The sequence below is a fragment of the Pseudoalteromonas sp. PPB1 genome (assembly GCF_015356275.1).
Lineage (GTDB): Bacteria > Pseudomonadota > Gammaproteobacteria > Enterobacterales > Alteromonadaceae > Pseudoalteromonas > Pseudoalteromonas rubra_D.
This window is the reverse complement of the sequence record NZ_JACEQV010000031.1, coordinates 1-57,671: the sequence shown is the minus strand read 5'-3', so window position 1 is coordinate 57,671 and position 57,671 is coordinate 1. Positions and strand designations below refer to the sequence as shown.

The window sequence follows — 57,671 nt, the reverse complement described above, 5'->3', positions numbered from 1 at the left end:
AAGCGCTTACTGGATCGGATAAATGGTTTGGGCTTTGGGTGCCAATAGAAAACTTTTCTTTTACTAAAGGTACACCTTCCTCGTATACGCGTTCTGGAGGTTCAGGAAAAGAGGTACATTACCACTTCTGTAGTACTTGTAGCACAGCTTTGTGCGCAGAGGTAACAGCGGGTAATTTTTACTCAGTATCGGCAACTTCATTAAAACATAATAACTTCACTCCAAAAATGTCGATTTATGCATCTTCAGCACCATCGTGGGCAACCTTTCCTGACAATGTTCCGAAATTTGACATTCTACCTCCAGGAATGGCAGGCTAAACGTATAACAAAAAAGCTGAAATAGGCTATGTGAACGGTAATATAACAAGGCGCTGAAACCGACTGCTAAAAATGGCTGAGCTCAGCGTTATGTGTTTAGGCTAATCAATGGCAATTGACGATATAAAATTTAATTTACATGATTCTATTATTGTAGATATCTCTTTTGACGAAAGGGGCAGGCTTGAGGCCGTGGTACAGCTCTATGAGATTTTCTATGTTGAAAAGCCTACTGTAAAACTAATACTAAGTGGAATCTTTAATTCTTCAAACGTTAGAGACCTTGTGAGTGACATCAATGCTGCTCGAGAGGATGGTTGGCTCGGTTATCGAATCAACAGGTTTCAATATGACTCCAAAGAAGCATGTTCCACCGGAAATTTGCATTTTTACTTAGATATTGACCATTTTTGGCCTGTAACAATTCACTGTAAGAAAATAAATTTTCTAGAAGTGGCTAGAAATACATAGCAAGCCGCTTAGTTCGAAGCCAAACACTCCAGTTGTTTTGTGATTTGCTTCGTTCATTTTATCACAAGGTAACTTCCAAATTTGCCTTCGGTTAGCAGGGCGTTAAGTGCAGGTTGAGTTTTGCAATTTTTAAACGAATAACAATGGAGAAAGAATGGACTTTTCTAAGGCGTTTCAATATAAAAAGTGGGCAAATAATGAATTGCTTGATATTGGAGAGCAGCAGTTATCAATGCTTTAAGAAAGTGATGCTACCTTTTTCGTTCGAATCTTAAATCATACAACAGTCGTTGATAGCCTGTTCATCAGCAGAATTTTAGGCGAGCCTGACAAATATAATGGTGACAATACCGTTGAGACTCCAACAATATCGGAGCTGCGAGATATAATGAATCAAAACGACTCATGGTTAGTTCAGTATACGGGAGATGCATCGAAGGAAGAATTAGAAAAAGTTGTTTCATTTAAGTTTGTTGATGGTGATACAGGGCAGATGTCAATCGAAGAGATTTTACTCCATTTGTTAACGCATGGTAGTAACCATCGTGGTATGGCATCTAGGGTACTGGCAGAAAATAAATTAGAGCGTCCCAAAGACACATTCACACGCTACCTTCATCAATTAGAGCCTTCAAGAAGAGTCGGGGGCTAGCACTTAATAAGAGATTATGGCGTCAATCACTAAATTTCAGCAATTGGCGCTTCCCACATTGTTTCGTCTCTAAAGATCGAGTTCAAGGTAACAACCATCTTTCTAACACAGGCGGTTAGGGCAACTTTTTTCAGCTTTCCTTAGGTGAACAGATATTCCGGGCATGACTCGAGCAGTTTGATGATTCTTTTTTCAATTTTTTGGATCTGATCTTTGAAGGCGGTTAGGATCGGTTTTGCTTGCTGACCGATAGCACCGGCGAAGCGTTTCAAATGAATGGGGTTGGCAATAACGAACAGTAAACTTGCTTTGGAGCATGCAAGAGTGAATGGCATCTCGAGCCTGCCTGTGGCCTCAATAACGATTCGTTCAGGCTTATACGGCATATTTTTTGAGTCGTCTCACGGACCCGTTGCTCGTCATTATTGACAGTGAAGTGAATATCTAAAGGTCGTATATAAATGTTGAGCTGAAACTTGCCGGTATCGACACCAATGTTGATGCTTTGATTTGTTTTGGTATTCATATAAGCTAACTCATGCTTGCATAATGCGGGCTCGAGGCCCAGTAGACTATTCTAGTGGGGTGCTTGGAGTCTTTTACAGCGTTCATTCTTGTTACTGGTCTCTCAATAGAGGAGCCAACATTCAATCGAACTACTGTGAAAGAAGGCTTTGGTTGCAACTACTGTGAAAGAAGGCTTTGGTTGCAACTAAAGCCTGGGATTCACTTTCCCCTAAATCGGTAAAATAAGTAAATTTGATAGGTCGATTATCTATACAATCGTATTAAAGCCGACCCATTACACGCTTGTTGGGTCGGGACAAGGCCTTAAAAGACTAGCAAGCGAGTAATGGGTGCCTTATGCAGACGTTAGTTTTTAAACGGGTAAATCACATATGAAATGCAATTTTATCTTATCAGCCATTTTATTTATCTTCTTAATCGGTTGTACTGTAAAACCGTTAACTTTAAATAAAAGTACAGGTTTTTTCCCTGCCAACAAAACTGTTAGTCAGGAAGATGTTAGAGTTAAGTTACCAATAAAAGGTAAAAGTGGGTATCAATTTGTATATTTATCTCAATACATAAAACCCGAGCTGCATGATTCTATTCAAGAATCCTACCGAACACTTCATACTCAATCACTATCTCAATTGAATATGGGTAAGGTTCTTAACTCAAAACAATTCAAGGAGTTAATGTCTCAGAATGGTATCGATAAAAAAAATGTATCATTTAGTAATAGCGGGCTAACTAAGTTAGCGAAAAAAGTTGGTCCATTCTTGAAAATACATATACGATTAGAAGCCGAGAATAGTGAATGGGACCGCTATACAATCGAAGTTTTTGATCCAGTACAAGGTAAAGAAGTGTTCAATGTTTCTACTGTGCCTTTAATATTGTTTACGACTGAAAAAGATATGATATACCCATCAATTAACGAATTAATAAAGTGGTGGGAAGGCCAAGAAAACTAACAAGCATATCAACGGGCTAGGCTAATCAAGCTTTGCTTGGTCGAGCCTTACTAATTTAAGTCATGCATTATTGGCCCGTTATTCAAGATGTTGTAATCTTATGGAACATAGATGATAAATTCGGATTTAGCGAGATATAACTTAAAGCTTGTTGAAAAGTCAGTTTGGATTGCCTTGTTTGGATTATGTGCATTAATTGCTCTTCTTGCTAATTATGATAGAGCCGATTTCGCAGTCTTAACTGGTATTCTTATAGGGCTAATTATTGGCGTTGTTAGTCCTTATTTATGGCGAAAAGATTACAAATTTTTGAATGTAATTATCCCAAATTTTTTGTTGGTTTTTCCTGGAATTCATTTCATAAATTCAACAGACAGCGTTAATGTCGCATTCCAGTTCTATTCGAGTGTTATTTGCATTTCTGGTTGTTATTGGTTGGTTTTCAAAGAAAAGTTAGTTAGGTATTTGAAGTAGGTTTATAACAAGCGATGCAATTCGGATACAAAATCCTGGCGCTTTTTTCAAAAACATGCGACATAATTTTTTACCGCTTAGGCGTTGTCAGGCATACATCACGGAAGCATATGTCAAATTTAAAAATAGCTAAAAAGCTTTGTAACTTTTTAATCGAAGATGCAAAAGAAGATCTATCTCTGGTCGAAACCTTGCAGACCTGTCAGGCTTCGATTTCCACGAGCAGGTAGTTGAATCAGTCCTGAGTCAGTTCAAGGAAGCATATGGTGGCCTTTGGGTCGGGGGGGCAGTCACCCTTACTCAAGATCATATTAATTTTACCCCAAACACCGTGAACGAGATATTCCATAAGGGCGACAATGCGTTTAGCATTCCTCTAAAGCATATCTTCAATATTGACCTAGAATTTGGCTTCTTGACGAAAATCATCGCTGTCACAACACCGTACGGGATCTTTAAATTTAGATGCTTTGGTGCACAAAGCTTCATGAAGAAGATTGAAAGCCAAATACAGCACAGAAATGCCTAACAAACGCATTAAAAGTAATCTATTGCACGCTTTCTGGTTTGGCACCAGGCCCCAAAATATCAGCAAGCGTGCAGTGGGGGCCTTATGCGGACGTTCTGTTTACAAATGACCCACCTTTACATAAATCAATGCGCCATCCTCTTTCGTAAAAGGCGTATGCTGGCTCATGTGTGGGCTACGAAGCCAGGTGCCTTTGGGATATTGGCCGTGCTCATCGTAAAACGTGCCTTCTAATACAAAGATTTCTTCCCCTCCCCAATGGGTGTGCGATTGAAATTGAGTGTGAGGTGCCCATTTCACTAAGGCTACCTTCTCACCTTTAAACTCATGCAACGGTATTACCGTTAGCCCATCTACAAGCCCTGGCTGCCAAGGGGGGTTTTGAGTGTCTATCATTTTTTGCTCTGTGTCGTCCTGAGCAAATTGATGTAGCTTTACCAGTATAGTTGCACCTTCTTTACCTATTTTTGGTGTGTGAGATGTACCAATTGGGTTGCGAACATAGCTCCCCTTTGCGTAGTTTTGATGCTCGTCCGAAAACACACCATCAAGTACTAAGAATTCTTCTCCACCACTATGAGTATGCGACGAAAACGTTGTGTATGGGGCATAACGAACGATAGAGGTTGCTCGTGCGACTTCATCTCCAATGCGGTCGAGCATCATGCGCTCAACACCAGGCATCGGAGAATCAACCCACTTATAGTCGGCGGGTCGAATTACGACACGCTGCTTGAAATCAGCATTAATTAAAGTAGTCATATTGGCCTCCAATAAAGATGGTTGTCTAATTTCGGCCAGCCATAACACCGCCGTCAACGTCCCAAATCGCGCCTGTTATCCAGCTTGCACTTTCGTTCAATAGAAACATGATAGCGTTGGCAACGTCATCTGGTGTGCCAATACGACCAATGGGATGGAAACTGTCAAAATCTGCAAGGGCATCATCCACTTCTGCCGGATCGATAAAAGTTTCGTAAATTGGCGTTTTCACTACAGCAGGTGACACAGCATTTACCCTAATATTATGGTCGGCCAGTTCCATTGCCATATGTTGCGTTAACGCATGTAATCCTGCTTTTGCCATAGAATAAGCAGAAGAGGGGGTTGCTTTGATCGCCTGCTTAGCCCACATTGAACCAATATGAACAATGGAACCGCCTCCATTGTTACGCATATTTTGGGATACGGCTTGGCTTATAAAGAAGGTAGCCCGATTCAGTAGAGCATATGCATCATAATCCTCTGAACTGTGTTCTAAATATGGCTTAGGGTTAAAGTAACCTGCCGAATTAATAAGGTATTGGATATGCCTTTCGTCCGAGTTTATCGCTTGAATGACTCTGTCAACATCTTGTTGCTCATAGAGATTGGCTTGTAATGTCTCAATATTAACGTCATTGCTCGCGATTGCGGTTAACTGAGACCTGGCCGACTCCAGCTTATCAGCATTGTTGCCTAAGATAATCACACTGCTCCCTTGAGCGACGAGTTGTTTTGCTGTTGCAAAGCCCATTCCGCTAGAACCTCCGACGATTAATGCAATGTTTGAAGTTGTCATAGATATTCTCCGATGTATGTTAAGGTACGGAGATAATTTATCGAATCACCTTAGCGTTAAAAAGTAAGTACAAATTGGTAAGGTAGGTACTTTTTGGTACATCTTTATGAAAGACAGAGAAAAAAAATATTTGAGAAAAACCGCACCGACTGAAAGTGCAAAGATAGTGGAAACTATTTATGGCTGTAAATGGTCTCTTACGGTTTATCAGCTCTTGGCCGATGGAATCAATCGGCCAGGTGAAATGGTGCGCAGCATTGAAGGTTTAACCACTAAAGTTCTGAACCAGTGCCTACGTAAAAATACGGAGTTTGGGATCCTGGAGCGGATTTCTTACAATGAAGTGCCACCTAGGGTGGAGTACAAAGTCACTGATTTCGGCACCAAATTTATGAAAATCCTTGATGAGCTTGAAAAACTACAAGATGAAATCGAAAATAAATTATAACAAGCGCGTCAATTAGGGCGCAGGTGAGATCGCGGCTATTAATCGGGCGTTAGTTGCCCTTGGAGTTTGTGAGAATTTGAAATATCAAATTTTGCTGATAGTCCTGTTAATTACGGGGTGTACCGATCGTTCTGATTCGGTCTCAACCTGTAAACAAGGAAAAGAATACTTCATTATCGAGGAACGAAAGAAAGGTGCTCTAATTTTGAAAGCGGCTTTTGATACATCTGGCGGTGTTAGTTTTTCCGGACCTTCTCAAATGAAATCGGCTACAGACATAAGAACAATTGAGAGTTTTCAGTTTTTGCGCGATTCTCAAATCTTAAGCATCAAATTTAAAAAACGTACTAGAGAGTTTTATGGAGTTAAAAGGCACTGTGTAAACAAGCTCAACGAATTTTTCAAAACAAACAATATATCTGTAAACGTTGTTGAGTAGGGGAAGTAACAAGGCCATTAAGCCGAGGGACATAAAGCGATTGGTTTGTCGCTTGTGCCTCGATAAAGTGTAGATAACTGATTTTAATGCTCTTTGTGGCAGTATTAGGTGCTTATGAGAATAGCGTTATTCACCTTGCTATTTGTTCTACTAAGTGGATGCTCTGGCTATGAGGTCAGAGATGACAAAGTATACTGGACTTATTGGAACGAGGGGATGGGTAGTGGGGAAACCGAGCTGGATGTAGACTATGAAACCTTTGAAATTCTGGATGATGACAGATACGCCAAGGACAGAAGTAAGGTTTTCTATCAGGGGCGAGTAATTAAAAGTGCAGATGCTGAAACATTTAAATCAATTTCGGAATTTTATGGCGTAGATAAGTACCACGCTTTTCATGCAGATACTTTAATTCCAAACTCAAATGGCGCTTCCTTCGAAGTTCTAAATGGAAATTTTAGCAGAGATGGTAGAGACTATTTTTTCAATGAACGACCATTGGAGGTTTGTGATTATAAGAGCTTTAAAATACATGACTTTAATGGTGCTCAGGGAAACTGGCTATCATATGATGACAAATGCGCTTATTACATGAAAAGTAAGATACCAATCGAAGACCGCGACTCCTTTACAGTCCTCTTAGGAGGTTACACAAAGGACAAAGAAAATGTGTACTTTGGAAACAGGGTAGTCGAAGGAGCAGATCCAGCATCTTTTGAAATGATTGGCAGTACATTTGCTGGGAAAGACAAATACAGTTGCTTCAATGGCTTTGACCGAGTGGAATGTCTTTGAAGCACATATCTAACAAACGCATATATCGGACACAGGCGTGATGTGTAATTTAAGAATATGCTGAAAAACTAGTTTTTCTTCAAATATTTTCTTTGTTAGGTGCTTTTATTGCACCTCAAAGTCCTATCTATCCTTTTATTCCTACTCAGGCAGACATGACTTACATACATCGCGCCGAGCTAATCATTGTATGTGTTTTATCTGCTTGTTCAGTCGCTTTTGGTATTGCTGGTAAATTCATATTTAAGTTAACTTATATGCATGTGGCGGTTTGTTCTTTAATTTGTGGGGTATTAGCTGTTTCGCTATACAATTTGCGCTTGTGTAGCTTTTCTTTACCTCCATTGAACTTGATAGGTTCATATGTTGGTGCAATGATATTGTTACTTGTCGTTGTTGCCATTGCTCATTATTTACTTGCAAGACAGGTGCGGCATCAAACATAACAAGCGCATCAACAGCTGGACTAATAAAGCTTGACTTGGTTCGTGCCTCACCAATTATAGCTAAGCATTATCAGCTCCTTTTGCGGGCGTTATGTTGCGCTACTGGAAGATATAAAATGGAAAAAATAGATATCATACTTTCTCTGCTTGTTGCTTTGGTGGCGTTACATACTTTTGGCGCACTATTTCGAACTTACAATGATTGGTATCGTGATGGTGGTAAACTCTATAGTTTTATTCAGCGAGAGCTTAGTAAGGGAAATTTCGAATCTGCGTTGTCTTCTTGTGAACGCCATCTGGCACGTCGTCCTCACGATGGGCAGCTTTTGTATTTCAAAGCTAAGGCGTTATACAAACTAGGTAAAACTACGGAAGCTCTTGCCGCGTTTGAAGAGCTTAAAAAATTAGAACCTGTATGGTCTGAAGACGCTGACAGTTACATACATAGTATCAAGTCCTCAACATAACAAGTTACGCGGTCTGACCTTTTGAATTTTGCTCCGTTTTTGCAGGGCCAGTGGCCTACTTTACATAAAACTCTATAGTAAGGCGTTATGTACCATGGCAAGTATGAAGAAAATCTTCAACGGCATTGATGTAACTTTAATAAATGAGCCTCATTATTCGATCAACTCGACTGATAATCTTCGTTCATATGAAGTGGAACTTTGTAGAAATATAAAAAGCGAATATTCTTCAGCACACGGCCTGTTCTTAGGTGAAATTGACAACCCTGAATCATCTGTAATTTTTTTGGGTATTGGTGGGGTAACAGGAGTTCACCAGTACTCTTTTACTATTAAGAATGATATTTGTTATGTGGCTTCAGGTGATTCTGTCTTCTCACTAAAGCTTCCTACTCTTGAGCTTATATGGGTAGAAAAAGTTGATTTTGCCACTTGCTTTGGTGTCTTTTGGGTGGATGAATATGATTGTTTAATTTCTTGGGGAGAGTTAGACATATGTAGGTTAAATTCCTCAGGTGACAAAGTATGGAGCATATCAGGCCCTGAAATCTTTACCGAGGGTTTTGAATTCGATGGTGACTATGTATTAGTTACGGACTTCGACGGTATAGTGCATAAAATCTCTATTGAAACTGGAGAGTCGGTGCCACTTGATAAATAACAAGCCGTTATAGTGACGCGGTTGCTCTCAATTTGTTCGGTTCCGTTTCGCTTCACAATTTTAGCAAGCTATTATGAACCTCTGAATGGAGATTAGTCGTCAGGTATGAAACAAATAGTCCTAAGTCCTCAAAATGGTTGGCAATTAGATCAGCTAAACATGAACGTCATAACGGAAATTTATAACACCTTCACACCGCTTTACGAAAAGAAGTTGGTTAAATATTTAACTTTTACGGTAGAAGCCAGCTCTTTCGAAGACAAAGATGGAAATACCCTTTGGTTTGAGTTTTTCATGCAAGAAAAAGATATACGCGAAGAAGGGCACTTAATTAAACTGGAAGTATATTGCAAAGACTGGTTAAAGGACTCAAAAAGCCTTATCGTACAGCATGCATATAGAATTAAAGAAAAATTTGGCTTAACGGACGTTATACAAAATGATGACTAACAAAACGCTCACTGGGACGCAAACACGTGGCGGTTTCGCCAATTTTGCCACGCGTCTGAACCCCTTAGCTTAGCATTAAATGCCGAACGGAACTATGAGTAACCTCGAAAGACTACAAGCTTGGTATCAAGCCCAATGTAATGAAGATTGGGAGCATCAATTCGGTGTAAAAATAAGCACCCTCGATAATCCAGGGTGGAAACTAGAGATCGATTTAGAGGGAACTGACTTAGAAAAGGCCCAATTTGATGAACTAAAGGTAAATTATGATTCAGAATCTGATTGGATAATTTGCCAAGTAAAGGATCGTAAGTTTGTTGGGGCTTCTGGTCCCTTATTACTAGATAAAATGGTTGCTGCATTTCTTGAATGGAGTGACAGCATTCAAAAAATCCAGGCTAGGGACGCAGTAAACTGCGCCTCTGCTAAAAGCGTTAAGAGGCAAGAATAGTAGGTGCAACAATCACACATTATGGAAAATAAGGTTATTTCTGCAGTGAGAACTTTTGCTAACTCGATAAACTCAGGTAGTAAAGTCGTCGCTGATATGACTGAACTAATCGAAGTTACATCTCAGTTGCCGCTTTCGAGTTTTGGCTATTGGGAACGGATTATTCGTGCAGAATTTTCTTCCGCTATAAAGGGGTCTAATCCTCCTAAGTGGCAGGTATGGTCAAGGCCCTGGGAGTTAGTAACATGGCTTGATCTTATTAGCTGGGATGGTTACAAACGTGAAAAAGCACTTCGAGTCCTATCTGGGGCTGCACCAAATACTTTCTTTTTTTCTCTTGCAGTGCGCAGGCTCAATGATTGGGTACCACAAGTGCGTAAAGCCGCAAGGGAGATACTCCCTGAGGTAGCAAGGTCGACAGACCCTGCATATGTAGCTGACGCACTCTGTATCGCGCTTTCGAATTGGAATTCCTGGGGCAGGATAGAAGAGGCGGATAAACAGGTTCTTCTAAAAATCATCTCTGAAGAAGAGATAGCAAAGTCCCTTCGATCTAAGTTGATTCTGTCTGCTTCTGGGCCTATGCCATCACTCTTTTCTCAGCTTGGCCGCACTCCGATACTCGATGGGCAAATTGAAGAAATAGCTAAATCTGCTATCCAGCCCTCAGTTCGAGCTAAGGCATATCGCAGCTTATTTGAAGGGCATGTTGTATGGGTCGAAGGTCGAAAATGGGTGTGGACTGATATAAGGTACTGTGAGGGCCGGTTAAAACCTGTGGTTGGCGAGCGGAAGTTAGAAATTGAAACTCCACTAATAGACCTACTAAAGAGAGCATCTGAAGATCGTTCATCCATCGTTAGGCGCGTTTCGGCCGAGATTCTAATACGAGAGTTAGGTAATCTAGGTATAAATGCCAAAGTGTTTGCGGAACGCTTTGCTTCAGATAGCTCACACGCTGTATCTGAAAGGGGTGAATTTGCCTTAAAGAAATTAGACGAGGCAGAGCGTACCAATGTTTTTTAGTAAGCGTATGCATGGGATCGCTACAAACCTGCTGCAAATGCAGGCGTTAGGTGGTCGAATGCCTGATCCTGTTCGTAGATATTACATATCATCTTTTTTCCTGCCATCGGTTGAAAAACTTATAAGATTGGTAGAGTGAGAGAGGCATTTAGTACTGATATTTCCCTCCTGGATGCCCCATTCAAAAAGGGAGAAATTGATAGTCAGATTGAGGCGTGAACTACCTGAGAATTACAGTGTTTTTGATCCTGGAAGCCGAAAGTACTGGAGTTACGTAACAATAAAGCAAGTCATCTCCAAACCGGAAATTTATCGAATAATTCCAGAGATTAAGCATGCAGCTAGCGAGTTTAGAAAGCAATCAGAGTGGTTAGCAAGAACAATCACCGAATTGAATGACATTCCGCTAACTGAATTGTGGGATAAGTCTGACGAAATAGAGATCTTTCCTGATGGCTGGCGGTGTTATCATCATGGCGCGCATTTTTTTTGTGAAAATATCGATTCGGGTCAGGTTATTGAGGTACCAATCTGGTATGGTGAGGAGTTTGGTGTACTTGACCCATATTTCTTTGCTGAGTTTATTGATACAACACAGTCATTAAGTATGCCCGTGGGTATAATTGACTGGTACTATGATATGTCTCGGGTTATGGATGTTATGGTGGAAATGGGTTTGTTTAAGAAAATAACGGGCACTAAATTTGGTATAATCGGTATTGTCATCACCTAAGCATACCATCAAATGCGACACGCCTTATGGCAACGTTATACGTAATCGAAGGCCCTGTAACTGTGACAACTAAAAAGTTAATTATGCGTTTGCTTGGCGTTGTTGTCGGTATAGCATTTATTTTGATTGGGCTTTGGGTTTTAATTAACCCGATATACGGCGACTTAACTGAAGTACTTAACCAAATATTTCAAATACTATTAGGTTCGATGTTTTTGTTCTATGAAGTTACAGTTAGCGCCACAAGTCAGGAGCGGATTAAAGCGTTAAATAGCAAGCCGATTGTTATGCATGGCGGTATTGCTAAGCAAGCGAACCACACATTTTATATTGTGTTTGGCAGTGGCAGGCCCTTTAATATTCCGGCTAAGCTCAATAAGTGAAAGTTGATTGCTATTGAGCAAGTTTCGGTTGCCGGCATTAGTGAATCAAGACGCCGACCATGAATCTGAGAGCAGTTTTTTCTGAGCATATCGTGTAGAATAGTGATGATACGCGTGGTGATATTATCTGGTTAGCTTTGGGCGAAATAAATTTGTTCAAAGGGTGGCGTGAGTATCCATTACATTGATTTAATTATTAATATCTGGGGGCTCTCAGAGCGCAGCGTTATGTTTTCAGGAGAGTACGCACTTGTCTATTAATTGGAATGAAGCTGACTATTCAGGTTATGAGTGGGTTTTAGATAAGCCAGAAGAACAGTTTGATATTGAAGAATGCTTTAATAATGACAGGCTTATATTGTGCGGTCCTTCTAATAAGTTAGGCTTAAGTGCATACCAAGAAAAGAAAGTGCGAGATGGTTGGGTTAAAATATTGCCAACCTTAGAGCGTGTTGAAATGTTATGGGTCGCGCCAAAAGTTAATCAATACCTTTTTGATGCCATTTGTGACATGCCTAATTTACGAGGCCTTTCGATAAAGCACTCTAGTATAAAGAACATCAATTTTAAAAAGTTATCTAACTTAGTGTACTTCAATTTAGGGAGTTCTACTCAGTTAGGGAATTTGAATGGAATTGAACAACTAACTAATATAAAGTGGCTGGCATTTGAAAATATAAAAAATATTTCAGATATCCGGGAGCTCGCTCAATTAATAAATCTAAAAGTTCTTAGCCTTAACGGAAGTACGTGGACAACTCAAAAGTTAGATACGCTATCTCCTATAAGGAGCTTAAAGAATTTAGAGCGCCTACGCCTTGTAAATACGAGAGTACTTGATAAAAGCCTTGAGCCATTGCATAACTTACCCAATCTGAAAAGTGTTGACTTAGCCCTGTGGTGGCCTGATGAACAAGTGAGTGCGTTGCAGCAAGCTAATTCCAGACTGCTTAAGAACTGGAAGGAGTGGCGAGATTGGTAGCTAAGCAAACATAACAAACACATCAAAAATGACTTCAAACGCTTAGCTGGCGTCCACTTTTTGCTAATTTTAGCCAAGCATTCTCCGTATTTTATGTTGGCGTTCGGTTCTTTCGGATATTTATGGATAATTCTCACATAAGTAGAGCTTGCTTATGAATATTATTTACCAACTTACATCTGAGTTCATTTACTACAAGGCATTTTCTATACCCTTTGGTTTTGCGGTATTCGTCTTAATGTCTGCTGTTGTTTTTAAATTCCATTTTAAATTAAGTGAACCGTTAACAAAGTCTGATATTGTTCGCTATAGAGAAAGTGTAAAATCTCTACAGCATGAGTTTTTTCCAACTATTTTAGTTATAGCTATAGTTATTTTTGTTCTTTTATCTTTTTTTTCTTATCTTAAAGTAGTATCTGAGTTGAGCCAGCTAGATGAGCTTTATAGTAATTCTGACTCTATCAAAGGAACGTTAAAAAGCTTGTATTTTTATCAGGAAGGCTGGGATTTTGTAAAATTTGAAGTTGGAGGTGTTGTTTTTGATTATAGGTTGGATGATAGGGGATTTTTTGATGTCGACCTCACCCAAATGGAGATAGATAAATTTGAAGGTAAAGTTGTAGAAATAAGGTTCACTGATGATTTAAGGATATTAGAGATCATTCAATTGAATAATGAGTAATGAATGTGTTTGTAGATTTGGTATGAACCAGTGAGGCATCTAACAAGCGCCTAAATCAAGGGGCCATAACACTTGGTTTAAGCTCCTTTTACGCTAACTATAACCAAGTATTTTAGTCTGTAAGGTGAGCCAAGGGTTGCCCCTCGTAATTGAGGCTCCCCAAGTTGATCTATACGTTTAATATTGTGCTTAGTGACGACAAAGATCTTCATACTTCGCCCAGCTCAGTGAGTGAAAGTGGATTGCTATCGCGCAAAGTGTCGATGTCAGGGTTAATGAATCTAGACGCTGAACATGAATCTGGGGGCAGTTTTTTCTGAGCACATCGTATAGGATGGTGGTATTACCTATGGTATTGCTACTTGATCGTTTTTTAGAGATATAAATAATTAAAAACAAAGGCTTGCGTTAAGTGAAATAGGAGAGTTATGGAAAACTGGCCAATCTATCTAGTATTGCTACTGGTTCATTTATTAGTGTTTGCGTCTTCCGCTTATGCGGTTTTGAGTTGTCCAATTAGAACTGCATTTGAAAAAATGAATTTAGTGTTATTGGCACTATTGGTTCCTATATTTGGCTCGATTATAGTGCATAATATTTTGCAGAAATACGTAAAACTTAAAGGCCAATGGGTGAATGTAAGTGACGGTACGTATTTAGAGCCCACAGGTTCGAAAGACGGTTCAGCAACTTCAGACATTGATGGCGATTCAGGAGGATCAGGTGCTGATTAAGCAGTTAAACTACTCACATAACAAAGTTGTAAAGGCGGACATAGAAGGCTGGCTTTGTTTGTGTCTCACAAAACGATAGCCAACAATTTTTAGCCAGTTCTATCGGCGTCAACTATCTCCAGGGAAAGTATGAACAATACCGAAAGAGTTTTTTCCAATAATTCTGAAAGTGCATGGCAGGGGCTGGTAGTTTGGAGTCCAGCTAAATCGATTTGGTTTTTATCAAATTTGTTCGTTTCGTTGTTTGCTGCACCATTCTTTTTTTCGCTTTCCGGCTTTCTCGTTTTTATCGCCTTAACAGGCATCACGCTCTGTTTAGGCCATTCATTGGGTATGCACAGGTTGCTTATTCATCGGTCTTATGAGTGCCCCCTATGGATGGAATATCTTTTTGTCTATCTAGGTGTCTTAGTTGGTATGGCCGGCCCAATTGGTATGCTTAGACAGCATGACCTTCGCGATTGGGCACAACGTCAATCAAAGTGTCACGACTACCTGCTCCACGGTTCGACTATGATTAAAGACGGTTGGTGGCAATTAAATTGCGATTTAAAGCTAAAGCACCCTCCGACGTTTAATCTAGAGCCGCGGGTTTCTAGAAGTCGCTTCTATCAATTTCTCGAGTCAACCTGGTTGCTTCAGTCCTTTATCTTAGCCTTTCTCTTATATATGTTAGGTGGTGTGAGTTGGGCCATATGGGGTGTCTCAGTCCGTGTGGTTGTTTCAATTGGAGGGCATTGGCTGATTGGATATTTCGCCCATAATCAGGGAGAACGTACATGGTCTGTAGATGGTGCTGCTGTGCAAGGTCATAATATATGAATTGCAGGATTTCTTTCTATGGGTGAGGCTTGGCATAACAATCATCACGCATTTCCTGGCTCCGCGATGCTGGGGTTATACAAAGATGAGCCAGATCCTGGTTGGTGGGTTTTAAATGCTTTACATAACCTTGGTATAGTCACCAATATTAGACTACCCGAACACTTACCTAGTCGCTCAGAGTTGATAGTTGAAGCTAAAGATTTAAACAGCAGAGATAAGCGTGAACCTGAAAAGTGTGAAATCGCTAATTTTATCAGGAGATGAAGTTAGTAAGGCAATTTGGGGAATATTGTCAGTACGATATAAAAGAGGCGTTTCAAGTATATGGAGCTTAACAAATTGCAGCTTGGGAAAACCTATGCTGCGCTTCGGTTTGCCTCAGTTCATGGCATTATAAGCTTTGGGAGTATCCTTTAATAATGGGAGTTGTTTTTTATCTGCTATATTGCATATTCTGTTTCGGAGTTATGCCTTATCATGCGCGAGTGGTTTCTAAAAGTAAAAAACTCATGTGGTGGCAGCTTGCGGTATCAGCTATTTGGATATGGTTAGTACTCTATGAGTACTTTACTGTAATTCCTGATGGTGAAAGTGGTTCAGTAATAGTAGGCATGTTTGTGTTCATTCCATTTATTTGTTTACTTTCACAGGTAGTTTTTTTTGTTTTGCATTACTTAAGCTGCGGGATAATTAAACGGCTTAAATAGGCGTACATTAAGAGTGTCGAAACCCAAGGACGTGAACAACAGACTGCGCCGGTTAGTTAAGCGCACGGGGATGACCTCATAATTGAGGTCATCCAAGCTGAAGTATCTGCATACGCTTGGCGTACAGCGAGACGACAGGTTTGGTTTAAATAAGCCTGCAGGAAGAATAGTAGCTAACGCCATCAGTTAGATAACTTTTTTGCGCGGTATGATGTCTGTCAGCCTGTGATGATGAGCGTCTGTCCGTTTGGTCACTAGGACTAAAACACAGCGTTCCTTTGCATTATAGAGCCACGATTTTCCCGTTGGCTTAGCATTATGAGTAATATAAAACCATGAAGTACTACAAAGAAATGCTATTTAGTAAGCTAGTCCAAAGTGGCTGGGAAATAATACACGAAAGCGAAAATACTGAGTGGTGGTTAGAGTCCTCCTGGAAAATCCGTTCAATTAAGAAAAACTATGGTTTAGAGTGCTTTATTTTGTTTTTAGTTGACCCCCAGTATGAAGGAAATGATAAAAGTTCAGCTATATGGGCTATTGAAGCTTTCATGAATGTACCTAGTGCTCGTCCATTAAATAAAGGTATTGCAGCCATGAATATGATTAAAGGCCAATTTGATGTGAAGTTATCAGTCTTTGTTAACGAATTAAATGAGTACCGTGCAAGCCTTTTTTCATAACAAACCAGTGATGCTATGAATACACTCTGGCCTAACAACTTGAACATGCCTAGTTGAACCGTGATTTATACAAAACCAACGGTATAGCTACTAGCGTTTGGTGCAATGCGCCTTTTGGCCGGCTTTGGAAAAAGGTGGAACTTTAAAAGTACCTTTTTATTTTAATCGTAACGGCCGGTTATCTGATTAGTAAGTTCGTTTAAATAAAGGCATTATTCAGTTCCACTTTAATGATTCAGCCAATCTATCAAAGGCATACTTTACATAACGTCGTAATCCGCTTTAACTTACGAGATGGGGCACAACAGATGCCTTAAGGTAATCGGGCACATAAAGGTTGGTTTGTGCTCGTGCCTCGAAAAGTATGACCAACCGTTGGGTGTATATGCGTAAGAGTCTTAAGGTTGTCGATTTGGTCGTGAGATATATGGCAATTGTTGGCTTAGCTTTGTTTGGAGGTATGGGGGGGATCTTTGCGTTCACGGCATTAGTTTCCCCAAGCGTCAGCGATACATCTCAACTTTTGATTGTGCTACAGATATTGGTCTGTGGTGTAGCGATATGGCTTGTGATGTCTATGGCTTATTCGCCGAAGTCGCTGGCTAAGTTTACGCCGCTGTCGGAACCGCAGGCAGTTATAGTCGCTAGGGTTATCGTTTACCCTATTGGAGCTGCTCTTGGGTTATTACTGATCAGGCAAGTTCTGCTGGTAGCAATACCTGATTTATTTGGGGTGTTTCAGTGAAACAATGCCTAACATTTATTGGACCTGCTAACGTTTGGTTCGTTTCGTTTTGCTATACCTTTTATCTAAACATTATCAGTCCCTTAACAGGGCATTATAGGTGTTATGTTTAAATTCTATAACTTTTTCCTCTTTGCTATTTGTATGTCAGCCAATGCAATTGAAATACCTAAAAAATACTATGGTGAATATTGTATTAGCGAAGCCTTTAAGTACCGTGGCGGTCTAACAACCGAGGCAGAAGCTAAGTCCAGGTTAGGGAAAAATGTTTCTTTATCTAATACTCAATATGTTGGAATCTCAAAAACGATCGAATCTCCCACATATAAATATTCCAAGTCTCCAAACAAAGTTGTTGAGGGACAAGTACCTGTAAGGGCTAGCCAGTTTTGGGGGGTATTTCCGGCAAGAACTCATTTGACTCAAATAGATGTATTTGAGCCGGAAGATCTCGTTTATCCATACACAACGTTTGAAATTGTGAATGACAATAAGTTTTTTGAACTATACGATGGTTACGTATACGTACTGTCGAAGTCGTGTCTATAGCAAGGTCTAAAAAAGGGCGTATCATGCTTGGCTTATGCTCCTTTTTCGCAAAGCTTAGCCAAGGTTTTTGTGCTAATTAGCAGTGGCGTTATGCATATTTGAGTAAGTTGATACAAGGAAATAATAACCACTATGAAATATTTGATTTTTGCTCTATTAATTTTTGCTTCCGTACCCTGTTTTTCATTGAGTGAAGCCGATCGTCTGGAAATCTCCAGAGCTAGTGAAGGCGCACCCTCCCACGTTACTAAAGATGCTACTTTTCTAAAATTTAAAGGTGGAAAATTCATACCTATAAAACAAGGGAAAAACAAGTTTACATGTGCTGTAGTACACGATCCGAATGGTAGGTATGAACCGTCCTGCTTTAATGAGCCAGCTGTGCGAACAATCCTACCAGCATATGAATTACATATGAAATCACTGTATGAGGGTAAGTCTTACGATGAAACATACAAAATTGTAGGTGAGGCTTTTCGAGCAGGTAAGTTGCCAACTGCCGAGACCGCTGCTTTGGTCTATATGATGTCACCAAATAATAAAATGTTTTACAACGGCAAGTTATATCCTACCCCTGTACACCATATGTACTTTTATCCAAAACTAAAAAGTGACGTTTTTTCTTTGGGAGAAGGGTCTGTTTCTCTTTGGCAGGGGTTTCCACATTTATCCGCCGTGATAGTAACGATAGATAAGCCAGAAGATCATAACAAAGCAAACCATGGGACGCATTAAGTGCGCCCCTGTTTGCGATGTATCTGATGAAACGCAATTCCTTTGTGAGAACATCAATATTGCCATTAGCATCTAAAGCGGAGGAGTGAGGTGGATCGAAGAGAGTTTATTAAAATGTGTGGGTTGCTGGGGATATCTGTACCACTCACTTCATGCAAGAGCGACAGTGGCTCGAACTCCACACCGTCAAATTCTTCCGGGTCTGTGCTCATTATTGGTGCGGGGGCGGCTGGGCTGGTTGCTGGATATTTGCTTAATCAGAACGGTATCAGTTTTCAGATACTGGAGGCATCTTCCACATATGGTGGTAGGATGAAACGCACGACCACATTTGCTGATTTTCCCATCCCGCTGGGAGCGGAATGGCTACATGCCTCAGAAAACGAATTAACGAAGATATTAAAGACATCGTTATGGGAGAACTCTGTTGAGCTTCAAGGTTATACCGGCCAGGATCGAGTTGGGTATTTTGAAAATGGAGTTCTAAACCTTTCGCCTATTTCTGACGCATTTGGCAGTGACTTTGAAGATAAAAAATTTATAAACTCCACATGGTTTGATTTTTTTGAAGAATATGTTGCCCCGAGTATCCAGTCACAAATAACTTTTAACACTCAGGTAGTGTCAATTGACTATACTGGAGATAAAGTTATTGTCACTGACCATAATGGATTGCTTTACGAAGCCGACAAAGTCATTGTCACGGTGCCGTTGAAAATACTACAAAATGAGGTGATTAGTTTCAGCCCGTCCCTGCCATATAGCAAACTGAATGCTATCCGGGAGGCTCCGGTTTGGGGTGGTATTAAAGTGTTTATACGCTTCGCTGAAAGATTTTATCCGACTTACCTAACCTTTCCTGATAGTGAAACAAGTGCAGGTCAACGTGCCTATTTTGATGCGGCATACGGCCAGAATACATCACTCAATGTACTGGGGCTTTTCGCCGTGGGTCAGCAAGCCAGGCAGTATCAATTGGTTTCGCAAGAAGCGCAACTCGAGTACATTCTTAACGAGTTAAATCAAGTTTTCGATGGCAAAGCCTCCCAAAACTATATAAATCATGTGGTGCAGAATTGGGATGATGAGCCATATATTCACTCTGCATACCTGGCGGATATCGCACCGTCGAGTATTTCAAGTGCTCTTTCCAGTACCATCGATCATAAGTTGTATTTTGCCGGAGACTCGTACACGCAAGAAGAGGATTGGGGCGCTGTGCATAATGCAACTCAAAGCGCCAGGCGTGTTGTAGAGGAAATCTTGAAGCCCTAAGGCTTGATGGTAATATTGCCGTTTGAACGTTAAACAATCACATGCATTCGGACAAAAATAAGCGCGCATGTTACTCGCTTCACTTTTCTCAGCGTGTGATGTGAGGCGTTTTGTGTAATCGGTATTAGAGTTGTTTGCCAGGTTTTAAGTAAATAAATAGATAGCAAAAGAGAATAGATTAAATTTTTATATCTTAAATGGCGCCTCTGTTCTGGAAGGAAATGTTGAGGTGTCATCGCTGCTGAAACCTCAAGCTCCAGTGAAGGCTGATATCTTGCGCCTGCGTTGCAAGAAAGAAGAGCTTATTGAAATCAACAATAATCTTGGTGAGATGTTTGAAAAATAACCATTTAAATTAAGTGGTTAAGGTTATAGTCAGTGAGAGGGGAAATATGCAAAAAGTACACATAATAAGTCTCTAAACCAAAAGGGCATAAAGCAGCCGACTGCGCTCCTTCCTCGATAAGTTTAGCCTACTATTTTGCACTGGTTAAATAAGTGTTATGACTCGATGACAAATTCCGAAAATAGATATTTCAGAGAAATTAAAATGCCAGAACAATTAAAAGGGCTTTTTGAGCAAAGCCGACTTTCTTCATTATTTGAAGTACGTGTAGAAGAAGACAATGACGATCATGCTGTAATTAGGCTGAAGTCAAATGGGTACCGTTTACGTTCTTTCGAACTTTGGAACAAGAGTGGTTAGCAATTTGCGCGATTTTATCATGGGGCTTCAATGCCTGAGTCAATTAAGCAAGAATTAGATGCAGTTACAGGGAATTGCAATTCGGTAAAGCGTTGGTCCGATTTTAAAGGTGATTATGATCTAATCTTTGATGGTTTCTTTGATGTGCTCTCAAGTGATACCACAAAAGAGGTTGCTGAAAAGTCGAAAACTTATACCAAGAATAGTGCCTACGAGGGGTTGGCTTTACCAGACGTAGATACTTCTGAAACTAACGTTCTTGGGCTAGAGTTTTCATGGAAAGAAATCATTGCAATAGCAGAGGACAGTGGTGAAGATAATCCTCTAAAAGAAGTGCTATCTAGGAATGGTGTTTACCTGCAGCGTTCCAAGGATGGTGCTTCAAGATATGTAGGATCAGCATATGGGCATGGTGGAATAATAGGGCGTTGGTTGAAGCATTTATCTTCTAATGGTGATGCTAAGCACTTGAATTTATTTGTACTTGAGAATGGCTATAATAATCTTGTTTTTACTGTATTGGAGTTCACCGATGGTGAGTATGCTCTTGCTGCTGAACAGCGCTGGAAAAGAACTTTAGGGTCCAAAAATAGCGGACCTTACGATGGGTTGAGACTTAACCGAAATTGAGTCACCACAAACCGTTTATGTTTGATTTGCAACGTATGGTGCTTTTACTATGCGTTGCTCACCTTTTTAAGGTGTTAAATATCACTCATGAATGAACGAGCAACTGAAATATATGCTTGTATGCACGCTATGATGGAGTCTAGTTGCAATGAATGCGGATCAACGTGCAGAATTAGCCGCGTAGGGAAAAGAACTCATCGATAGGCACAGTATTAGCGCAAATGTTTGGCCTGGGAGGAAAAAATATATTGACTCTAAGCCTTTTTTAGGTTTTATGGAAAAAGAGCTAATCTCGAAGATTGCTAATAAATATCGAACAAGTAATTTTAACGTTTTGGCAGGTTATTCTGTGGCTGGCCTTCTGGTAATTAATAGCTTTCAATTTCGGTCTAAACTTTTTCAAAGTCATTTAGCATTTAGTCCTGCTGTTTGGTGAGGAGTTCGAGAAGCATCTGAAGCGACGAAAGAAATTCATCAAGTCAAAAGATTATTCAGAACTATCTCTACATGAGTAGAGGCGATGAAGATGGGGAGAAGCGCGAAGTTTATGATTTCTGAGCGAGAACAATTATGAGGAATCGCTATATCGACTTAAACTTGCGATTAGATGAGTTTGATAATGATTTCACAATGGCAGTTGGGCTTTACAAGGCGTTAAAAGAGCTGTGTCATTATCAACAGCAGTAGGGTATATAACAAGCGCAGTCAAAGCAGATACATACTTGCTGCAAGCATTAGTGTAAAATTGAGAATCAGATGACATTTATTTCAAAGATAATTGTTGGTTTACTGACTATCCCCGTTGGTCTTCTAATTTTTCAGGGGATAGTGCTTTCAACGCTCAATCTATTTGCGTTTGACCAAAAAGGTATTTCTGTGTTGTTAATTGGTCTTTGTGCGTATCTGGGGTTGATTGGCTTCGTTGCTTTAGTCCGGCTTACCTATTCAAAGAGTCATAGTAAGATAGGATATGGGTATATTGCTTTTTCATTGGTTTCAGGGCTCTGTTCTCTCGTACTGTTTCTGTACATCTTTTCCTTTGCGCCCCTGATAGTGGCTTTCAGCGCATTTGTTGTGACTTTGGCTATGTATCAAGTTCATCGCTGGTATATTAACAAGCCAAAGTAACCGGGCGGCGAGAACGCCACTGGAGGTTGAGGCGTTAGCAGTATTAACAGGACAATTAGTAGCTTACCTTATATATCGACACAAATATCTAGCCCACTCATTGATTTAAATTGGCTATTTCTTATGTCGATTGGCTTGACTGAATAGTAGCTCAAAAGTAATTGATTGACGTCCTAATCCGATGATTGCAGATCCAGAGTATTCTGATAAAAGGCTTTAAGTTTATTCACATCCCCCTCTAACCATTGAGTAAGCCAGTTGTTATAGATCTCAGCAGCCACTGAGTCACTAATCTTTTGCTTGTAGACTTGTGCGACTAAGTTAGCAGCATAAATACCTGACATTAAGGCCTTAAGCACGCCGTGTGACGATGTTGGATCAAGTACAAATGCAGCATCTCCTACAATGTAATAACCCGGCTCTGCCGGCACCTTGGTTTTTCGCCAGCTAACGTCAGCCCCTTTAATACCGCCTAGCCCTGGTAAGTGAGCTAACTCTGTTGGCGGCGCATTGATTTTTCTCTGTGCTCTAGTGTGCTTATTAGCATCGGAAGGTGCTGTTGGCTTTGCATCTTCAATGAACGTGTTTTCATCAAAAAATAAACGTGTCCAGTGAATGGTACGCTCAGAGATCTGAGCTAACCATTGCCATTCATTGGTTAACACTTTAAATCTCGGTTGTTCAATGCAGTCAGAAGCCTGATTAATACTGACATAACCATAACGTGCATAAAGTGGACGACTTAAATAAGTCAGGCCCGTATTTAGTTGTTTCGCTAACCAATGTCTGCCGCCGGAGGCATCAATAATGCACTGTGCCAGGATCTCACCTTGAGTTGTAGACAAGCCCGTAACCTTGCCACTATCTCTGACTATTTCCAGGGCACGGCAAGGCTGGCGAATATCTACGCCCAGCAAGCGGGCCTGTTCAATTAAACACAGATCTAACTGTTCTCTTGGGATCTGAAAACCTTGCCAGCTGCCGTTGTCATCTTCTCCAAATGCTTGAAAGGTGGTGTTGTCTCCTTGTTCAGTCCATTGGCCTTTATAACGCAGAGGGGCTTCTGCCAGTATTTTGTCTTCAATACCCAGTTGACGAAAAAGGGGCTGTATACCCGGGTGTAAAGATTCCCCCGGCCGATGCCGGGGAAAACTCTGCCGCTCAATTAAAATGACATTAAGCCCGCTCTGACGGGCGGTAATAGCGGCTGCACAACCAGCCGGGCCGCCACCTATTATCAATAAATCAGCACCGGACATTAAGCGACTCCGGATAGCTTAAATAGCATAAAACGGGTTTATACATCACGACTAACCCAGTTACTGCGGCGAGCCGAACCGTCACCCAGGTTTAAACGCATTAGTACATTGTCGCCTGATCCGACAAATACCACCCAACTTACCTTAACCTGGTATTGGGCATAGTGTTTGGATTCATCTGTGGGGGTTGGGGACGACACGTTTTGCTGACCGGAAAATTCATTATCAAACCCCTCAACGCGATAAATAGGACCGGTTAGATCCACATTGGTGCGCGCTTCTGCTTGCTCTAATTCGCTATCTCCCGGGTTAACTTGTTTAAACGACACTATATGTGCATCATTTTTGTTATCAAGCTTATCAATTGCCCGGTAAACCCTAAGCATGGCCACTATCCGACGTTTATATTCTTCAAGCGAGATCTTGCTGGTTTGTGCAATTGAAAATAGCCCATTCAACGCATTGCGAGTGTAATCGGCGCGAGGATAATCAGGGAATTGCACTACACTACGCTCTGCATTACGGTCGACAAAGTGAGGGCCGGTTAAGCCATCCCACGAGACTTCATCACCAACGCCGCTTTCGGCATCGGTTAATGGCACAACACTACCTGCGCTAAAAGGCACTTCAAAAAAGGTGCGAGTAGTATCAGGTGCAGCTGCTGGCCAAAAGGTGCTCAGCGCAGCACATAACTTGGCATCCTCCGGAAAGGGGCTACCTAAACCATACGCGGCCAAATGATCCACATTGCCTTGCGGGGTACTTAAAGTATCAAAACTGGTATCCCAGCCAGGGGCAAAAATACCAGCCGCGCCATCCGGCAAAAAGGTATTTCGCTTTGGATGAGCCATTTTTATGATTTCAGCAGTTGTGCCATCCGTTGCCACTTCGGCCTGAGGTAAAGCTACTATTGCACTAGCGGTGATATCATTTTTAGTAAAAGGTGAATTAGGTAACTGAATGTTTGCTGCGACCCTTAAGTCAGATAACGGGGTTGGATCTGCCCGCCATAAGTTTTGCCAATGGTTGTGTTCAACCAACCAGCTCCACCAGGCAGGTAGGGTACCCGCACGTGCCTGTTTGGGAATATCATTTTTCCACCAACTATAAACAAAACGCTGACGCACCTTAGGGAAGAAGTCGGGCGCAGAAACCAAACTATATGCACTGATGCTTTCCAGCGGTTTGCCATTGTGCGACAAACCAGTATTACTTTCAGCCACTTTAACATGAGGCGTGACAGAGCCATCGGCGGCAAAATCCAGGTAGTGGAGTGCATTAAAGCCACCTTGTTTGGTGATGTCGATGACATCAGGGTTGTTTGTCAAACTGGTCTTGCTGCCATCTTCATTAACCTTTTCCCGAATATGGGCATACTCGGGCCAAGGGCGCGCACCGCTTCTTTCGGCTTGCATCGCCAAAGTCGGAGCAAACGCATTGTAAAAGAGGCCTCTGTCTGTCATTTTAGGAGTCATAAAATCTAACGGCGCTCCATCCAAAGCGGCGCCTGCAACTAAAGGGTGGGCAACCGGAACTAAAGCACCAGCCCCAAACGTTGTCGCATCACCCCACTCAGCTAATAACTCAGTAAGCCGGAAAGGTGACTGACGTAACGCGGATTCCGGCACTTCGCTAAGGCCTTCCCGGTTAAGTAACTCTGCAAATTTCTCCAATTTTTGATTATACAAATTGGCTTGCTGATCAACGTCAAGTTTAAGGCCCGAAATACATTCCTCGCCGTTGAATAACTTGTGTAAGGGCACCCAAAATTCATTATTCGAATCATCTACGTTTTCGCTTAACACCGCGACCGGGCCAAAACGGTCTTTACGACCTTTAAACTTAGCGGCAATATAAGGAGAGAAGTGGCAGGGCAAAACACGAATTTGATGAATATCGTCGTCATCTAAAAACACGCTATAGCCTCTTAATTCGGGTGAGTAAACGGCTTCATCGGTTCCTACCCGGGCAATACCAGTACGCGAAAAACACATATCGGCATGAGTACCATGTACGGTTGACTGAGCAACACGGTATTCGGTACTAAAGCTACACACAGCCAGCTCCAGCTCTACATTGTCCGGAAAGCCCATAATGGTACGAGCTTGTTGTTCAATGTCTGCCAATGTGGCTTGTCTGGCGGCAAAAACAAAGTTCTCGACAACTTCTATCTCTGCTCTGCTCGGAAACGCCTGAAGTTCAAATCCATCCGGTTTGGTTAATACATTCGGGGACGCAAAAGCATGATATAACAAGCTTTTAGCAGGCTCACTGGCACTAATTAAATGGTTTGCTGATACATGAAAGTCAGTAAAGCCGGCCAGGTTCCTATCTATTGTTAAGGGCTTGGTCAATAACGCTTGTTTAAAATCATCATCACTTAATTGCCGTAACGTTGCTAAGCCGATTTGCCAGCCATGGTGGTTCAACAACTCCAACCAGCCTGCGTCTGCGTCAATTAGTCTGATAAGTGCCTGTTTAACTTGTTGTATTAATGCCATCACAATCACTCCTTTACGTCGTGAATTTAGTTTTAGTTGGATAGAGCAATGCCAACTCTTGCTAGTCATTAGCTAGATTTCAGAGTTCACATTAGAATTGCTCAACATAACCGGGCAGCGAAATTGCTACACAGGAAAAATGCACAAACAAAAAGTTTTCCTAAATTTAATATATGTGGTGAAAGTGTTGCGCGCAAATAAGCCAGCCATAAACTCCTTTGGGATTACAAAAGCAAGATTTGACTAAGTTGTTAGCCGTATGCTGACAAAGAGCGCGTGATCGCCCAACAGCTGGCCTGTCAGTTAGGTTGATCAAGCAGAATTGAAGCTGCTTTGTCATTGACGATAGGATTAACAAAACGACCGCTTTGTCTAAAACCACTTATTGAAACAAATATCCGGGCTGTTCTATGGAGGTAGTTACGCACAAATTACTATCTCGTCCTACTGATCACCCTAAAGAGGGAATTCTCCAGTGCTTTGTTGAGGTGGTAATGTTTGTAGGGGGGACTTCAATAAGTTAGAAGAGTTGCCTATAAAAAATTCCGAATGGCTCCATAAATGGCAAGGTATTCATTACATCACCCATCTAAAAATGACACACGCCAATTTAGAACATCCCGCTTTTTGATGAGGATGGCCGTGGTGAATGTTGATTAGTTGGCTCCTCATAATTGAGGTTGCCTATGGCGGCTCATGCGCTTGGGCTCAACAAAAACAAGTTCACTACTTGTGAGTGTTTTTTCATTGCTCAGTGGCTGCCTGGGTAAAAATGCATCACAAATTATTACAATACTCCTAGTTACTTAAATAGGACCATTGGTTATCTTCTAACTGTATCTATCGCATAGATTGGGCTCCAAAATCATTAAAAAATAAAAGTGCCTGTGGCGAGTATGCGGGGCATGTCAATCAGCAATAGTAATTGAGCAACAAGCTCTGTTAGATGAGAAGAAGAGACTCAATTAACAAGGGACACGTGCTTTGGTTATTTGGGCTTATCAACATATACCTGTTCTTATTTATTAGTCCGACTTTAATTGAACAGGTAAATTAACAAAGAGAAATTGAATGCTAAAAAAGTGCTTAATAGGAATCGCAGTCCTGATCTTACCGCCGGCTGTTTTTGTCATGGATACAATTATTGATAGCGGAGCATATAAAACAATCGAACCGCATTTTGCAGGCTCCTGCAGTACAGTAGAGGGTGTTGTGGGCGCTGAGGATATAACGATTGACCCAACAAGTGGCCTGGCTTTTATCTCTGCACACGATCGGCGCAACTGGTCTGGTGGTGGTGGGATATATACTTATCAAACAGGCTCCTATTCAAAGCCAACGCTTATGTCTCACGACCTTGGCGGTACTTTTTACCCGCACGGAGTTTCGTTGTGGAAGAACCCTCATGGAGCTGATCGGCTTTTTGTTGTGAATCATCCCCCATCAGCCCCCGGCAGTGAGCAACGCTCTGATAGTGAAGTAATCATTTTTGATATTATCGATGGGGCGCTTAAACGTGCAAAAACATTTAAAACAGATTTACCGTATAGCCTAAATGACGTTGCGGCAATTAACAGTGAAAGTTTTTATGCAACCATCGACAAAGGCAGCCTTACTCGCTTTGGTCGCCTTTTGGAATCCTTCGGCCGTCTGGCGCGTGGTGGAATAGCATATGGAAATAACAGTAGTATTACTAAATTAACTGGCGACCTGACTTACCCAAACGGTATTCAAGTCAGCCTTGATTCGTCAAAAGTGTATGTCTCAGAGTCCACTGGTGAGAGACTGCTAACCTATGCTCGAGATAACCAAACAGGAAAGTTGCAACTCATCGACGAAATGACAATTGATAGCGGGCTTGACAACCTTGAGTGGGATTCTGAAGGTAACTTGTGGGTCGCAGGTCATCCGCAAATGCTCAAGTATCTGGAGCACAGTAAAAATCATGCAAACCTCTCAGCGTCACAAGTACTTCGGGTAAATGTAAACGATGGTATGTCGGTGGATGAAATATACCTGAATAACGGAGAGGCTATCTCAGGTTCAAGTGTTGGTGCGCCCTATCAAGACCACGTGTTGATCGGCAGTGTTTTTGAACCATTCATACTTGATTGTAAACGGGATTCAAGCATGAAACCACAATAACAAACTGTTTAACAGCGACCAAATTTTGGCTGGCTGATTTTGTTTCATGTTGCGGCTAACCAAATAGTGAGTTTTTACATAAGCGAGAGCTGTTGTATTGAGGAGTCGAGATGTATATTGTTTTTGATGGTGACGAGATAGGAAAACAGCTAGAGAAGTTGATTTTTTCAGATTGTTTAGAGCAAGCTGCAAGTTACTCAGCATTGATAGCAATGGAACTACAACAAATTCGAGAACACCTTATTGCTTCAGGTTGTGAAGTGGTTTTTTGTGGTGGTGACAGTATATTAGTGAAAGCTTCTTCGGACTTTATTGTTAGTCCAGAGCTGCTTAGTAAAAATGGTATAACCTGGTCTGTAGGAGTTGGAGAAAAGCCCAGTGATGCGGCACTTGCGCTAAAAAAGGCGAAAGCTCTCGGGCGAAATAGAGTTGAAATCTTTGGAGTGTAATAATGATGCACATATGTATGGCTGCCAAGGTTTTTGGTTAAACGAAGCCTAGATGAAACGCTAACTGTACTCATAAAGTGAATCTAATAGGTATGATACTATCCTGGGATTACGAGTTGCTGTGTATGTACTTCAGGAGGGCGGGTGGAAACGATTTATCAGAAGTTTAAAGGGCACAAAGTTAAGTTCGTATTTAATGACAAAGCGTTGTCTTATGAGTATAGCGACTCGGAAGATTCTATCGCGTTTGAGGCCCAGTATGATGAAATTGATGTGGAAAATGTCATTCGTTCTACATCAAAAAATGCGATATGGAAATTTATCGCGTCACCTTTTATTTTTCTGGCACTATTTGCTGTTGGTAAGGCTTCGCTGAATGTTGATTCGATTGAGAAGCTTTTAGCAGGGCTGGTGGTCACTTTGATTTGGGTGTTATTAGCGGTGGGATGTTGGATAAAATACAAACGCTCTGAAGTTACCTTTACTATGTTTGATAGTATGAGAGGCCGTTTGATTGTGGTTCATGATGGACAAGAAGATAAAATTATTAATCTCCTGAAAAAGTCAGTATCCAATTATCAGAGTATGCTTTCACACTTAACGAGTAATGCAGTGCATTAAAATCAGTTCTTGAGATACAAGTATTAACTTTGCTTTTTTTGGGGGGCTCGGGAAAAGGTATGGGCAATACACATAACATGCTAATAATGGCGCGGATGTAACGTCAGGCTAACGCTCATTCGCTGTGAAGCTTAGTCTGTATTTGACGCTTAATATTGGAGCATTGACTTATTTGTTAATTCTATGCGGAAATTAATACTCTTAGATATTGTTTTGGTATTGGTCCCTGCGACTATCTTAGCTGTTGGAGGGCTGTTTTTAAGCTACTTCATAGTGTTGGATTCGTTAGTAAAAACAGTGAAACTATACGAGTTCTTGGTGTTGTCATTACTTGTAATGTGTACTTTGGCTATTGTCTCTTTGTGGCTATTTTTAGTTGAGTTATATAATACGAGAGAATATCTCACTAAAAAAACAAAAAGCTACTGTAAATTTTTTGCTCTCCTTGGCGGAATTATTGCTATTTGGGCTTCAGTTTCAGTGCTTATAAACTCAATATTTGGCTTCGGTTCACCTGAAGTTTTTCAAGTCGGTGGGTTATTTAGTCCTGGTATTCCCATGCTAATACCCTTAATACATTACTGTTATCTTTTTCGGAAGTATTATTCTAACCGAGGTCATTAGTTAATGACAATGTAACGCTAAGAACGCACTGCTTCGGCGCTGATTTCAGAGTGGATTTAGTTGCACATTTTTAAGGGGTTATAGCCAAGATGAAAATAGTAACCTCTTTACCCTATGATGTAATATTCCAAGGCGAGTCTTTTGTCGACAGATATAAAATAAATATGCTTGGGTGTGTCGCACCTGCATTTAGCTTTTTCTTGTTACCAGAGGAACTTGATTTTTTAGTTGTATTTTTACTTTCGGTGTTCTATTTTTATGTGATTTTTCTATCTGGGCTCAGTAGAATTTTATGGAAATTTGATAAACCACTTTGGTGTCAGCTTTTTTTATCTCTACTATTTGGTCTGGCTGCGGTCGTGTTTTTCAGGTTTTTCGACATACAACATTGGCTAATCCATGATGTTGGTTATTTTCCTGATGGAGAAGTAAAACACTACTATGCGACTGTATTTTTTGCGCCGCTATTAGCAGCATACCTCGATTCGTTTAAAAAAGTAGAGTTAGCTTTCTACAAATCTAAGGGGTTTGACTATCGCGGTATGATAGTTGATCTAAATGGCTTGTGACTAGCTAATCAATAGAGCCTGTAAGTAGGTTGGGGAAATACATGTGTTGTGTTTTTTATAAAAGGCTAAAGGGCCTAAAAGGCACCTCATATATTACCTTGCAGTGGGGTATAAAGCGCTAATGACGTACATCCATTTAAAGGGCGCAAAGCAATAGCAGCGTTTCGAGGAAATACTTTGAAATCACAAATAACCAGAAAGTCACTACTGGAGCTGTCCCGGCAATATCCAATCGATGCAGGGATCAAAGAGTGGCGTTTTCGTTGCACAGAAGTAGGTCCATCTCAATATTCAGCAGAGGGAGAGGATACGCTGGGGCGTAAAGCTGGTTGTTCGGGTGTCGATTTTCATGAAACTCTAAATAGCTGTATTCAACAGGCAAAAGACATTAGTCAAATGACGAGAAAATCAAAGGTGCAGTATCAGTTAAATTATAAGAGCGAAGTCAAATTTGGCCCTGCATATTACTCATTGGAAATCGAAGGACATAAAGTACCGACTTTCTACTATGGGTTTGAACGCAGTGAATTGCTAGGTGGCCGTTATTTAGTTATTCAAGAATGGCTTACAACAGATTATAGAAAGGGGCCAAAAACGAGAGTTGCAATTTTTGACTTAGAAAAGAAATTGGTTTCACGCTTGGAGATTGTTGAAAAAGGTTTTGTTAGTGACTTTAGGCTTACAGAAAAAATATTTTCTTACCGAAGAACTTACTATGCAAATGCGAGGGTTGTTGATCAAGAAGTAGACTGGGATTCCATTGAAAAGTGGAGCGATATTTATTAGTCATGAACTTTTTTGCAATAGTAAAAATAAGAGGGAAGTTTTGGTGTTGATTTTTTTAAAATGGTTTTTCTATTTTAAAGTTTAAGGTGGGAGTTGTGAATTATTCGTGTGATTTTTCATTAATTAATATTGCTCCTTTTAAAAGTCAGATGTATCTTTTTTGGTTAATTAACCACTATTCATTTAGCCTCATTATCACCTCGTGGCTAAGGCTGCTCAAATAAAGTGCTTATACTAGTCTCTTCTTTGATTAGCTAACCATACTGTTCTAATTCTTGTAACCCAGTTACGGTAGAGTGAGAGTGTAGCTTTAGTTGCTGCAAGTTCTTGGTCTTGCCTAAGTTTCAGTAGCGAGGAAATAAGCCTGATGGCGTTGTCTCTCATAAAGGTTATTTGGCAGGGTGAAAACACTTGGCTTTATGACTCAGCTGTTTGTTGCATTGAAGCATTTTGACGCCATCACATGGTGATGGAGAATCAGACTATATCAAGGGGTTAAATAATGTTTTCTAAACAATTTTCGTTTTTTATTTCGCTTTTATTAGTTGGCTGTGCAAGCACTCCAGCTTATCAGTTTGTTAGAGATTTTTACACGTATGAAGAAGATGTATATGATAACCTGACAAGCACTGGTGATACTTGCTTTGATAAAACCTCAAAAATAAAAAAAGAGTATAACAAGGCTACTATTTTGCTAATCGATAAAAATAAAAAGGACAAATCTCCAATTCAGGTAAATACTCAAATTGGGGTTGAATTTATTTTTCAAGAGCTTAAAAGCAAGGGTTTTCTTCCTATGAAAGAGCTTAGCATTACTGAAAAAGTTAAGTTGAAACACCCAAGGTTGGGCGGAGGGCCTCTATTTGCTTATGTTAATTATGCATGTGATAACAATTATGAGGTAAGCAGCAACCATGTCGAAAAATTTGATATAGATGTGGTAGGGGCTTGTGTGTCTGAACATACATCAACTCTATTCAGCTATCGAAAATATCCCGCTACAGAGAAAGAAATAAAGCGACGAAAATTACTAATGAGTTGTTTTGAAGCAAAAGGGCTCTAGAATCGGAGCTTCCAGGAATGCGGTGCTATGCTTTTTCAGGGGCCCGGGCGACATCCCGACTTGTACTTGAAGGCGTTGTGCCGCACATTGTTTATAGGAGTTTGAAGCATGGAAGGAAATAGCGCCTTTTTTATCATTTATTCTGTTTCTCAAGCGATTGAGGCTTTGATTGGTATAGTAAGTACCATAGTAGTCAGTATTGCTGCGTATAAATTCAGTCAGGTTAAAGGGTTACCCTGGGGGAATGTCTTATTTTACTCGATATTAGGGTTTGTTGCTGTTTCAATGGCACAGTGGGTAACAATAGACATTTTGATGGAGTCGGCGGCAGATAGTGAGATATTAGTCGAAAGTGTTTTTTTCGTGATATTGAGTATTCCATTCTTGTTAGCTTGCATAGCCCTTTATAAGATAGCCAGTCATATTGGTGATGATGCGTAGCTACGTATCATAAAAAACTGGGTAAACCATGCCGTACTTTCTTCTGTTGGTCCTATATGTATTGGAGATAATTAATCCTACGTGGGATGATTCCCAGTGTGCTGAAGGCAAGGTTTTTCACTCCCGGATATTATAACTATTTAGAACTAACTTCCCTAATGAGTAGTTTGAGAGCAATCATGGTAATTTTTAGTTCAAAAAGTGTATATGCCATAATTTTTACACTGGGTATGTCAATTTTCCTGGTTATCTCATCTTGGGGCATTATGCATTGGGCCAACAATGCAGAAACGGTTGAAAGAGTAGAAAGACAGAGCATGCAATGGAAAGGCTTTGAATTGACAGAATACTCATTTACTGCGACTGACGCCTGCATATTTTTGGACTACAGCAAAGTGCAAGTGGTTGAAGGAAAGCCTCAATTATTAGAAGGGAAGCAAAAGGTGACTATTGAAGGGCGCTTCAATTTGGCAAAAGAGGTAATTCTGAATGCAGATGCCCTGCGAATTGAATACCACCCATTATATGGCTTTCCACTGAACAATTGTGGTTGACTGGGACGATCTGGTTGTTGATGATGAATGTAGCTATTCAATTAAGGAGTTTAAGGTGCCTTAACAAGGCTTGTCAGCTTCCTCGCTTTGTTTACTTGCTCCCCTGATTTGACTGCGTTTGGAGATGGCGCATAAAAGGACATGAACTATGGAACAGTTAAAAATTGCTTTAGCCCTTATGGGCTTTTTTACCGGAACCTGTTTGATTTTGGGTGTGTTGACCGGCCACTTTCATTGGGCCTGTTTGCTAGTCGGTGGTTTTTTGTATTTTATATCATACGTGCACTGGCCAAGTAAAAAACGTGGGAAACGCGAGACAGAGAGCGCAACAATGGATTTCCTCGAAGAGATTATTGAGTTTCCAATCGATGTAATCAGTTGGTTTTTGCGGGCCCTGGGTCGTTTATTTCGTTACTTGCTCAGTACTAAAGGCAATGGCGGGGACATTGATTTTTAACACTCACACTGGGGTGAGAGTTTGTCAATTGCACAGAGAGTTCGTATCTATTTTACGTGCCTGAGCTGAAAAGTTTTTTTGATGGTGTTGTGCCCGGGATCAGGTGCCTTTTATCGTCGCGGAGTAATAAACTCATGTTGGTTAAACATTGGGTAGCCACTCTATCTCAACTCCGCTTCAGGCCTATCTAACATGACAATCTCATAGTTGGCTCAAATTTTGATACATACAGATAGGTATTAGAAATGTATCAAGGAGTTACCATGTTAATGTACAAAACGGCCGGTGCTGGCCTAGTGGCTGCTGAAAACAAAGTTGACACTGGCAGTAAGTTGCCGGGGAGTGGAAATACAGACTCAGGCTTCAGTCAGGAGCTTGCTATGGAAATGCCGGAGTCTCAACCCTCTGAGGTTAGTTTGCAATATCAGCGAAAAGAGTTGCAGACGACGATCCGCAACGATAACTTTTTAGGCGAGATGCAAGAAGCCATTATAATGCAGCGCCTGGGTGTCAATCTTGAAAAGATCAAACAGCTGCAAGAGAAGCTGGACGAGCTTGAGGACTTATTTGAAGCTGGCTATTTATCAGAAAAAGACTTCAATGAAAAAGCGTCAGTGATAGAAGAAATGATCGCGCAAGAGTATCAAAAAGGGCAGAAGCGGGCACAAGAGAACGGGCAAAAGCACGAGCACGTCATGGTTGATTTTTAATTAGGCTTGCCATGGTTAAACGTTTTTAATTTGCGGTGCTCAAACTTGGGTAGTACAGGTTAACCCGTATCACTGAACATGGTAATTGAGAAAGGTAGAGAAGTAGCAGCCAGCCAAAGTAACCAGTGAGCAACGCCAGCCTAGCTTCTTGTTTGACTAGTTATGACATGGCATTTAACGCCCCGTAACTGTCTGATTTATCTAAAAATACTGGCGTGAGCCAAGGAAAGCGGTCCTGATAGTCTCCCCTTAATTTTTGATTTCCTTATTTCATGGCTGGGGCTCTTGGTGTTGCTCAACTGGAATATCCAAATATATAGCAGCAAGTGACGGAGCTAGTGCCACCATGCGCCGGCAGGTAAATTATAAGCTATGAGTACAATGACCGTTTCAGAATAGCCTGCTTAGTTAAAACCGCTATAGGGATGATAGCTTTTGTGAGATATCAATAAGTGGCATCGATTTACTGCTGTTAAATAACACATCATTCGCTAAATGATTGCTCAATCACTCGCAAGTATAGTGACATAAAGCCTTCAAAATTAACTTTGAAACACTGCAAGGCAGGTCTGTACAATATAGGATATTGCCAGAGGTAAAAAATCAGTGCTTTCAGAGTAAAGCGTAATGTTAAGCACTACATCAAAAGGAAAGGTGTATGAGTGACTCGATAAAGTCAAAAGTCCCAGTGATATTTCTGCTATGTATTTCAATCTGGTGGGGAGTCTATTACCAGTCTGATAGCTGGCTAAATGATTATGGTCATGCAAACTTTGAGTGGCTATATCTTTTAGATGCGTTGCTTGTACTACCCGTCTTGTGCTTCTTATGTGTCAAGAATTATAAGCAAGCCTTGCTAAAAGCGATTGTCCTAGTGTGTTTGGCTATTTTGGTGGGGAGTTATATTATTCCCGAACACAGCAAATTGCTTTGGCATTACCTTGAAAGCGGCCGTTATTTTGTTTTAGCGGCAATTTTGTTGCTTGAACTGGTGGCAGCGATCACCGTATATTTTTCAATTAAGGTTGCCATCGGTCAGCTCGAAGATCCGGATAGCGCGATAGAAACATCAGTTAATCGGTATTTGGGTGACAGCACTTTGGCGAGGTTATTTACCTTTGAAATACGCATGTGGACTTTTGCGCTCTTTGCAAAGCGAGTAAAAGCAGAGCACTTTTGTGGTGAGCAGCACTTTACATATCACCAAAAAGATGGCGCAAAGAGTAACTTACTTGGGTTCATTTTCTTGATTGTCCTCGAAATGCCGATCATGCATCTATTTTTACATTTTGTCTGGTCACCGTTGGCTGCGAATATTGTGACTTTTCTTACCTTTGCAAGCTTGGTCTTCTTTGTTGCAGAGTATCGCGCGGTGTCCCGCAGGCCGGTCTCTTTGGTTGGTAATGAGCTAGTCATTCGTTATGGCCTGTTTCATTCGTTTGTTATCCCTTTAAGAAACATCGCCAAAATACAATCGCATGACGAATATGTGGCAAGAGCCCAGTGCGTAAAGCGTTACAATTACGCTGGTAACCCGAATGTTAAAATTGAGTTGGCTGAACCGCAAGGCGCGGTGGAGAGCATTTTCATCGGTCTTGATAATCCAGAACAGTTTATTTCAGCCGTGATAAAGTGTGTTGGTGCGAACGAGCACTAAAGTGGTAGGCATGCCCCGCGAGTCAATAATTCATTCAATTAGCGAGAAACCGCTTTCAGGCAAGGTACGTCAGGTCTGAAGACGGTGACGAATAAGGTTGAGCTTTTCACTTCCCGGCTCACATTAAAAGTGTGCTGCCAAAACCTAATGAATAAGCTGCTGTTGTTTGTGGCTGATTAACAGGCTGATAGTTCGTTATCGGCCTGTATTTTAAACAAGTTAGTAAGTCTCTTCAGCTCTAATACCACTGCTTCGTTAACATGCCCAGGTGTCGACACTGTCTCATAACTACTGATACGATAGCGCCATATCAATCTGTGCATCATTGACCTCAAATCATAATTTTCAAAAATTACCGGGCTGTAAGTTTCAAGAAAGTTTGTTCCCTTAAGTTTTACTTAACCCCGGACAAATGAGTTGTCCGATACAGTAAGTTTGACTAACGGAGCACGGTAATGAACAAAACACTTTCTTTGATTTCTCTGGCACTTATGAGCTTTTCTACTCTGGCTGACGATCAGGACCAAGGCATTCAATGGGGGATTGGCGCAGCAATTGTCTCTCAGGATCAGGGCTATACAGATGTTGGCAATGAGACCATTCTGGTGCCGGCTTTGGCCATTCAGTCTGGTAATTTTTCATTATTAGGACCGCGTGGCAGTTATAAAGTCTGGCAGCAAGAAAATATAGAGTTTTCGGTTGTGGGTCAGTTGCGGCTGGATGGTTACGAAGAAGCCGATGGTGACATTTTCCTGGGCATGGAAGACAGGGACATGAGTTTCGACTTTGGGTTTGAAGGGGAGCTGGACACTGAGTTTGGCGAATTTGGCTTTTCTTTTATGCACGATGTGACCAGCACCCATAAAGGGTATGAGGCTAGTGTAAGTTATGGCGTACCATTTAACGTAGGCGATGGCCGCATTGTACCCTATGTGTCTGCCAGTTATCTGAGTGAAGATCTGGTTGACTATTACTATGGTGTTCTACCCAATGAGCAACGCGCCGGACGCATGGCTTATGTGGGCGAAGCAACCATGAATGTTGAGGTGGGTGTCTCCAGTGATTGGTTCTTTGGTAAAAACCATATGATTAAGGCTGACCTGAGCTATACCGCCTACGGCAGCGAGATCGAAGACTCTCCATTGATAGATAAATCTGGTGCTGCGCAACTATTGCTGGGGTATGTATATGTCTTCTAAACCTCTTGTTTTGCTGAGTCTGATAGCCCTGTTTGGCTGTAAGGACCAGCAGCGTGACGCTTATATAGAGGCTGATTCTAATCAGCCAGCTATTCAGTTAGCCACTGTGCTGCCTGAGCGGGTTATGGACGTACCAAAGAAAGTATTTTATGGCCAGATTGAAGGCGCAGAAGACACTCAGCTGGCTGCGCTGAAATCGGGTCGGGTAGAAAAGCTCTGGGTACATGCCGGGCAGTTTGTGACTCGGGGCACAGCCTTGATGGAGCTGTACGATCCCGTGGCTTATGCGCTACTGGATCAGGCCCGGGCTGAACTCCAGCGGGCAAATGCGGCGTTTACCAATTCCCGAGTCGAATTCGAGCGTGCTGAGGCTTTGGTAAAACGTAACCTGCAAACTCAGTCTCAGCTGGACAAGCTTCGTCGTGACCTGGATATGGCCTATCAGCAGATAAATAAGGCGCAGGCCGAAGTGAATGCCGCGCGCAATCAACTTGCGGAGTTGACCATCAATGCGCCATTTGATGGGGTGGTGAGCGATCTTCTGGTACGTAAAAAAGAGTACGCTGACGCTGGGCAAACGGTAATGAACTTTCAGGCGGCTGATGCGTTACATGCCCGCTTTGCAATTCCCGAAGAGGTGGCCTTAAAAGTTAATGCACAACAGCAGGTAGAGGTATTTGTGCCCGCGTTAAATGAGTCAATTAAGGGGGTAATTGTAGAGCGCGTATTGCCGCTGGGGTCTCGCTCTCCTTTCTTTTTTTTGAAAGTCCAACTGGCAGCACAAGAGCAAAGCTGGATGGGCCTGAATGTACAATTACAAATACCGCTTTCAGATCAGCGCTTGTATCAGCTGCCAGGCGGTGTCTTGCATTATGACGAAACAGGTCGGTCTTATGTCGTGCTGCAATCGAGCCCTGAACGACGCCAGTACGTGCAGGTCGTAACAGGGCGAGCCAATCATATATTGGTAAGTAGTGAAGAAGCGCTTGAATCACCTGCATTGGTATTTGCAGACAGTCGGACGCTGCAAACCCCCTCGCTTTATAAGGAGTAAGTTGTGAATAGAACGCCCTGGTTTGTCAACCCACGCCTGATCCTGGGTTTGATATGTATTGTGTGCCTTGCTGGTGTGGGAGGCTGGTTTAGTGCTCCTGAGCAGGAAGATCCCACTTTTCCATATCGCAATGGTCTGATTGTGCTCAATGCCAGTGGCCTCGAAGCCGAGTCTTTGGCGCAGCGTTACATTCGCCCGCTAGAGCGCGTGTTAGCACAAATAGATGAGATCCAGGCCTACAGTGCTCAGGTTAAACATGGCGCTGCGTCACTGGATATTGAGTTAAAAGAAACCGTGTACAACACCGATCAGGTCTGGCAACGGATCAAAGAAAGTATTGCGCCAATACGCCAGAGTAACCCGACGTTGTCGATGACCATCATGGATCGCGTGCAGGACACCCAGGGTATTTTTTTGTCAGTGCGCAGTCGGGGAGATTTGTTGCAGGAGCGCCAACTTGCCATCGCGCTGCGTGACCAGCTATTGGCACTTAGCACGGTACGTAATGCACAGCTGGTGGGCGATCCGGGCCAACAGATAGCGGTGGCTTTTTCACAGCAGACTATGCAGCAAACGGGTATTACCCCGTTGCAGATTGCACAGCGTATAGCAGCTGCTAATAATACAGATTCGGTGGCCAGCATCACTGACGACAGAGCTAACCTGATCTTATCTCCGGTGGCTCAGTTAGACTCTACCGATGAATTAAAAAATACCCTGATAGCAACGGCTCAGGGTCAGCAGTTACCTCTTTCAACTTTGGCAGATGTCCACTATCGTACCGACCCCAAAGCCCGAGAGTCTTTCTGGGTTGACGGTCAGCAGCAACTTGGCGTGGCAGTAACCCTGGTACCCAACCGGATCCGTATTGCTCAGGCAGGAGAGCAGATCACCCAGCTGGTTGAGCAGTTTAACCAGACCCATGGCGCAGAGATCGTGAGCATTGAGTTATTCCAGCCCAAGTGGGCCAAAAAGCGCAAAGATGCCCTGATGCAATCTTTAATGCTTAGCCTGATTGCCATTGCCGCTATTTTGTTTATTTTCTTGTCCGCAAGCGGGGCTGTCAGTGTGTGTATTGCAGTGGTGGCTATCACGCTATCTGCCATAGCGGCATTCAGTGCCATGGATGGGGTGTTACACCAGATGACGATTGCAGGACTTATTTTGTCTCTGGGCCTGATGGTTGACAATTGTATTGTGGTTGCCGAGCGGTTTAATCGCCATATTTCGTCTGGCACCGACCCTCTGCACAGCGCCATCCAAAGTATCCATGAGCTATGGCGTCCTTTATGCGCGGCCACCGTGACAACGATAGCGGCATTTTTACCTATGCTCATGGCCAAGGGCAGTGTGGCAGACTTTATTGCCAGTATTCCGGTGATGGTTATTTTGTGTATTGTAGCCAGCTACGCGATTGCATTGACATTGGTGCCGTTGCTTAACCGCTATTTGCCTGTTCGCACACTGAGGGCGTCACGCTGGCAGCAGCAGTTGCAACAACACTTAGAGCGGGGCGCATTGGCTTTATCGCAGTTTACGTTGCAATATAAAGCGCTCACTTTGGTTGCGGCTGTTGGTTTATGCGCCGGATTAATGTCATTGCCACAAGCTGATGGCGAGTTTTTTCCAAAAACCAATCGTAATCAGGCCATTGTGGATGTAGAGCTGCCAATGGGCAGTCATAAACTATATACAGCCAGCATATTGAACCAAATTGCTGAAGACATTAGCGCCCGAGCCGACGTCCAGCGTACCTTAGTGTTCAATGGCTTTTCTGGCCCGAGGTTTTACTACAATTTGGCGCAAAAGCCGGATGAAAGTCATATTGGCCGTGTGGTACTCACTGCACAAACCAATGCAGATATGGCTCAGTTAGTTGAACAGCTTAACACCAGCTTGCAAAAAGCGTATCCAGAGGCCGTGTTGCGCGCCCGTGAACTGGGCCAGGGACCGCCATTAGAAAGTACTGTGGTAATGTGGCTAAGTGGTGAAGATTACGATGTACTTCGCCGTGCCGGTGAAGAGGTATTTGCCATGCTCAAAGCAGATGCGCGCTTCGAAGCGCCGGGGAAAGACTACGCGGTCCCCGTACCACAGCTGACGATGACGTTTGATCAGCAACGCCTTAGTCAGTTTGGTCTGACGGAAAGCCAACTCAATGACTATCTGGCCTGGCGCAGTTCAGGCCTGACTATGACGCAAGTGAGTTTTAACGATGAGCCAACAGCGGTGGTATTGTACGACCCGAATTCCAGCCATGACAGCATGGACATGATGAATACTGGTGTACTCACGTCTTTGATAGACAAACCCGTACCAGTGCATGCGCTGGCAGATACTCAGGTACTTGGCCAGCCGGCGCTTCTGGAGCGCAGAAACGGTGTGCCCGTGGTTAAACTGATCAGTGAAGTGGCACCGGGTGTGGATGAGACTGAACTGCTCACTGAGCTGAAGCCAGCACTAACAGCTATTGCACAGCGCTATGGCCTTAAACTGGAGTTTGGGGGCGAAATGGCGGAATCTGGTGAGGCCAATAATGCACTGGTTAAAACGCTGCCAGTTGGCGCATTGCTACTTTTTATAGCCCTGATACTGCAGTTCAACTCACTGCGTTTAACCTTACTTGTGATGCTGAGCATTCCGTTTGCCGTTATAGGTGCACCTGCCATGTTGAGTCTGGCACAGGTTCCGTTCGGGTTTATGTCAGTATTGGGTATTCTGGCATTAGCAGGGATTGTGGTAAATAATGCTATCTTATTGATCGACGGTACTTTGTTTTACGTACAAGGCGGTCAGAATACTCAGACAGCCATCATATTATCGGTACAAAATAGAGTACGCCCTGTTATAGTCACTACAGTTACAACCATCGTGGGCATGCTGCCGCTAACGTCAGCCAGCAGTCCGTTGTGGCCACCGCTGGCATGGGCCGTTATCGGTGGGTTGATCACTTCTACAATACTGGTGCTGGTGGTCATTCCGGTGTTACTGCAACTGCTGTTACCCAAATGTAGTCAGCACTCATCGGCAGATGTGCCACGCCTGGTTAATATATGCACGGAATAACGAGAGAAAGTACTGCACAGTCAGACAATGGAGAACCTAGTATGCGCATTTTGATCACTGAGGATAACCTGCAACTGGCCAGTTTTATCCAGCAGGCTATGACCAAGGAAGGCTATGCTGCCGATATTGCCACCAGTGCGGGTGCATTACATGATCAAATGGCCCTTTGGCACTACGACGCCATTATTCTGGATCTGGGTCTGCCCGACAAAGACGGACTGGATGTGATAGCAACACTGCGTGAAGCTGAAAACCCGGTGCCTGTCTTGATCTTAACAGCGCGCGGTAGTGTCGATGACCGCATTGCCGGGCTGGATTTGGGCGCAGATGACTATATTAACAAGCCCTTCGACATTGGCGAATTGCTCGCGCGTATGCGTGCTTTGCTGCGTCGACCGAGCCAGTATACAGGCACTTTGTTGTCTCATGGCAATCTCGCCCTTGACCCCAAATCTCGCAGAGTGACGGTGAGTGGTGAAAACCTTTCTATGGGTAAAACCGAAGTGGCTATTTTGGAATATCTGTTGCGCCATGTTGGGCTGACTGTTGGCAAAGATGCGCTTTACGATGCCATCTATGCGATGGGGTTTGAAGTCACCGATAACGCCTTGCAAGTCGCGGTTCACCGAATACGCAAAAAGCTCGATGGCACAGAAGCTGGCGTGACCATTAAAACGCTTCGCGGCATAGGATACATATTGGCATGAAGATCATTAAAAACTCGCTTGCTCGCAAGATATATCTGCACTTTATACTAATTGGCTCTGTCGTATTTACCGGCATTGGTGTGATCTTACATTTGTTTTCGATGAACTATGCCAACCTGGCGCTGGAAGTCAGTATGAAGGGGATGAGCGAAGATGTCGCAGACGCACTGCGTTTTGAACAGCAGCAGCTTATATATGCCCCCGATAGCGTGATTGAAAAATGGGGCTATGATGCCCTGTATAATAACTTTGCGTTTCGTGTTATTCGTGTTGCGAATAATGAGGTGTTGCTTCAGTCCGTAAGCAATGATCAAGGCTCGGCTGCGCTTGAAGCGCTGACTGGGGATATTCCGGTTGGGTATTCTCACTTGGCGGGCGTGGACCGCTTTCGTACTGAACTCATGTTGAATGGTCAGGCGCTGGTGCTGGATATGGCGCGCAATGATTTAATCACCGAACTGGCGAACGAAGCTGTGATACCGGCACTTAACCGGGTGACCGCCATTACCATTTTTGCGGCATTTGGGGTGTTTATGCTGGTCGGGTATTTGTCCATGCGCTCTGTGGTGCAACCGGTAAAAACCGTGGCAGGTCAGTTAAAGCAAATCAAGCCGGAGCAACTGAGCTTCAGGCTCAGCAATGAGGGCCTGCCTTATGAAATTCAGCCCATAGTGAATTCTCTTAATCAGGCAATGGAGCGGGTAGAGGCCGGCTTTGATGAGCAAAAGCGGTTCGTGGCAAACGCGGCCCACGAGCTTAAAACGCCACTGGCTGTGTTAAATACCCGGGTTCAGCTGGCCGATATTGCCCCCCAGATCCGCGAAGAAATCATCAACGATGTAGCGTATATGACCCGGGTGGTTCAACAGCTACTGGACCTGTCTCGTGCGCAAAATTTTGTGGTGTATAACAAAGTACCTGTGAGTTTGTCTGCACTGGCGCAGGAAGTATGTATGATGCTTGCCCCTTTGGCACTGCAGTTTGATAAAGAATTAAGCCTGGATGCGGACCCCGACACAGATCAGATCCTGGCTGACAAAGCCGCCGTGCACATCATGATCAAAAACCTGGTCGAAAACGCCCTGAAACACTCGCAGGATAACGCCAAAATTCAGGTAAAAGTGACCACTACCGAACTGGAAGTAAGCGACAACGGCCCGGGGATCCAATCACAGTACTATGACCGTTTGTTTGAGCGTTTCTGGCGACAAGAGCAATCCACCCTGACCGGCAGTGGACTGGGCCTGTCAATTGTCAAAGAAGTCGTTGATTTTCACGATGCCAAACTCAGCGTTACCTGCAAAAACGAGCAGGGCGGTGCGAGTTTTAAAGTGGTGTTTACTCAGCGAAATGCTTAGTGCGAAAGGTTGATAAAGGAGAGCTGAGCAAAGATGTTACTGGCATTTTCTTTGGCTCCAGTACCAAGAAAGCTGTGGCAACACAGCTTCGCAGTTGTCATTGAAGGCAAAACTAACATTCTACAGCGTCATCCCGCACGGTTTTTGATTCGGGATCTGTTTATACGCAAAGTAATGATTCCTCTATGCAAGTTCAGGGCAGGATCATAAACCAGTATACGAGTCGTTCGAACTCGCTTCGCGTCTCGCGCTCCCAACTCATAGAGTATTCGCCTAAGCAAGTTCTCTTCTTAAGATTATGAAAGATATGATTTTATTCATGACTTTCATAACCAGAACCAGTGCCTCACTTACCTTGGGGCTTTATATTAGGCTTGAAGGCTGAAACTAGAGATGGTAGGTTTTTGATCTAATTATAATAAATTTTATTGGTGGCATGTTGGTTTATTGGTCAATGGCCTTATCCGCATTATCACTAATACACTGGTAGAAGCTACTCTACCTTTGTGCTTTGCTTCTTTGGATTAGCTTAAGGTAAGGCTAGATAAAGGTTGGACAAATAGTCGATAGTATTAAATGGGGAAGGGATTATGAATCCACATCAAAAATTCATTGCTGAACACAAATCTGAATTAGAGATAATAGTAGAACACTGGGTTCCCAGAAGAAGTGCTTTCTTTCAAGATAAATATCGAGATGTGACCCGATGGCTCTGTAACTTTAGGCCGTCCCAGTGTAAAGCAGCTTTGACCTTGCTGAAAAATATTGAATACATCACTGATGATGAGATGCGAGATTATGTAAATATAGCAGCAAAGCACATAAAGAAAATATTCAGAGATGATCTAAAAGATGTTTTATTTTATCCACTAGAACTTTCATCTGCTTCAAGTGGTAGTCAGTTTTTATATCAATATGGAAAAGAGCTTGGCTTAAAAGAAAAGAACTTTAAATCTGATGATTTTAGAGCACATTTGAATCGCGATATAGATATTGTTTTTTTTGACGATATTATTGGTTCTGGTAATCAAGCTACGAAGTTCTTTAATAATTACCTGAAAAATGCAAGGGCAAGATGTCATTATGTAGCGCTTCTTGGGTTTGAGAACGGACAGGAAAATATTAGGCGAGATACTAATTTTAATAGCCTGCTCGTATGTCGACCTCTTTATGACGAATATATGGCATTCAGTGATAATTCGTACGTGTTCACTACGCAAGAGGAGAGAGAACTAGTCAAGGCAGTATGTCTTGAATGGGGCAAAAAATTATATCCAGCCCACCCTTTGGGATACGATGATAGTCAGGCATTGATTGTGATGCCTCATAACACGCCAAATAATACATTACCTGTAGTATGGGCTGGGCCAGATAGTGAGTCCGATGAAGAGCTGCCTTGGCACCCTGTCTGGCCAAGAAAAAAGCAATTAAAAAAAAAGACTAAATCTTTCAACCCCCCTGGAGCCCTAGTTATTAGCGAATCCTTTTTTGAAGGCATAGCTGAAAACTTTCAGGAACACTTTGCCCCTTATCACTTTTATACGGCTAAATTAAAAGATGATTGTCAGTGGTATGGTATTGCTCAGCGTTGGGATATTAGGCGCAGCATTGAAGCAGATATTGAGCAACAGATCATAAAATCATTTCATGACGACGTTGATATGCGAGTAGCTTCTGTTGTGAGTGGGGCCGGAGGGTCAGGAAAGTCTACCTTACTTCGACGGATAGCCTTCAACTTGAGTAAATCAGAATATTCTGTAATTTGGCTGGAGGACATAGATGATTTTTTCATTAACGCTATGGCGGACATTCCATGGACACAAGGGAAATATTTAGTCTTTATTGAAGATTGGTACCGTTTTTCGGATAACTCTAACCACCTTAACGAACTATTTAATGCGCTTTCTGGTAATCGCTCCGTCAGACTGGTGATAGGAGATCGCTTTCCTGAGCAGAAGCCGTACTTAAAGTATTTATTCAACCCTGATAATAACTTATATAGCTTAAAACCAGACGAAAATCATGATCTACTGAGCGCTATTGTTGAAAGGATGCCGCAATGGAGCAGCACACATGAAATAATGTCAAAGAAGGAGGACTACAGTAAGGCAAGCCTGTTTCTTTTGCTATTCATTCTAGCTAGAACGGCAGGAGACGAATCGGCTTTATTTTCACTTGATTGCAACTTGATGAGTCATTATCGGGCGATAATTCAGAGCGATATCAAAAAAATATATGAGCAACACTCTGCACTTGCGAAAGCTTTGGTTTACTGGTCCTGGCTTTATAAAAATAACAAGACTTTACTCCATGAGAAAGACTTTTGTTACTTAGCTGATTTTTTTGATGACTCCACGAAATATGGCACATATTTTAGTCTGGAAGGGAAAGGTGAAGTCAATGAAAGGCTGCGAAGTTATATTAATAGAAACAGTGAAAACTATCTAAGTTTTAACCACGATACTTTGGCTGAAGAAGGTATAAGCTATGTAATAGTGCAGGGAATGGATGAAAGCCACTTCTTGCACCACCAGGTCTTGGATTTGGCTTTAGAAAGGTTTTCTGACAGGGTTACATCTAGCTTATTATTGAATCGATTATGCGAAGAGGGTTTTTTCAAGAGTAAAATTGAAAAGCTGTCCTATATAGAGCAATTGGATAAACGGGGATGCAGCTTTGATGGCTACTTGCATTATCTTATTAAGAGTGAAGACTTCGATCGTTCCGAAAAAATAATCAACGCAGTTAACCTGCTAGAAAGAAAATCAGCTTTGCCTGTACTGAGTCAAGGTACTATATGTAGCTGTCTAAACTTATTGCAAGGACACGAGTCAGGACAGCAGCAGGCACTTCGTTTGCTGGAAAGGGATTCACCTGAAACACCATTAAGTTCAGAAGTCACCTCCAGTTGCCTAAGGCTTTTGAAAGGGCACGAGTCAGGTCAGGAGCAGGCGCTTCGTCTGCTGGAAAGGGATTCACCTGAAACGCAATTAAGTCCAAATGTCACTAGTAGTTGTTTAAAGTTATTACAAGGGCTTGAATCAGGGCGGGAACAGGCACTTCGCCTGCTGCAAAGGGATTCACCTGAAACGCCGTTAGGTCACCAGACTATCTCTAGTTGTTTGAACCTATTGCAAGGGCACGAGTCGGGTCAGGAGCAGGCACTTCGCTTGCTGGAAAGTGATTCACCTGAAACGCCATTAAGTTCAGAAGTTACCTGTAGTTGCCTAAAGCTACTGCAAGGACACCAGTCAGGCCAGGAACAGGCACTTCGTTTGCTGGAAAGGGATTCAACTGAAACGCCGTTAGGTCACCAGACTATCTCTAGCTGTCTAAACCTATTGCAAGGCCATGAGTCAGGACAGCAGCAGGCACTTCGCTTGCTGGAAAGAGATTCACCAGAAACGCCGTTAAACCTGCAAGTTATCTGTAGTTGCCTAAAGTTACTGCAAGGGCACGAGTCAGGTCAGGAGCAGGCACTTCGTTTGCTGGAAAGGGATTCACCTGAAACGCCATTAAGCCCACAAGTTATCTCCAGCTGCTTAAGAGAGGTGTATGCGCATCCAAAAGCAAAGCAGTATGTGATCAGATTATTTCAAGAACAGCCAAACTGGAGACAGCTGAATTGGAATGTTGTGTATCATTCCCTGGTGGTTCATGCTCAATTTGAACTTTACACTCCGGTAGTCGCTGAAATTATCAGTGAATATAACCCAGGTAAAACGCCTCGGCATGTTTTTAATCGATATATTCAGGTCCTAAAGATGCCCTTTTTTCATGATCAGGTTTGGGTGAAAACAACACAGAGTTACTTAGACAACTGGAAAGAAAGTGGAAGGCTAATGCTGATTAGTGTACTTGAGGCTTACCAGAGTAAGCCGGAGTTGACGATTAATACTTGTCAGCAGATTCTGAAGTTCTGGGAGGGGGAAATTAATTATCGGCGCTACAGAGATAAGAAGGCATATACATGGAAGCACATTGCTCTGGCCATGGATCATCCTTCGCTCAGCAAAGAAGCAAGAGCAGTAGCCAGAGAAATGATCGCTTATGATTCAAATTATCCGGAAACACTACCGTCAGATCTGCTCTTACATTGCGATCAATATCTAAAGCCCGCTGGCGTATAAATTATTTGTCTAGCTAAGATATATAGTGCTGGTGAATTATTAAGAAATGATAAGTATTGTTTACTGAGCCCAGCCGAGCCATGCACTATTCTTTGCACCCATTTTCAATGGAATTAGGTCTTCAGTCCTATATTATAGTGAAAGGTAAATTTAAAAATAGTACAGGCAAGATATCTTACGTTTTTGATGCATTCAAGTTTAGTGACCTATAAAAAATTGGGTAAGAGCGGTAGGGTTAGAGAAGGTTGAGAACTTTGTTGAATCTTAAAAAATATATAAAACTAATGATTATAAAACCAAAGACACCAAAAAGCTTAGTTATTAAAATTCATCTTTAAAGCATGAATTGTCACAGAAATTGAAGCAAAATGGATGAGAGAGTAACTAAGTACCAATATCTGGTCAGTAAACGCAATGTGCAGGCGACGTGCTCAAGCGTTTGAAAGAGCCAGTTATCAATGGAGCTAAGTACAATGTTGAAAGTTATGAGTTTGGTGTTATTTTGTTTTTCTTTTCAATCCTCGGCCCTGGAGAAAGCATGTAATACGTTGCATTCATTGAATTGGCTGATAGGTAATTGGCATTCTGAAAATAGCAAATTGAAGCTCAATGAATCATGGACTCGAATCAGTGAGAAAACATTTGAGGGCTATGGTCAAACATATTCCATTGTTAAGAACAAAGTGGTGAGTGCCGAAACTCTTCGCCTGGTTGAAATGTCTGGAGAGGTTTTTTATTTAGCTAAAGTTACCAATAATACATTACCAACGGCATTCAAACTAACAAGCTGCTCAGAAAACTCAGCGATATTTGAAAATTCACACCATGATTTTCCTAAAAAGATTAGGTATCAACTGAATAACGATAAGCACATCACTGTTTATGTATCAGGAGAAGATGACAAAGGCTTTTCAATAGAGTTCACTGGTAAAAATGGCAGTGCTAGTAATTAATGCTGAGTACAGAAAAGCAGTGAGTGGATCAATGAGAAGCTGAGAGTACCCGGCACTTCATTGAGTTTAGGGTATATTGGCTGAGACAACTACACTATTTGACCGCTAAGCTGTGATTTTACTCCATAGCTTGAATGTTACTTATTTCTGCCTGTCAATTATTAAAAAGTAGGGCTGAGGGCCTGTAGTGGAATACAAAGATGGTATTTGGGTGCACTTTACCTTGATAATTTAGAACTTGACTCTAATTAGGTTTCGCAGCCACCGCTTGCCAAATCTACCAATGCTAAGCATTGATCATTTAACGAATTCATTTTATGTGATTTTTATGAAATAGAGCGCTTGTATTAAAACTGCGCTTGGAAAAAATTTAGATATTTCCGGAAGCGCAGAAGGTTGGGCTTTAACCTGTGTCATAGATAACCAGTATTATTTAGTTACACAGCCGTGCCAGCCACCATTTGTCCAACAAATAACAGGGTTTGATGGGTTGCATTGTGGATAGACAGAGATTTCTGCACCACCTGCAACTTGTGGCGTTGCTTGGTTAGCTAATTGATTGCTTTCATTCAGTGTCTTTAGGTTTTTCTTTTTTAGTTGTACCTTCATTTTATATTTCCTTATTTTAGATTTTTTATTTTCTAATTCATCAAATGAACCCTGAACGCGATGCTAAAGCTGACTTTTGCTCTGCAATATGTCAGGGCCTGTTTGTACAATAACCAAGTTTTTTTGTGATGAAAAGTTATATTTTATTTAATTTTTTTGGAATGGTTGATTTCTGCTTTTAGGTACAGTTTGTTATTTTGGTCCTTTAATGGGTATTTTAAATATGTTTGAATTTAAGAAAGATGAAAAACATAGATACCCCGATGGGCTACAGGTACCCTCTGAAAACCACGGTTGAATTTGTCTCAGGCGATGAGGGGACTGTATTATTTGTGCCGGTTAATTATACCGGTTTCTTTTAACTAGGACTTCCTGTGCCCGCCCTCAAGTTCTGGTTATGGACGGCTGAATTAGTTAAATAACTTGGCAAGGAACAGCGCTTTGGAGTGCAGACATGAGGAGTAAAGAGGGCCTTATTGTGGGGGGGCAGCTAAACCGATCCTTAGTTAGGTTGCTGGTTTTATACTATAACACTAGGTTAGCAATAAAAGGGAAATACAGTTTCGATAACTTTTCTAAGCGTAGAAATTAAATTATATGAGCTATATATGTACTGTTTGGAGTCGCAGTTTATATAGCGATTTCGTCAGCTATTGAACATCTTCGTTAGAAGAAAATTGCGTCAATGTTCAGTAAATCCGATGTATGCGTATGTGCTCGCTCGTTCGATTATCGTAATGCGGTTACTATGATAATTCGTGCAGTTTATAGAATCGTTTAGTAATGGGCTGACGAGTACAATGATGGTTCCGGTAGATGATATGTTCGATGGTGTGTATCATATGGACCCTGATGATTTAGATGATATGCACTGTGAAGTTGCCGCGAGGCCGGGGATCAGTAAAGAAAATGCAGAAGCCATTGTGTATTATGACAAGGCTGAGACGGTTAAAGAATTGGTATCGTTTCTCAATGGGCATGCCAAAATTATCTATGTATGAAGTGTCACTCAAAGAAGTGTAAATGCTTAGGCTTATGGCTCTGAATGCTAATTTTAGTCAAGCCTTTAAATATTGATTGGTATGGTGTTACGTGTCACACAGAATAACAATGAAAGAAACAATTAACTGGATTGACCCGTGGTGGCATCTAAAACAATGCGCTATTAAGGATGCGATACAAAGAGAGCTTGCGTGTGAAGTTGGACCTGAGCATCCATTATGGCAGTGTGAGTTATCAGTGATTGCTAAATCCGAGGCAAATGATGATGTGATAGTTCAGCTTGGCGATGGTAGATTTGCCTGTATTCACCTAACCTGGAGCGGAAAAATAGACTCTCAACCAGATCAGTTCCCATCAAGCATGATTTTCGACAATATTGAAAGCCTTCAAATTTACATGAATGAAGTTGCAGCACAATGCGCCTAAAAATTGGTTAAATGGGTATGTGGAAAGTTGATTGGCGTTTACGATCCCCGCAAACTGCCAAAGGTTTTAAGGATAACGTGATTTAATGAAGTACCTGATTATTGCACTCTCTATGCTATTTCTAAGCTTCAGTACGAAAGCGAGCGACTGCGAGCATATCTACTCAAATTCATCTTTTTATCTATGTGCCAAGAAAAGTAACGACGATGAGTTATTTCCTTTTCCTGTCTATGATGTTTTTGCCGTACACGTTGGCACAGGCAGAAAAAGCTTTATCGCCAATGAGCGCTTTATTAACGACGTATCTAATGTAATTAAAGTCAGTGGTACAGAGTTTTTCTATAAGGCTTATATGGGTGGAAATAGTCCACCATCAGAGCATCGGCATGTACTCATCATTATCGATGGCAGCGAAGTCAAAAACGCAGGTATTTTCTCTGGATACGCAGACATAGATGACGATAGTGCGCCTGATTACTATTTACTGTCATTATCAGAAATGGGCTCAGCCAGGGCTTTTGATACATATACTAAAGTAAAGCTAGTACTACGGAATAATAAGTTAGTACGTGATAAGTAGTTGTAATCCTCATACATAGAAAGGAGTTTAGCAAATGTTGAGATATGTTTTATTGATTTGGTTGTGTATGAGTTTTAATGCAGAGAGTAATGAGATCGACGAACCAGAAGTCGTGGTTGCGAACTTCCTTTCTCAAATGAAAGTAAAGGACTACATTGAAGCCAGTAAGTATATCTCTGACGCAGAATTAAACTGGTTGTTTCAAGTTTCGGTCCGCTTACTGCGAAACCCTAAGTTTTTGGGTATTTACGATCTTGAAGCATTGTCACAGAGCGAGGTTAAAGCGCTTGGAAAAAGTGGAGTATTTGAACTCTGGTCTCTCCTTGTCTGGGATGCACGAGATAAGAGCTTTGGAAGCTATCAGCCTCAGAATATTTTGGGCACTGTCCAGGAGGGAAGTGCCAGCGCATACGTAGTTGTCCGAGATACTACTCATCCCCACCATGAGGCAATGGTATACACGTTAGTTTTAGAATCAAACGTATGGCGCTTAAAGTTGCCAAGAATTATCAAGGGCTCTGTAACACTTTATGGAGAATGGTTGACAGTAAATAGAGTCGGCGAGGTGCAGTGTCATATGAGTCTTAAACGAAGTTCGTTCCTGCTGGATATTTTTACTTTCTACCTGTGCTCTCTATTTTGGAGCGGTAAATATCAAAGTTTTCATAATGGAGGGTATTGATAAGGATTTTATTCTGGTACCAGTCAAAGTCGCTACTATCTGATGTCGCGATGAGGCGTTTGGTTTGTTTTTGCTCATCATACTGATATAGCGGATAGCGGCGTGCTGCTGCATGCTGCCATAGCCAGGTATTTGCCTGTTTACGTAAGTTGAAGCGATAATGAGCAATCAACGGAACTTGCTTAATGGTGTCTGAGGTTACCGGTAAGTGAGTCAGACCGGTGAAATAGTCACCATTATTGTCCTGCCACACTGTATCTTCAGGTGTTTTAGCGAACGATACAAATTGCCATTTATGTTGGGCGCTATGAAGTTCATCTGTGCGAATATTGTAGTAATGCACTTGCCACTTATCTGCGCTTTTTATACTGAAGGCAATGCTGTCGTTGTCTTTAACTGAGAGCCCGGCGATCTGGCCATGCGGCACTTTAAGCGTTTTGCTCAGACCTGTTTGGGTGTCTATCTGGAGAAGCTCATTATGGGCTAAAGCGAAGATAAAGCGATTATCAATAGACCACTTTAAGTCAAGAATATGTCTGGCTTTGTCGAATTTTGAACGCATGCTTGTCGTTTTTTCCGCCAGATCGTAAATCCATATTTGTTCAGACCCAGAGGCCAGGCTGATGTAAGCTACTTTTTGGCCATCATCGGAAAAACGCGCTAACCGCTCATCGACGGACGTTACCCCGAGTGCTGTTTGCTCGCTGCTATCTGAAGATAAATAGAGGATATTCTTGTCACGACTACCTGTACTGAACAGGTAGTCTTGCCCATTTGGGTGGCGTGCAGGAGTAGAAATTGAATGGGTGTCTGTGTAAATCATGGTATATGTCAAATGCAAGCAAACAGGCCGCTTTGATACTGCATTTTTTATGGATGATGGTGAAGCTATCAAGGGGACGAGTAAAAGCGATGTTATCCAGCGCCTTGCTGATTTTCAGGAGATCGCAAAGATCATACGTAATGTGTTGCTATAAGGAGGTTTTCTTTTCAGTAGTGTATGGTTTGAAACACTCCAATTGGTTGGAAGTTTTTATAGAACTTAGAGGACATCAAGAGCAATATCTGAACTAATCAAGGTGATTATTGTTCAAATGGCTTTAATAACATTGCTGAGATTTTATAACTTGCCATCCTTGGACAAAGTTAATTGAAATTTTAACCTGGTGTCACCCAATTGGCGATTTGCCCATTAAGTAATAGAGCTGTCACGACTAACAGAATTATTAGAATTACATAGGCCCCATTGCCTGATAACCGACTCGTAACTCTAGTGACCCATGTCCAAAAGTAGTACAAGCTACCACTTTCTCGCTGATTCATTAGAGCAAGGTAATGGACGAATGTTACAGTACTTAAGGTTGCCAACAGAATTAAAGTGCATATCCCAATAACCTGAAACATCAGAAAGTAACGACCGTATTCGCTGAGCTCATCCATATAAAACTCAACAATATTTGAGCTATTGGCCAATTCAACCAGGTCGAATGTGATTGCCTCTTTTGCAAGAGACAATAGAGGAAAACACATCACTAAAGTGCAGAACGGTACGAATACTCGCTCTAACCACTCGTGGCTCGTATATTGACCTCGCAAAATGGACATTAAGAATCCTGAGAAACAAAATGCGCTCATAGTCACTAACCCAGTTTGAATGTATTCATGAATGAGCGGGGCCACCTGAACATATTTCCACAATACGAATATCAGCAAGAAAAGCAGAGCAAAAATTCCACCACCATCATCATTGCTGGAATTTCTCGAGTTTCTATACCTTCGTTCAATGTATACTCTTCGCGTTTCAACGACCGTTTTAGGAGCGTGATTTGAAGGTTTAGAAGTTAATCCGGTAAACAACGCACCAAAAATCACGCCCATCAAAGGTGAAAACACAAAGCTCTGCATGGTTGAATTGAAAAAAATCTCCGGCATATAATTTCCTTATCAATGAGAGAATAAAGCACAGAGCTTTAGCCTACTGATTGCAATGTCAAATCAATGACTGAAGCCGTTGGAGCATCGCGTTTCACCGCTGCTATACCATTCTCTCTTGCTTGAGTGGTGGTGTAGGTCTCACTAACCCCAATTACTTGGCCATTTGAAGCCTTTAGGGTGAAGTAATACTGGTAATTGACAGAGTTCAATCTGTTGTAGTTACTGTCATAAGGTGCGTGCAGCTTCACGGACTGAATGCCGTTGAGACAGTTAGCCTTGGTTGTATATCCTTCGCTCGCGAGAATTATTTCGTGATTTGCTGATTTCAAACGGAAGTAGTATTGGCTATTTGTACCCTGGAAGACTTCAAATCGTTTTGTCATGTTAATTTCCTCAGTTGTAAAATTTATGTTTAAATATTGAAGGCAAAAGCGTTTGCTGTTGCCTTCAAACAATAAAGACTGACGATATGTATTTTCTGGACATTGTCCTGAAATTTTCTTTTTTCAGTCTTTAAGAGTCATTAAGGAACTGATCAATGAGCAAGGGTTACTCGTATTTGAGTGTGGAAGAGTTCCACGAGGAATTTTCTGCTTTGGGTGAGCTACAACGCAGCAAGTTAGTTAAGATAACTCATTACTTCAGAAACAAATATCAGCTTGATATTGAGGCGGAAGATCTCTACCAAGAAGTATTGATACGTGTATATGAAGGGAAGCGGCATATTCCAAAAGAGCTGCCTCTGGAAAAAGGGTTGGTCTCGGTTATTAAGAGTGTTGCAAATGACTTGGTAACTTCTCAATCTTTCCAAAGACGAAAGATGGAAGAAGACATTAAAACTGTTGAAGAGTCATTAAATATTGAGCTGCATTGTTCTGGATCGATAGAGCAAGAGTTGATTGATGAGCAAACAGAGCTGTTAGCACAGAGACGTATTGGAGAGTTAAAAGCTACATTCTCAGGAGATTTGGACGTGAGTCAGTTGATTGATGCTGTAGTTAATGGTTGTAAGGCAAAAGAGATAGTGAAGAACGTTTTTAACGGTAATCAAACCAAATACGATACAACTCGTAAGAGATTAATGAGAAGGATTGCTAAACGACACAAACAGGGAGCAACCAATGAGTAAAAATTTTATAGATGATAGCTTAGACGACTTTTATGTTGATCAGATTCTGTCGATGGATGAGTCAGACTTGGAAGAAGATTTTATTGCTTCCGGATTGGACCAGAAAGAAGAGTTGCTTAAGTTCCGTCGCGCAGTTGAAGTTGCGTCCTTACCTTTTCGCAAACAGAAGTTACAATCTGCCCGCGCGGAAGTAAATCAAGAGAATCAAAAGCACTCGCGTACTTCGGATGCAATACGTCGTTTCAAATCCAATGGGATAGATATTCGAGAAAAACTGGCACAATTGATTGCCAGTGGTCAGGTTCCAACGGAAATTACTATGGCATTCAGAGATGGCAAAGAAATCACTGATGCTGAAATAGAAGGTATATTGGAAGATCTTATAGAGTTAGGAGTTGTTAAGGATGACAAGCAAGAAGATTCAAAATGAGGTCTTTGATTTATATTATGAGTTAGGCATTACTCAACCAGCAGAGATCGATCTCGAAGCGATTGCATATCATAAACAGGCAGTGGTCAAACAAAAGCCCCTTTCGGGTTGTGAAGCGCGTATTATAGGCGCGGGTGACAGCGCTATAATAACAGTGAACTCTAACTCTGACCGTGAGAGGCAAAAATTTTCTATTGGCCACGAGTTAGGCCATTGGTTCAAAGATCGAGGAAAAATTGGGAATTTGTGTGCTGCGACAGATATGGAATTAGGAGCCAAGAAACAAAAACCCAGAGAAAACATTGCGAATCAGTTTGCTTCAGAACTATTAATGCCACACTTTCTAATGCGTAGTGTAATCAATGGTTCTCAATTCAACAGTGACCTTGTCAGTTCGGTCGCGAGAGCCTTTGATTGTAGTTTTATGGCATCTCTTCGTAGAACGATCAAAATGGACCACCACATGGGTTTTATGGCTTGTTATAAAAAGTGTGGAACACGAAGATACTTTGAAAAGCATAGTCAATTGCCTGGGGCTTTTTTTCCTCCCAGACATGTACCCAATGGCTCTGCTGTTCAAAAGGTCATTAGTGGCGAAACTCTAAAAGGCCCTATTCTAGTGGATGGCAACGTTTGGTGTAGAGAAGACCTGGCAAGTGGCTCTGTGGTACTAGAGCAAGCTTTCCATTATCACGACGATGAGTTTCTGACTTTAGTTTGGTGGCAAGACGAAGAACCTATTTGGAAGCTGTGTGAAGCTATTGGATCGCTGTGAGATAGAACGTGGAGCTGTCTCTATTTAGTTTCCTTCTCGCTAGCATCTAATCTTTAGTGATTATACTGCGCTATTGACACGTTTCTTGTATAGTCAATATAACGAATTTTAATCTCGCTTTTGCTTTTAGAAAAGCTCTCAAATTGATGTAAAACACGGTAGTAGCTATTATTAATTGTGATAAATGGTAAGAACATAGAGGGTATGGAAGTGAGACAGCTAAAGTCAGAAAAATGTCCCTATCGATCGGTGATTAGAATAGTTGAATGCCATAAGGATTGATGAAATGTTCCTTGAACTCATGCCGGCAATAACGGCGTCGGCTGGAGCCGCTATAATTGCGGTAGCCCTCAGCAAACTAATGCGTCCTGTATTTCTTGAGCAACAAGGTCTACGGGAAAAGAAACTTGGCAAAGTTAAAGATCAAATTAAAAAGAAAATTGAAGGCGGGATAAACCTAGAAGCCAAAGAGGTTGCAGATATAGGTCGTGGCATTGGCCTTAATTCAGGCAGGGCTATTGAGGCTTTGTATCAACTATACTCAGAAGCTCAGGAGCAAGAATCGCACAATAAATATAAGAAACTTATTGAAGATATTAATAGGACTGAACCATTTGAGTCTTTGCCAGAAGAAGCTCGTCCTTCTTTAGCCCGTTTAGCAGAAATTAGTCAATCATCAGGCCAAGAAAGTGATAAAGAATTACTTCATCCAATCACTAAAATTCTTGCTGAATATCAAGATATGAATCGAGATCATGCGGCAATGAAAAAGCAAAACTGGGTTTCATATATAGTCGCTCTAATTAGTTTCTTTATTGGCACTGTTGGCTTAATCTTAGCTTTTACCGGTCCAAGCAAGGATTTCATTCAAGAAGAAATTCATAAGTCTACGGAAAGCATACAGTTGCAAATAAAAAATGCCCAACCAGTCGTGCCAAAGTCGAGTGCAGCTGAGCAATAGAGTTTAATGGAGGCACAGAATGAGTCATATAACTTGTAGTAGCCCATATCTAATCTTACAGCACTGATGGAAAGGTTTAGATTTCGCCTGACAGGTAGTAATGAGGGATCAACATACGGTCACTCTATTGCTAATCTGGGAAGTGCTTTTCTAATTCCCTGAGTTTGCTATCGACAAAAACTATGTAGCAATCCACCATATTTTCTATTTATGTTAGGGCAATTTGTGTAACTCCCCCATAAACTGCAACAGTTCTTGAGTAGAATTTCCATTAACAAAAGAAGGAAGTTTTACGATGAGAAAAAGCAAGTTCACCGAGTCACAAATTGTTGCCATGATCAAAGAAGCTGAATCGGGTGTATCGGTTCCAGATTTGTGCCGAAAACACGGAATTGGACAAAGTACATTTTATAAATGGCGCTCCAAATATGGCGGTATGGAAGCGTCGGATGTAAAGCGACTGAAAGAACTTGAAGAAGAGAATCGCAAGCTCAAGGACATGTTTGCAACACTGAGTCTGAAACACACTATGCTTGAGGAAATCGTTGCAAAAAAGCTGTGAGCACAAGCAGGCGCAGAGCGTGGGTTGAGCATTTCCTTAAGCAGTTTGGGGTAAGTGTGGCACTTGCTTGTGAGGTTGCAGGACTAAATCGAAGTGTCTATTACTACAC

At 41.8% G+C, this 57,671-nt stretch carries 62 protein-coding genes and 1 pseudogene (1 of these 63 running past the window's edge); 54 read left to right on the top strand and 9 right to left on the bottom strand.

Features of this window, described 5'->3' with window-relative positions:
* The 3 genes from IY568_RS21895 to IY568_RS21885 all read left to right on the top strand — a co-directional run.
* On the top strand, window positions 1-320 hold the 3' portion of the coding sequence (locus IY568_RS21895; RefSeq protein ID WP_138536504.1) for a GFA family protein. Its footprint begins 97 nt before the window's first position; 320 of the gene's 417 nt are visible here — the last part of the coding sequence; its start codon lies beyond the left edge, outside the window; the stop codon is at window positions 318-320.
* A 108-nt stretch (window positions 321-428) separates the two neighbouring features.
* Window positions 429-791 (top strand): hypothetical protein, encoded by a 363-nt coding sequence (locus IY568_RS21890; protein ID WP_138536506.1) that lies wholly within the window; start codon window positions 429-431, stop codon window positions 789-791.
* 268 nt (window positions 792-1,059) lie between these two features.
* The gene (locus IY568_RS21885; protein ID WP_323744773.1) at window positions 1,060-1,443 is read left to right on the top strand and encodes a DinB family protein; all 384 of its coding nucleotides are present in this window, start codon (window positions 1,060-1,062) and stop codon (window positions 1,441-1,443) included.
* Window positions 1,444-1,472: 29 nt separating this feature from the next.
* Here the strand turns inward: IY568_RS21885 and IY568_RS21880 are convergent.
* Window positions 1,473-1,969 (bottom strand): annotated as a pseudogene (locus IY568_RS21880) (hypothetical protein).
* Between the two features lie 373 nt (window positions 1,970-2,342).
* Here IY568_RS21880 and IY568_RS21875 point away from each other — a divergent pair.
* Window positions 2,343-2,924, top strand: coding sequence for a hypothetical protein (locus tag IY568_RS21875; protein WP_194868697.1), 582 nt, complete (start codon window positions 2,343-2,345; stop codon window positions 2,922-2,924).
* A gap of 111 nt (window positions 2,925-3,035) precedes the next feature.
* Window positions 3,036-3,398 (top strand): hypothetical protein, encoded by a 363-nt coding sequence (locus IY568_RS21870; RefSeq protein WP_194868696.1) that lies wholly within the window; start codon window positions 3,036-3,038, stop codon window positions 3,396-3,398.
* Between the two features lie 628 nt (window positions 3,399-4,026).
* On the opposite strand, the gene IY568_RS21865 is transcribed toward IY568_RS21870, so the two are convergent.
* Complete coding sequence (locus IY568_RS21865) at window positions 4,027-4,689, bottom strand: cupin domain-containing protein (protein WP_194868695.1); 663 nt, start codon at window positions 4,687-4,689, stop codon at window positions 4,027-4,029.
* Window positions 4,690-4,714: 25 nt separating this feature from the next.
* Window positions 4,715-5,494 (bottom strand): SDR family oxidoreductase, encoded by a 780-nt coding sequence (locus IY568_RS21860; protein ID WP_323744772.1) that lies wholly within the window; start codon window positions 5,492-5,494, stop codon window positions 4,715-4,717.
* Window positions 5,495-5,594: 100 nt separating this feature from the next.
* On the opposite strand from IY568_RS21860, the gene IY568_RS21855 reads away from it, so the two are divergent.
* The 22 genes from IY568_RS21855 to IY568_RS21750 all read left to right on the top strand — a co-directional run bounded on the left by IY568_RS21855 (window position 5,595) and on the right by IY568_RS21750 (window position 22,168).
* Entirely contained in the window at window positions 5,595-5,936 is a 342-nt protein-coding gene (locus tag IY568_RS21855; protein WP_194868693.1) for a winged helix-turn-helix transcriptional regulator, read from the top strand.
* A gap of 76 nt (window positions 5,937-6,012) precedes the next feature.
* Window positions 6,013-6,375: a hypothetical protein gene (locus IY568_RS21850; RefSeq protein ID WP_194868692.1), complete on the top strand. Its 363-nt coding sequence runs from the start codon at window positions 6,013-6,015 to the stop codon at window positions 6,373-6,375.
* Window positions 6,376-6,489: 114 nt separating this feature from the next.
* A complete protein-coding gene (locus IY568_RS21845; RefSeq protein ID WP_194868691.1) occupies window positions 6,490-7,170 on the top strand; it encodes a DKNYY domain-containing protein in 681 nt (226 codons plus the stop codon).
* A gap of 562 nt (window positions 7,171-7,732) precedes the next feature.
* Complete coding sequence (locus IY568_RS21840) at window positions 7,733-8,083, top strand: tetratricopeptide repeat protein (RefSeq protein WP_194868690.1); 351 nt, start codon at window positions 7,733-7,735, stop codon at window positions 8,081-8,083.
* Between the two features lie 94 nt (window positions 8,084-8,177).
* Window positions 8,178-8,744 carry a hypothetical protein gene (locus tag IY568_RS21835; RefSeq protein WP_194868689.1) on the top strand — a complete coding sequence of 189 codons (567 nt, stop codon included), beginning with the start codon at window positions 8,178-8,180 and terminating at the stop codon, window positions 8,742-8,744.
* 105 nt (window positions 8,745-8,849) lie between these two features.
* Window positions 8,850-9,194 carry a hypothetical protein gene (locus IY568_RS21830; RefSeq protein ID WP_194868688.1) on the top strand — a complete coding sequence of 115 codons (345 nt, stop codon included), beginning with the start codon at window positions 8,850-8,852 and terminating at the stop codon, window positions 9,192-9,194.
* Between the two features lie 94 nt (window positions 9,195-9,288).
* Window positions 9,289-9,645, top strand: a complete 357-nt coding sequence (locus IY568_RS21825; RefSeq protein ID WP_194868687.1) for an immunity 53 family protein — start codon at window positions 9,289-9,291, stop codon at window positions 9,643-9,645.
* Between the two features lie 3 nt (window positions 9,646-9,648).
* Entirely contained in the window at window positions 9,649-10,671 is a 1,023-nt protein-coding gene (locus tag IY568_RS21820; protein ID WP_194868686.1) for a hypothetical protein, read from the top strand.
* Between the two features lie 196 nt (window positions 10,672-10,867).
* Window positions 10,868-11,404 (top strand): DUF6896 domain-containing protein, encoded by a 537-nt coding sequence (locus tag IY568_RS21815; RefSeq protein ID WP_194868685.1) that lies wholly within the window; start codon window positions 10,868-10,870, stop codon window positions 11,402-11,404.
* A 26-nt stretch (window positions 11,405-11,430) separates the two neighbouring features.
* Window positions 11,431-11,787: a hypothetical protein gene (locus tag IY568_RS21810; RefSeq protein WP_194868684.1), complete on the top strand. Its 357-nt coding sequence runs from the start codon at window positions 11,431-11,433 to the stop codon at window positions 11,785-11,787.
* Window positions 11,788-12,037: 250 nt separating this feature from the next.
* Window positions 12,038-12,769, top strand: coding sequence for a hypothetical protein (locus IY568_RS21805; protein ID WP_194868683.1), 732 nt, complete (start codon window positions 12,038-12,040; stop codon window positions 12,767-12,769).
* A gap of 154 nt (window positions 12,770-12,923) precedes the next feature.
* Window positions 12,924-13,451: a hypothetical protein gene (locus IY568_RS21800; RefSeq protein ID WP_194868682.1), complete on the top strand. Its 528-nt coding sequence runs from the start codon at window positions 12,924-12,926 to the stop codon at window positions 13,449-13,451.
* A gap of 428 nt (window positions 13,452-13,879) precedes the next feature.
* Window positions 13,880-14,185: a hypothetical protein gene (locus IY568_RS21795; RefSeq protein ID WP_194868681.1), complete on the top strand. Its 306-nt coding sequence runs from the start codon at window positions 13,880-13,882 to the stop codon at window positions 14,183-14,185.
* Window positions 14,186-14,314: 129 nt separating this feature from the next.
* The gene (locus tag IY568_RS24955; RefSeq protein ID WP_228553504.1) at window positions 14,315-15,007 is read left to right on the top strand and encodes an acyl-CoA desaturase; all 693 of its coding nucleotides are present in this window, start codon (window positions 14,315-14,317) and stop codon (window positions 15,005-15,007) included.
* A 1,045-nt stretch (window positions 15,008-16,052) separates the two neighbouring features.
* Window positions 16,053-16,400, top strand: coding sequence for a hypothetical protein (locus IY568_RS21785; RefSeq protein WP_194868680.1), 348 nt, complete (start codon window positions 16,053-16,055; stop codon window positions 16,398-16,400).
* 385 nt (window positions 16,401-16,785) lie between these two features.
* Window positions 16,786-17,145 (top strand): hypothetical protein, encoded by a 360-nt coding sequence (locus tag IY568_RS21780; RefSeq protein WP_228553503.1) that lies wholly within the window; start codon window positions 16,786-16,788, stop codon window positions 17,143-17,145.
* 105 nt (window positions 17,146-17,250) lie between these two features.
* Window positions 17,251-17,694 (top strand): hypothetical protein, encoded by a 444-nt coding sequence (locus IY568_RS21775; protein WP_194868678.1) that lies wholly within the window; start codon window positions 17,251-17,253, stop codon window positions 17,692-17,694.
* A 132-nt stretch (window positions 17,695-17,826) separates the two neighbouring features.
* Window positions 17,827-18,429 carry a chromate transporter gene (locus tag IY568_RS21770; RefSeq protein WP_194868677.1) on the top strand — a complete coding sequence of 201 codons (603 nt, stop codon included), beginning with the start codon at window positions 17,827-17,829 and terminating at the stop codon, window positions 18,427-18,429.
* A 90-nt stretch (window positions 18,430-18,519) separates the two neighbouring features.
* Window positions 18,520-19,704 carry an NAD(P)/FAD-dependent oxidoreductase gene (locus IY568_RS21765; protein ID WP_323744771.1) on the top strand — a complete coding sequence of 395 codons (1,185 nt, stop codon included), beginning with the start codon at window positions 18,520-18,522 and terminating at the stop codon, window positions 19,702-19,704.
* Window positions 19,705-20,440: 736 nt separating this feature from the next.
* Entirely contained in the window at window positions 20,441-21,040 is a 600-nt protein-coding gene (locus IY568_RS21760; RefSeq protein WP_228553502.1) for a GIY-YIG nuclease family protein, read from the top strand.
* A 274-nt stretch (window positions 21,041-21,314) separates the two neighbouring features.
* Complete coding sequence (locus IY568_RS25460) at window positions 21,315-21,476, top strand: hypothetical protein (RefSeq protein WP_194868676.1); 162 nt, start codon at window positions 21,315-21,317, stop codon at window positions 21,474-21,476.
* A gap of 320 nt (window positions 21,477-21,796) precedes the next feature.
* A complete protein-coding gene (locus tag IY568_RS21750; protein ID WP_194868675.1) occupies window positions 21,797-22,168 on the top strand; it encodes a hypothetical protein in 372 nt (123 codons plus the stop codon).
* Window positions 22,169-22,341: 173 nt separating this feature from the next.
* Here IY568_RS21750 and IY568_RS21745 read toward each other — a convergent pair whose 3' ends face one another.
* Together IY568_RS21745 and IY568_RS21740 are read right to left on the bottom strand one after the other, a co-directional pair.
* Entirely contained in the window at window positions 22,342-23,427 is a 1,086-nt protein-coding gene (locus IY568_RS21745; RefSeq protein WP_194868674.1) for an NAD(P)/FAD-dependent oxidoreductase, read from the bottom strand.
* 38 nt (window positions 23,428-23,465) lie between these two features.
* Complete coding sequence (locus tag IY568_RS21740; RefSeq protein ID WP_194868673.1) at window positions 23,466-25,928, bottom strand: hypothetical protein; 2,463 nt, start codon at window positions 25,926-25,928, stop codon at window positions 23,466-23,468.
* 1,071 nt (window positions 25,929-26,999) lie between these two features.
* On the opposite strand from IY568_RS21740, the gene IY568_RS21735 reads away from it, so the two are divergent.
* The 18 genes from IY568_RS21735 (at window position 27,000) to IY568_RS21650 (ending at window position 48,471) form a co-directional block, all read left to right on the top strand.
* Complete coding sequence (locus tag IY568_RS21735; protein WP_125563788.1) at window positions 27,000-28,073, top strand: SMP-30/gluconolactonase/LRE family protein; 1,074 nt, start codon at window positions 27,000-27,002, stop codon at window positions 28,071-28,073.
* Between the two features lie 110 nt (window positions 28,074-28,183).
* Window positions 28,184-28,522 (top strand): mCpol domain-containing protein, encoded by a 339-nt coding sequence (locus tag IY568_RS21730; protein WP_194868672.1) that lies wholly within the window; start codon window positions 28,184-28,186, stop codon window positions 28,520-28,522.
* Between the two features lie 144 nt (window positions 28,523-28,666).
* Window positions 28,667-29,143, top strand: a complete 477-nt coding sequence (locus IY568_RS21725; RefSeq protein WP_194868671.1) for a hypothetical protein — start codon at window positions 28,667-28,669, stop codon at window positions 29,141-29,143.
* Between the two features lie 713 nt (window positions 29,144-29,856).
* On the top strand, window positions 29,857-30,336 hold the full coding sequence (locus tag IY568_RS21720; RefSeq protein ID WP_125563782.1) for a hypothetical protein: 480 nt from the start codon (window positions 29,857-29,859) through the stop codon (window positions 30,334-30,336).
* A gap of 177 nt (window positions 30,337-30,513) precedes the next feature.
* Window positions 30,514-31,122: a hypothetical protein gene (locus IY568_RS24950; protein ID WP_228553501.1), complete on the top strand. Its 609-nt coding sequence runs from the start codon at window positions 30,514-30,516 to the stop codon at window positions 31,120-31,122.
* 502 nt (window positions 31,123-31,624) lie between these two features.
* The gene (locus tag IY568_RS21710) at window positions 31,625-32,185 is read left to right on the top strand and encodes a hypothetical protein (protein ID WP_194868670.1); all 561 of its coding nucleotides are present in this window, start codon (window positions 31,625-31,627) and stop codon (window positions 32,183-32,185) included.
* Window positions 32,186-32,293: 108 nt separating this feature from the next.
* The gene (locus tag IY568_RS21705) at window positions 32,294-32,626 is read left to right on the top strand and encodes a hypothetical protein (RefSeq protein WP_194868669.1); all 333 of its coding nucleotides are present in this window, start codon (window positions 32,294-32,296) and stop codon (window positions 32,624-32,626) included.
* Between the two features lie 179 nt (window positions 32,627-32,805).
* Window positions 32,806-33,180 (top strand): hypothetical protein, encoded by a 375-nt coding sequence (locus tag IY568_RS21700; protein ID WP_194868668.1) that lies wholly within the window; start codon window positions 32,806-32,808, stop codon window positions 33,178-33,180.
* A gap of 148 nt (window positions 33,181-33,328) precedes the next feature.
* Complete coding sequence (locus IY568_RS21695; protein WP_194868667.1) at window positions 33,329-33,637, top strand: hypothetical protein; 309 nt, start codon at window positions 33,329-33,331, stop codon at window positions 33,635-33,637.
* A gap of 263 nt (window positions 33,638-33,900) precedes the next feature.
* Window positions 33,901-34,347 carry a hypothetical protein gene (locus IY568_RS21690; protein WP_194868666.1) on the top strand — a complete coding sequence of 149 codons (447 nt, stop codon included), beginning with the start codon at window positions 33,901-33,903 and terminating at the stop codon, window positions 34,345-34,347.
* A gap of 658 nt (window positions 34,348-35,005) precedes the next feature.
* On the top strand, window positions 35,006-36,004 hold the full coding sequence (locus tag IY568_RS21685; RefSeq protein WP_194868665.1) for a hypothetical protein: 999 nt from the start codon (window positions 35,006-35,008) through the stop codon (window positions 36,002-36,004).
* Window positions 36,005-36,459: 455 nt separating this feature from the next.
* Complete coding sequence (locus IY568_RS21680) at window positions 36,460-37,203, top strand: MipA/OmpV family protein (RefSeq protein ID WP_194868664.1); 744 nt, start codon at window positions 36,460-36,462, stop codon at window positions 37,201-37,203.
* Window positions 37,193-38,257: an efflux RND transporter periplasmic adaptor subunit gene (locus tag IY568_RS21675; protein ID WP_194868663.1), complete on the top strand. Its 1,065-nt coding sequence runs from the start codon at window positions 37,193-37,195 to the stop codon at window positions 38,255-38,257. Before IY568_RS21680 ends, IY568_RS21675 begins: the two co-directional genes overlap by 11 nt.
* 3 nt (window positions 38,258-38,260) lie before the next feature.
* On the top strand, window positions 38,261-41,323 hold the full coding sequence (locus IY568_RS21670; protein WP_194868662.1) for an efflux RND transporter permease subunit: 3,063 nt from the start codon (window positions 38,261-38,263) through the stop codon (window positions 41,321-41,323).
* Window positions 41,324-41,364: 41 nt separating this feature from the next.
* Complete coding sequence (locus IY568_RS21665; RefSeq protein WP_194868661.1) at window positions 41,365-42,030, top strand: response regulator transcription factor; 666 nt, start codon at window positions 41,365-41,367, stop codon at window positions 42,028-42,030.
* Window positions 42,027-43,388, top strand: a complete 1,362-nt coding sequence (locus tag IY568_RS21660; protein ID WP_194868660.1) for a sensor histidine kinase — start codon at window positions 42,027-42,029, stop codon at window positions 43,386-43,388. The genes IY568_RS21665 and IY568_RS21660 overlap by 4 nt, the downstream gene beginning before the upstream one ends.
* 590 nt (window positions 43,389-43,978) lie before the next feature.
* Window positions 43,979-47,518: a primase-helicase family protein gene (locus tag IY568_RS21655; RefSeq protein ID WP_194868659.1), complete on the top strand. Its 3,540-nt coding sequence runs from the start codon at window positions 43,979-43,981 to the stop codon at window positions 47,516-47,518.
* Window positions 47,519-47,991: 473 nt separating this feature from the next.
* Entirely contained in the window at window positions 47,992-48,471 is a 480-nt protein-coding gene (locus IY568_RS21650; RefSeq protein WP_194868658.1) for a DUF6265 family protein, read from the top strand.
* A 429-nt stretch (window positions 48,472-48,900) separates the two neighbouring features.
* Here the strand turns inward: IY568_RS21650 and IY568_RS21645 are convergent, their stop codons facing one another.
* Window positions 48,901-49,080 carry a hypothetical protein gene (locus tag IY568_RS21645; RefSeq protein ID WP_049863092.1) on the bottom strand — a complete coding sequence of 60 codons (180 nt, stop codon included), beginning with the start codon at window positions 49,078-49,080 and terminating at the stop codon, window positions 48,901-48,903.
* 800 nt (window positions 49,081-49,880) lie between these two features.
* On the opposite strand from IY568_RS21645, the gene IY568_RS24945 reads away from it, so the two are divergent.
* The 4 genes from IY568_RS24945 to IY568_RS21625 all read left to right on the top strand — a co-directional run bounded on the left by IY568_RS24945 (window position 49,881) and on the right by IY568_RS21625 (window position 51,770).
* Complete coding sequence (locus IY568_RS24945; protein WP_206074226.1) at window positions 49,881-50,081, top strand: hypothetical protein; 201 nt, start codon at window positions 49,881-49,883, stop codon at window positions 50,079-50,081.
* A 109-nt stretch (window positions 50,082-50,190) separates the two neighbouring features.
* Entirely contained in the window at window positions 50,191-50,508 is a 318-nt protein-coding gene (locus IY568_RS21635; RefSeq protein ID WP_194868657.1) for a hypothetical protein, read from the top strand.
* A gap of 85 nt (window positions 50,509-50,593) precedes the next feature.
* On the top strand, window positions 50,594-51,088 hold the full coding sequence (locus tag IY568_RS21630; protein WP_194868656.1) for a hypothetical protein: 495 nt from the start codon (window positions 50,594-50,596) through the stop codon (window positions 51,086-51,088).
* Between the two features lie 34 nt (window positions 51,089-51,122).
* Complete coding sequence (locus tag IY568_RS21625; protein ID WP_194868655.1) at window positions 51,123-51,770, top strand: hypothetical protein; 648 nt, start codon at window positions 51,123-51,125, stop codon at window positions 51,768-51,770.
* On the opposite strand, the gene IY568_RS21620 is transcribed toward IY568_RS21625, so the two are convergent.
* The 3 genes from IY568_RS21620 to IY568_RS21610 all read right to left on the bottom strand — a co-directional run bounded on the left by IY568_RS21620 (window position 51,703) and on the right by IY568_RS21610 (window position 54,088).
* The gene (locus tag IY568_RS21620) at window positions 51,703-52,593 is read right to left on the bottom strand and encodes a hypothetical protein (protein ID WP_194868654.1); all 891 of its coding nucleotides are present in this window, start codon (window positions 52,591-52,593) and stop codon (window positions 51,703-51,705) included. The genes IY568_RS21625 and IY568_RS21620 overlap by 68 nt on opposite strands.
* Before the next feature lie 335 nt (window positions 52,594-52,928).
* Window positions 52,929-53,702 (bottom strand): hypothetical protein, encoded by a 774-nt coding sequence (locus tag IY568_RS21615; RefSeq protein WP_194868653.1) that lies wholly within the window; start codon window positions 53,700-53,702, stop codon window positions 52,929-52,931.
* Window positions 53,703-53,740: 38 nt separating this feature from the next.
* Entirely contained in the window at window positions 53,741-54,088 is a 348-nt protein-coding gene (locus IY568_RS21610; RefSeq protein WP_125782579.1) for a YegP family protein, read from the bottom strand.
* Window positions 54,089-54,243: 155 nt separating this feature from the next.
* Between IY568_RS21610 and IY568_RS21605 the strand changes: the two genes are divergently transcribed.
* The 5 genes from IY568_RS21605 to tnpA all read left to right on the top strand — a co-directional run bounded on the left by IY568_RS21605 (window position 54,244) and on the right by tnpA (window position 57,562).
* Window positions 54,244-54,834 (top strand): sigma-70 family RNA polymerase sigma factor, encoded by a 591-nt coding sequence (locus tag IY568_RS21605; protein WP_194868652.1) that lies wholly within the window; start codon window positions 54,244-54,246, stop codon window positions 54,832-54,834.
* Window positions 54,827-55,264 (top strand): hypothetical protein, encoded by a 438-nt coding sequence (locus IY568_RS21600; RefSeq protein ID WP_194868651.1) that lies wholly within the window; start codon window positions 54,827-54,829, stop codon window positions 55,262-55,264. Before IY568_RS21605 ends, IY568_RS21600 begins: the two co-directional genes overlap by 8 nt.
* Window positions 55,239-56,039 carry an ImmA/IrrE family metallo-endopeptidase gene (locus IY568_RS21595; protein WP_194868650.1) on the top strand — a complete coding sequence of 267 codons (801 nt, stop codon included), beginning with the start codon at window positions 55,239-55,241 and terminating at the stop codon, window positions 56,037-56,039. Before IY568_RS21600 ends, IY568_RS21595 begins: the two co-directional genes overlap by 26 nt.
* Before the next feature lie 286 nt (window positions 56,040-56,325).
* Window positions 56,326-57,000 (top strand): hypothetical protein, encoded by a 675-nt coding sequence (locus tag IY568_RS21590; RefSeq protein WP_194868649.1) that lies wholly within the window; start codon window positions 56,326-56,328, stop codon window positions 56,998-57,000.
* Between the two features lie 295 nt (window positions 57,001-57,295).
* Window positions 57,296-57,562 (top strand): IS66 family insertion sequence element accessory protein TnpA, encoded by a 267-nt coding sequence (gene tnpA, locus IY568_RS21585; protein ID WP_058796451.1) that lies wholly within the window; start codon window positions 57,296-57,298, stop codon window positions 57,560-57,562.
* The last annotated feature ends 109 nt before the right edge of the window (window positions 57,563-57,671 follow it).

Bases quoted from the DNA above. Each gene is read 5' to 3' on its own strand.
- IY568_RS21890 (WP_138536506.1), top strand. From the start codon at position 429: ATGGCAATTGACGATATAAAATTTAATTTACATGATTCTATTATTGTA.
- IY568_RS21875 (WP_194868697.1), top strand. From the start codon at position 2,343: ATGAAATGCAATTTTATCTTATCAGCCATTTTATTTATCTTCTTAATC.
- IY568_RS21870 (WP_194868696.1), top strand. From the start codon at position 3,036: ATGATAAATTCGGATTTAGCGAGATATAACTTAAAGCTTGTTGAAAAG.
- IY568_RS21865 (WP_194868695.1), bottom strand. From the start codon at position 4,689: ATGACTACTTTAATTAATGCTGATTTCAAGCAGCGTGTCGTAATTCGA.
- IY568_RS21855 (WP_194868693.1), top strand. From the start codon at position 5,595: ATGAAAGACAGAGAAAAAAAATATTTGAGAAAAACCGCACCGACTGAA.
- IY568_RS21845 (WP_194868691.1), top strand. From the start codon at position 6,490: ATGAGAATAGCGTTATTCACCTTGCTATTTGTTCTACTAAGTGGATGC.
- IY568_RS21840 (WP_194868690.1), top strand. From the start codon at position 7,733: ATGGAAAAAATAGATATCATACTTTCTCTGCTTGTTGCTTTGGTGGCG.
- IY568_RS21835 (WP_194868689.1), top strand. From the start codon at position 8,178: ATGGCAAGTATGAAGAAAATCTTCAACGGCATTGATGTAACTTTAATA.
- IY568_RS21830 (WP_194868688.1), top strand. From the start codon at position 8,850: ATGAAACAAATAGTCCTAAGTCCTCAAAATGGTTGGCAATTAGATCAG.
- IY568_RS21825 (WP_194868687.1), top strand. From the start codon at position 9,289: ATGAGTAACCTCGAAAGACTACAAGCTTGGTATCAAGCCCAATGTAAT.
- IY568_RS21810 (WP_194868684.1), top strand. From the start codon at position 11,431: ATGGCAACGTTATACGTAATCGAAGGCCCTGTAACTGTGACAACTAAA.
- IY568_RS21800 (WP_194868682.1), top strand. From the start codon at position 12,924: ATGAATATTATTTACCAACTTACATCTGAGTTCATTTACTACAAGGCA.
- IY568_RS21795 (WP_194868681.1), top strand. From the start codon at position 13,880: ATGGAAAACTGGCCAATCTATCTAGTATTGCTACTGGTTCATTTATTA.
- IY568_RS24955 (WP_228553504.1), top strand. From the start codon at position 14,315: ATGAACAATACCGAAAGAGTTTTTTCCAATAATTCTGAAAGTGCATGG.
- IY568_RS21785 (WP_194868680.1), top strand. From the start codon at position 16,053: ATGAAGTACTACAAAGAAATGCTATTTAGTAAGCTAGTCCAAAGTGGC.
- IY568_RS21780 (WP_228553503.1), top strand. From the start codon at position 16,786: ATGCGTAAGAGTCTTAAGGTTGTCGATTTGGTCGTGAGATATATGGCA.
- IY568_RS21775 (WP_194868678.1), top strand. From the start codon at position 17,251: ATGTTTAAATTCTATAACTTTTTCCTCTTTGCTATTTGTATGTCAGCC.
- IY568_RS21770 (WP_194868677.1), top strand. From the start codon at position 17,827: ATGAAATATTTGATTTTTGCTCTATTAATTTTTGCTTCCGTACCCTGT.
- IY568_RS21760 (WP_228553502.1), top strand. From the start codon at position 20,441: ATGCCTGAGTCAATTAAGCAAGAATTAGATGCAGTTACAGGGAATTGC.
- IY568_RS25460 (WP_194868676.1), top strand. From the start codon at position 21,315: ATGGAAAAAGAGCTAATCTCGAAGATTGCTAATAAATATCGAACAAGT.
- IY568_RS21750 (WP_194868675.1), top strand. From the start codon at position 21,797: ATGACATTTATTTCAAAGATAATTGTTGGTTTACTGACTATCCCCGTT.
- IY568_RS21745 (WP_194868674.1), bottom strand. From the start codon at position 23,427: ATGTCCGGTGCTGATTTATTGATAATAGGTGGCGGCCCGGCTGGTTGT.
- IY568_RS21740 (WP_194868673.1), bottom strand. From the start codon at position 25,928: ATGGCATTAATACAACAAGTTAAACAGGCACTTATCAGACTAATTGAC.
- IY568_RS21735 (WP_125563788.1), top strand. From the start codon at position 27,000: ATGCTAAAAAAGTGCTTAATAGGAATCGCAGTCCTGATCTTACCGCCG.
- IY568_RS21730 (WP_194868672.1), top strand. From the start codon at position 28,184: ATGTATATTGTTTTTGATGGTGACGAGATAGGAAAACAGCTAGAGAAG.
- IY568_RS21720 (WP_125563782.1), top strand. From the start codon at position 29,857: ATGAAAATAGTAACCTCTTTACCCTATGATGTAATATTCCAAGGCGAG.
- IY568_RS21710 (WP_194868670.1), top strand. From the start codon at position 31,625: ATGTTTTCTAAACAATTTTCGTTTTTTATTTCGCTTTTATTAGTTGGC.
- IY568_RS21705 (WP_194868669.1), top strand. From the start codon at position 32,294: ATGGAAGGAAATAGCGCCTTTTTTATCATTTATTCTGTTTCTCAAGCG.
- IY568_RS21700 (WP_194868668.1), top strand. From the start codon at position 32,806: ATGGTAATTTTTAGTTCAAAAAGTGTATATGCCATAATTTTTACACTG.
- IY568_RS21695 (WP_194868667.1), top strand. From the start codon at position 33,329: ATGGAACAGTTAAAAATTGCTTTAGCCCTTATGGGCTTTTTTACCGGA.
- IY568_RS21690 (WP_194868666.1), top strand. From the start codon at position 33,901: ATGTTAATGTACAAAACGGCCGGTGCTGGCCTAGTGGCTGCTGAAAAC.
- IY568_RS21685 (WP_194868665.1), top strand. From the start codon at position 35,006: ATGAGTGACTCGATAAAGTCAAAAGTCCCAGTGATATTTCTGCTATGT.
- IY568_RS21680 (WP_194868664.1), top strand. From the start codon at position 36,460: ATGAACAAAACACTTTCTTTGATTTCTCTGGCACTTATGAGCTTTTCT.
- IY568_RS21675 (WP_194868663.1), top strand. From the start codon at position 37,193: ATGTCTTCTAAACCTCTTGTTTTGCTGAGTCTGATAGCCCTGTTTGGC.
- IY568_RS21665 (WP_194868661.1), top strand. From the start codon at position 41,365: ATGCGCATTTTGATCACTGAGGATAACCTGCAACTGGCCAGTTTTATC.
- IY568_RS21660 (WP_194868660.1), top strand. From the start codon at position 42,027: ATGAAGATCATTAAAAACTCGCTTGCTCGCAAGATATATCTGCACTTT.
- IY568_RS21655 (WP_194868659.1), top strand. From the start codon at position 43,979: ATGAATCCACATCAAAAATTCATTGCTGAACACAAATCTGAATTAGAG.
- IY568_RS21650 (WP_194868658.1), top strand. From the start codon at position 47,992: ATGTTGAAAGTTATGAGTTTGGTGTTATTTTGTTTTTCTTTTCAATCC.
- IY568_RS21645 (WP_049863092.1), bottom strand. From the start codon at position 49,080: ATGAAGGTACAACTAAAAAAGAAAAACCTAAAGACACTGAATGAAAGC.
- IY568_RS24945 (WP_206074226.1), top strand. From the start codon at position 49,881: ATGATGGTTCCGGTAGATGATATGTTCGATGGTGTGTATCATATGGAC.
- IY568_RS21635 (WP_194868657.1), top strand. From the start codon at position 50,191: ATGAAAGAAACAATTAACTGGATTGACCCGTGGTGGCATCTAAAACAA.
- IY568_RS21630 (WP_194868656.1), top strand. From the start codon at position 50,594: ATGAAGTACCTGATTATTGCACTCTCTATGCTATTTCTAAGCTTCAGT.
- IY568_RS21625 (WP_194868655.1), top strand. From the start codon at position 51,123: ATGTTGAGATATGTTTTATTGATTTGGTTGTGTATGAGTTTTAATGCA.
- IY568_RS21620 (WP_194868654.1), bottom strand. From the start codon at position 52,593: ATGATTTACACAGACACCCATTCAATTTCTACTCCTGCACGCCACCCA.
- IY568_RS21615 (WP_194868653.1), bottom strand. From the start codon at position 53,702: ATGCCGGAGATTTTTTTCAATTCAACCATGCAGAGCTTTGTGTTTTCA.
- IY568_RS21610 (WP_125782579.1), bottom strand. From the start codon at position 54,088: ATGACAAAACGATTTGAAGTCTTCCAGGGTACAAATAGCCAATACTAC.
- IY568_RS21605 (WP_194868652.1), top strand. From the start codon at position 54,244: ATGAGCAAGGGTTACTCGTATTTGAGTGTGGAAGAGTTCCACGAGGAA.
- IY568_RS21600 (WP_194868651.1), top strand. From the start codon at position 54,827: ATGAGTAAAAATTTTATAGATGATAGCTTAGACGACTTTTATGTTGAT.
- IY568_RS21595 (WP_194868650.1), top strand. From the start codon at position 55,239: ATGACAAGCAAGAAGATTCAAAATGAGGTCTTTGATTTATATTATGAG.
- IY568_RS21590 (WP_194868649.1), top strand. From the start codon at position 56,326: ATGTTCCTTGAACTCATGCCGGCAATAACGGCGTCGGCTGGAGCCGCT.
- tnpA (WP_058796451.1), top strand. From the start codon at position 57,296: ATGAGAAAAAGCAAGTTCACCGAGTCACAAATTGTTGCCATGATCAAA.